Origin of the sequence: Bosea vaviloviae, from assembly GCF_001741865.1 — a bacterium.
Classification (GTDB): Bacteria; Pseudomonadota; Alphaproteobacteria; order Rhizobiales; family Beijerinckiaceae; genus Allobosea; species Allobosea vaviloviae.
The window spans coordinates 282,324-339,429 of sequence record NZ_CP017147.1 but is presented as its reverse complement, the minus strand read 5'-3'; the positions used below and the strand labels follow the sequence as shown (position 1 = coordinate 339,429).

General features: G+C 65.4%; 50 protein-coding genes (2 of these 50 only partly in view). 24 read left to right on the top strand and 26 right to left on the bottom strand.

The features are described 5' to 3' along the window. The 8 genes from BHK69_RS01590 to BHK69_RS01550 all read right to left on the bottom strand — a co-directional run. Window positions 1-929, bottom strand: the 5' portion of a protein-coding gene (locus BHK69_RS01590) for a phenylacetate--CoA ligase family protein (protein WP_069688588.1). 304 nt of this gene lie to the left of the window's left edge; only the first 929 of its 1,233 coding nucleotides appear in the window; the start codon lies at window positions 927-929; its stop codon lies off the left edge, out of view. Window positions 930-963: 34 nt separating this feature from the next. Next, complete coding sequence (locus BHK69_RS01585) at window positions 964-1,644, bottom strand: zinc metallopeptidase (RefSeq protein WP_069688587.1); 681 nt, start codon at window positions 1,642-1,644, stop codon at window positions 964-966. 26 nt (window positions 1,645-1,670) lie between these two features. Beyond that, window positions 1,671-2,516: an ABC transporter ATP-binding protein gene (locus tag BHK69_RS01580; protein WP_069688586.1), complete on the bottom strand. Its 846-nt coding sequence runs from the start codon at window positions 2,514-2,516 to the stop codon at window positions 1,671-1,673. Between the two features lie 94 nt (window positions 2,517-2,610). Then, window positions 2,611-3,942, bottom strand: a complete 1,332-nt coding sequence (locus BHK69_RS01575; RefSeq protein ID WP_069688585.1) for an ABC transporter substrate-binding protein — start codon at window positions 3,940-3,942, stop codon at window positions 2,611-2,613. A 130-nt stretch (window positions 3,943-4,072) separates the two neighbouring features. Beyond that, window positions 4,073-5,152, bottom strand: a complete 1,080-nt coding sequence (locus tag BHK69_RS01570; RefSeq protein WP_069688584.1) for a branched-chain amino acid ABC transporter permease — start codon at window positions 5,150-5,152, stop codon at window positions 4,073-4,075. A gap of 129 nt (window positions 5,153-5,281) precedes the next feature. Then, window positions 5,282-6,196, bottom strand: a complete 915-nt coding sequence (locus BHK69_RS01565; protein ID WP_069693274.1) for a branched-chain amino acid ABC transporter permease — start codon at window positions 6,194-6,196, stop codon at window positions 5,282-5,284. Between the two features lie 343 nt (window positions 6,197-6,539). After that, the gene (locus BHK69_RS01555) at window positions 6,540-7,358 is read right to left on the bottom strand and encodes an ABC transporter ATP-binding protein (protein ID WP_069688582.1); all 819 of its coding nucleotides are present in this window, start codon (window positions 7,356-7,358) and stop codon (window positions 6,540-6,542) included. After that, window positions 7,355-9,331, bottom strand: a complete 1,977-nt coding sequence (locus BHK69_RS01550; RefSeq protein WP_199579019.1) for an AMP-dependent synthetase/ligase — start codon at window positions 9,329-9,331, stop codon at window positions 7,355-7,357. The genes BHK69_RS01555 and BHK69_RS01550 overlap by 4 nt, the downstream gene beginning before the upstream one ends. A 1,018-nt stretch (window positions 9,332-10,349) precedes the next feature. Between BHK69_RS01550 and BHK69_RS01540 the strand changes: the two genes are divergently transcribed. Beyond that, window positions 10,350-10,691: a hypothetical protein gene (locus BHK69_RS01540; protein WP_069688580.1), complete on the top strand. Its 342-nt coding sequence runs from the start codon at window positions 10,350-10,352 to the stop codon at window positions 10,689-10,691. A 107-nt stretch (window positions 10,692-10,798) separates the two neighbouring features. Here the strand turns inward: BHK69_RS01540 and BHK69_RS01535 are convergent, their stop codons facing one another. Both BHK69_RS01535 and BHK69_RS01530 read right to left on the bottom strand, forming a co-directional pair. After that, on the bottom strand, window positions 10,799-11,473 hold the full coding sequence (locus BHK69_RS01535) for a Crp/Fnr family transcriptional regulator (RefSeq protein WP_069688579.1): 675 nt from the start codon (window positions 11,471-11,473) through the stop codon (window positions 10,799-10,801). Window positions 11,474-11,569: 96 nt separating this feature from the next. Then, window positions 11,570-15,124, bottom strand: coding sequence for an indolepyruvate ferredoxin oxidoreductase family protein (locus BHK69_RS01530; protein ID WP_069688578.1), 3,555 nt, complete (start codon window positions 15,122-15,124; stop codon window positions 11,570-11,572). A gap of 291 nt (window positions 15,125-15,415) precedes the next feature. Between BHK69_RS01530 and BHK69_RS01525 the strand changes: the two genes are divergently transcribed. Next, on the top strand, window positions 15,416-16,066 hold the full coding sequence (locus BHK69_RS01525; RefSeq protein ID WP_069688577.1) for a DUF1007 family protein: 651 nt from the start codon (window positions 15,416-15,418) through the stop codon (window positions 16,064-16,066). A 7-nt stretch (window positions 16,067-16,073) separates the two neighbouring features. Next, window positions 16,074-17,096: a nickel/cobalt transporter gene (locus BHK69_RS01520; protein ID WP_069688576.1), complete on the top strand. Its 1,023-nt coding sequence runs from the start codon at window positions 16,074-16,076 to the stop codon at window positions 17,094-17,096. 61 nt (window positions 17,097-17,157) lie between these two features. Here BHK69_RS01520 and BHK69_RS01515 read toward each other — a convergent pair whose 3' ends face one another. Further along, window positions 17,158-17,568: a hypothetical protein gene (locus BHK69_RS01515; protein WP_069688575.1), complete on the bottom strand. Its 411-nt coding sequence runs from the start codon at window positions 17,566-17,568 to the stop codon at window positions 17,158-17,160. Window positions 17,569-17,676: 108 nt separating this feature from the next. Here BHK69_RS01515 and BHK69_RS01510 point away from each other — a divergent pair, with 108 nt between their 5' ends. After that, window positions 17,677-20,214 (top strand): methyl-accepting chemotaxis protein, encoded by a 2,538-nt coding sequence (locus BHK69_RS01510; protein ID WP_158516141.1) that lies wholly within the window; start codon window positions 17,677-17,679, stop codon window positions 20,212-20,214. Window positions 20,215-20,454: 240 nt separating this feature from the next. Here the strand turns inward: BHK69_RS01510 and BHK69_RS01505 are convergent, their stop codons facing one another. The 6 genes from BHK69_RS01505 to BHK69_RS01480 all read right to left on the bottom strand — a co-directional run bounded on the left by BHK69_RS01505 (window position 20,455) and on the right by BHK69_RS01480 (window position 26,162). Next, on the bottom strand, window positions 20,455-21,396 hold the full coding sequence (locus tag BHK69_RS01505) for a DUF6454 family protein (RefSeq protein WP_069688573.1): 942 nt from the start codon (window positions 21,394-21,396) through the stop codon (window positions 20,455-20,457). A gap of 299 nt (window positions 21,397-21,695) precedes the next feature. Then, window positions 21,696-22,079, bottom strand: a complete 384-nt coding sequence (locus BHK69_RS01500; protein WP_069688572.1) for a nitrile hydratase accessory protein — start codon at window positions 22,077-22,079, stop codon at window positions 21,696-21,698. After that, window positions 22,066-22,725 (bottom strand): nitrile hydratase subunit beta, encoded by a 660-nt coding sequence (gene nthB, locus BHK69_RS01495; protein WP_069688571.1) that lies wholly within the window; start codon window positions 22,723-22,725, stop codon window positions 22,066-22,068. Before nthB ends, BHK69_RS01500 begins: the two co-directional genes overlap by 14 nt. Next, a complete protein-coding gene (gene nthA, locus BHK69_RS01490) occupies window positions 22,722-23,354 on the bottom strand; it encodes a nitrile hydratase subunit alpha (protein WP_069688570.1) in 633 nt (210 codons plus the stop codon). The genes nthB and nthA overlap by 4 nt, the downstream gene beginning before the upstream one ends. A 10-nt stretch (window positions 23,355-23,364) precedes the next feature. Next, window positions 23,365-24,561, bottom strand: coding sequence for an amidase (locus tag BHK69_RS01485; RefSeq protein ID WP_069688569.1), 1,197 nt, complete (start codon window positions 24,559-24,561; stop codon window positions 23,365-23,367). Window positions 24,562-24,566: 5 nt separating this feature from the next. Further along, window positions 24,567-26,162, bottom strand: coding sequence for a gamma-glutamyltransferase family protein (locus BHK69_RS01480; RefSeq protein WP_069688568.1), 1,596 nt, complete (start codon window positions 26,160-26,162; stop codon window positions 24,567-24,569). Window positions 26,163-26,304: 142 nt separating this feature from the next. On the opposite strand from BHK69_RS01480, the gene BHK69_RS01475 reads away from it, so the two are divergent. Beyond that, the gene (locus tag BHK69_RS01475) at window positions 26,305-26,544 is read left to right on the top strand and encodes a hypothetical protein (protein WP_069688567.1); all 240 of its coding nucleotides are present in this window, start codon (window positions 26,305-26,307) and stop codon (window positions 26,542-26,544) included. A gap of 10 nt (window positions 26,545-26,554) precedes the next feature. Here BHK69_RS01475 and BHK69_RS01470 read toward each other — a convergent pair whose 3' ends face one another. The 3 genes from BHK69_RS01470 to BHK69_RS01460 form a co-directional block, all read right to left on the bottom strand. Continuing rightward, window positions 26,555-26,920 (bottom strand): DUF1850 domain-containing protein, encoded by a 366-nt coding sequence (locus BHK69_RS01470; protein ID WP_069688566.1) that lies wholly within the window; start codon window positions 26,918-26,920, stop codon window positions 26,555-26,557. Beyond that, a complete protein-coding gene (locus BHK69_RS01465; protein ID WP_083269053.1) occupies window positions 26,917-29,232 on the bottom strand; it encodes a TRAP transporter permease in 2,316 nt (771 codons plus the stop codon). The genes BHK69_RS01470 and BHK69_RS01465 overlap by 4 nt, the downstream gene beginning before the upstream one ends. Before the next feature lie 98 nt (window positions 29,233-29,330). Continuing rightward, window positions 29,331-30,299 carry a TAXI family TRAP transporter solute-binding subunit gene (locus BHK69_RS01460; protein ID WP_069688565.1) on the bottom strand — a complete coding sequence of 323 codons (969 nt, stop codon included), beginning with the start codon at window positions 30,297-30,299 and terminating at the stop codon, window positions 29,331-29,333. A 289-nt stretch (window positions 30,300-30,588) separates the two neighbouring features. Here BHK69_RS01460 and BHK69_RS01455 point away from each other — a divergent pair, with 289 nt between their 5' ends. The 8 genes from BHK69_RS01455 to BHK69_RS01425 all read left to right on the top strand — a co-directional run bounded on the left by BHK69_RS01455 (window position 30,589) and on the right by BHK69_RS01425 (window position 37,897). Further along, a complete protein-coding gene (locus BHK69_RS01455) occupies window positions 30,589-32,223 on the top strand; it encodes an OpgD/OpgG family glucan biosynthesis protein (RefSeq protein ID WP_069688564.1) in 1,635 nt (544 codons plus the stop codon). Window positions 32,224-32,531: 308 nt separating this feature from the next. Then, window positions 32,532-32,678, top strand: a complete 147-nt coding sequence (locus BHK69_RS32520) for a hypothetical protein (RefSeq protein ID WP_158516140.1) — start codon at window positions 32,532-32,534, stop codon at window positions 32,676-32,678. A 17-nt stretch (window positions 32,679-32,695) separates the two neighbouring features. After that, on the top strand, window positions 32,696-33,430 hold the full coding sequence (gene aztA / locus BHK69_RS01450; protein ID WP_069693271.1) for a zinc ABC transporter ATP-binding protein AztA: 735 nt from the start codon (window positions 32,696-32,698) through the stop codon (window positions 33,428-33,430). Between the two features lie 15 nt (window positions 33,431-33,445). Further along, window positions 33,446-34,327: a metal ABC transporter permease gene (locus tag BHK69_RS01445; protein ID WP_069688563.1), complete on the top strand. Its 882-nt coding sequence runs from the start codon at window positions 33,446-33,448 to the stop codon at window positions 34,325-34,327. A 37-nt stretch (window positions 34,328-34,364) separates the two neighbouring features. Further along, on the top strand, window positions 34,365-35,309 hold the full coding sequence (locus BHK69_RS01440) for a metal ABC transporter substrate-binding protein (protein WP_069688562.1): 945 nt from the start codon (window positions 34,365-34,367) through the stop codon (window positions 35,307-35,309). Window positions 35,310-35,505: 196 nt separating this feature from the next. After that, complete coding sequence (locus tag BHK69_RS01435) at window positions 35,506-36,468, top strand: CobW family GTP-binding protein (RefSeq protein WP_069688561.1); 963 nt, start codon at window positions 35,506-35,508, stop codon at window positions 36,466-36,468. A 136-nt stretch (window positions 36,469-36,604) separates the two neighbouring features. Beyond that, window positions 36,605-37,615 (top strand): WD40 repeat domain-containing protein, encoded by a 1,011-nt coding sequence (locus tag BHK69_RS01430; RefSeq protein WP_069688560.1) that lies wholly within the window; start codon window positions 36,605-36,607, stop codon window positions 37,613-37,615. A gap of 51 nt (window positions 37,616-37,666) precedes the next feature. Continuing rightward, window positions 37,667-37,897, top strand: a complete 231-nt coding sequence (locus tag BHK69_RS01425) for a hypothetical protein (protein WP_083269768.1) — start codon at window positions 37,667-37,669, stop codon at window positions 37,895-37,897. A 21-nt stretch (window positions 37,898-37,918) separates the two neighbouring features. Here the strand turns inward: BHK69_RS01425 and BHK69_RS01420 are convergent, their stop codons facing one another. Next, on the bottom strand, window positions 37,919-38,476 hold the full coding sequence (locus BHK69_RS01420; RefSeq protein ID WP_069693270.1) for a flavin reductase family protein: 558 nt from the start codon (window positions 38,474-38,476) through the stop codon (window positions 37,919-37,921). A 176-nt stretch (window positions 38,477-38,652) separates the two neighbouring features. Between BHK69_RS01420 and BHK69_RS01415 the strand changes: the two genes are divergently transcribed. Next, window positions 38,653-39,879, top strand: a complete 1,227-nt coding sequence (locus BHK69_RS01415) for a winged helix-turn-helix domain-containing protein (protein WP_069688558.1) — start codon at window positions 38,653-38,655, stop codon at window positions 39,877-39,879. A gap of 272 nt (window positions 39,880-40,151) precedes the next feature. Here the strand turns inward: BHK69_RS01415 and mutT are convergent, their stop codons facing one another. After that, window positions 40,152-40,556 (bottom strand): 8-oxo-dGTP diphosphatase MutT, encoded by a 405-nt coding sequence (gene mutT, locus BHK69_RS01410; RefSeq protein ID WP_069688557.1) that lies wholly within the window; start codon window positions 40,554-40,556, stop codon window positions 40,152-40,154. Between the two features lie 177 nt (window positions 40,557-40,733). Continuing rightward, complete coding sequence (gene argJ / locus BHK69_RS01405; RefSeq protein ID WP_069693269.1) at window positions 40,734-41,984, bottom strand: bifunctional glutamate N-acetyltransferase/amino-acid acetyltransferase ArgJ; 1,251 nt, start codon at window positions 41,982-41,984, stop codon at window positions 40,734-40,736. Between the two features lie 119 nt (window positions 41,985-42,103). Between argJ and BHK69_RS31230 the strand changes: the two genes are divergently transcribed. Beyond that, window positions 42,104-42,373 (top strand): BrnT family toxin, encoded by a 270-nt coding sequence (locus BHK69_RS31230; protein WP_083269052.1) that lies wholly within the window; start codon window positions 42,104-42,106, stop codon window positions 42,371-42,373. After that, complete coding sequence (locus BHK69_RS01395) at window positions 42,348-42,602, top strand: BrnA antitoxin family protein (RefSeq protein WP_069688555.1); 255 nt, start codon at window positions 42,348-42,350, stop codon at window positions 42,600-42,602. The genes BHK69_RS31230 and BHK69_RS01395 overlap by 26 nt, the downstream gene beginning before the upstream one ends. Window positions 42,603-42,694: 92 nt before the next feature. Here the strand turns inward: BHK69_RS01395 and BHK69_RS01390 are convergent, their stop codons facing one another. Further along, entirely contained in the window at window positions 42,695-43,543 is an 849-nt protein-coding gene (locus BHK69_RS01390) for a peptidylprolyl isomerase (RefSeq protein ID WP_069688554.1), read from the bottom strand. Window positions 43,544-43,919: 376 nt separating this feature from the next. Between BHK69_RS01390 and secA the strand changes: the two genes are divergently transcribed. The 6 genes from secA to serA all read left to right on the top strand — a co-directional run bounded on the left by secA (window position 43,920) and on the right by serA (window position 51,298). After that, on the top strand, window positions 43,920-46,697 hold the full coding sequence (gene secA / locus BHK69_RS01385; RefSeq protein WP_069688553.1) for a preprotein translocase subunit SecA: 2,778 nt from the start codon (window positions 43,920-43,922) through the stop codon (window positions 46,695-46,697). 303 nt (window positions 46,698-47,000) lie between these two features. After that, window positions 47,001-47,633 carry a hypothetical protein gene (locus tag BHK69_RS01380; RefSeq protein ID WP_148663290.1) on the top strand — a complete coding sequence of 211 codons (633 nt, stop codon included), beginning with the start codon at window positions 47,001-47,003 and terminating at the stop codon, window positions 47,631-47,633. Window positions 47,634-47,813: 180 nt separating this feature from the next. Further along, window positions 47,814-48,302, top strand: coding sequence for a hypothetical protein (locus BHK69_RS01375; protein WP_148663289.1), 489 nt, complete (start codon window positions 47,814-47,816; stop codon window positions 48,300-48,302). Window positions 48,303-48,386: 84 nt separating this feature from the next. After that, a complete protein-coding gene (locus tag BHK69_RS01370) occupies window positions 48,387-49,367 on the top strand; it encodes an SPFH domain-containing protein (protein ID WP_069688550.1) in 981 nt (326 codons plus the stop codon). A gap of 8 nt (window positions 49,368-49,375) precedes the next feature. Then, window positions 49,376-49,825, top strand: coding sequence for an NfeD family protein (locus tag BHK69_RS01365; protein WP_069688549.1), 450 nt, complete (start codon window positions 49,376-49,378; stop codon window positions 49,823-49,825). 216 nt (window positions 49,826-50,041) lie between these two features. After that, window positions 50,042-51,298 carry a phosphoglycerate dehydrogenase gene (gene serA, locus BHK69_RS01360; protein WP_069688548.1) on the top strand — a complete coding sequence of 419 codons (1,257 nt, stop codon included), beginning with the start codon at window positions 50,042-50,044 and terminating at the stop codon, window positions 51,296-51,298. 283 nt (window positions 51,299-51,581) lie between these two features. Here serA and BHK69_RS01355 read toward each other — a convergent pair whose 3' ends face one another. Next, window positions 51,582-52,556, bottom strand: a complete 975-nt coding sequence (locus BHK69_RS01355) for a KpsF/GutQ family sugar-phosphate isomerase (protein WP_083269051.1) — start codon at window positions 52,554-52,556, stop codon at window positions 51,582-51,584. 155 nt (window positions 52,557-52,711) lie between these two features. On the opposite strand from BHK69_RS01355, the gene BHK69_RS01350 reads away from it, so the two are divergent. Beyond that, window positions 52,712-54,235: an outer membrane beta-barrel protein gene (locus BHK69_RS01350; RefSeq protein WP_069688546.1), complete on the top strand. Its 1,524-nt coding sequence runs from the start codon at window positions 52,712-52,714 to the stop codon at window positions 54,233-54,235. Between the two features lie 78 nt (window positions 54,236-54,313). Here BHK69_RS01350 and BHK69_RS01345 read toward each other — a convergent pair whose 3' ends face one another. Beyond that, window positions 54,314-56,170 (bottom strand): M3 family oligoendopeptidase, encoded by a 1,857-nt coding sequence (locus tag BHK69_RS01345; protein ID WP_083269049.1) that lies wholly within the window; start codon window positions 56,168-56,170, stop codon window positions 54,314-54,316. 212 nt (window positions 56,171-56,382) lie between these two features. Here BHK69_RS01345 and BHK69_RS01340 point away from each other — a divergent pair, with 212 nt between their 5' ends. Then, a protein-coding gene (locus BHK69_RS01340) for a sigma-54-dependent transcriptional regulator (protein WP_069688545.1) crosses the window boundary here: on the top strand, window positions 56,383-57,106 show its start. 770 nt of this gene lie beyond the right edge of the window; only the first 724 of its 1,494 coding nucleotides appear in the window; its start codon is at window positions 56,383-56,385; the stop codon falls past the right edge of the window.

Sequence of the window (57,106 nt, the reverse complement as noted above, 5' to 3'; positions counted from 1 at the left end):
CCCTTGATGCGGATGTTGCTGCGCCCGCATGGGCTCGCGCCCGGCATGACGGCGGTGAGATCACCGACCGCGAGCCTGATCTGCGGGTGATGCGGGTCGAGATTGGTGATGACGATCTCGCCGACCTCGCCCTCCGCCACAGGGTCGCCGGTGCCCGGCCGCACGATCTCGACGATCAGGTTCTCGTTCAGCACCATGCCTGCGCGCGCGCTCGTCTCATAGGCGATCACGCCGACATCGGCGGTGGCGTAGAGCTGGTAGGCGTCGATGCCGTGCTCCTTGACCCAGGCCTGGAGCGAGGGCGGGAAGGTCGCGCCCGAGACCACGGCGCGTTTCAGGCAGGAGATGTCGACGCCGCGCACTTCAGCCGCCTCGATCAGGATCTTGAGGAAATCGGGCGTGCCGGCATAGCAGGCGGGGCGGTAGGCCGAGATCACTTCCATCTGCTGCTCGGTGTTGCCGGGGCCAGCCGGGATCACGGCGCAGCCGAGCGCGCGCGCGGCCGAATCCATGATGAAGCCGCCCGGCGTCAGATGGTAGCCGAAGGTGTTGAGCACGACGTCGCCGGCCCGGAAGCCCGCCGCGTAGAGCCCGCGGGCCGCGCCCCAGGGATCGCTGCCGGTGCCCTCCGGCTCGAAGATCGGACCGGGTGAGGTGAAGAGCCGGCCGAAGGAGCCGAGCGGCGCAGAGACGAAGCCGCCGAAGGGCAAGGCGGTCTTCTGGAGCGCGGGCAAATCGGCCTTGCGCAGGATCGGTAGGGTGGAGAGCGAATTGCGATCGGTGATCGCGGCCGGGTCGATGCCAGCGAGCCGCTCGGCATAGGCCGGGGTCTTCAGGGCGGCAGCGAGCACGGCCGGCAGCCGCGCGAAGAGATCGGCCTCGCGGGCATCGGGCGAGCGGGTTTCGAGGGCGTCGTGATGCTCGCTCATCGGTCAAATCCTCACGAAAACGGGCCGCCTCGTCTCAGCGGATGATCCGCAGCAGGCGGAGAAAATTCAGAAGGCCGATCAGGGCCCCGGCGACATAGGTGAAGGCAGCGGCACGCAGCACGCCGCGTGCGGCGGGCAGATCGCGCGAGTCGAGATAGCCGTCGGCGGTCAGGATCGGCAGCGCCTTGCCGAAACTGGCGTCGAGCTCCAGCGGCAGCGTCACCAGATGCACGACGAGCCCGACACCGAGCAGCGCGATGGCGAGGCCGAACTGCATCAATCCGATCGAGGGCACGCGGGTGAGAATGGCGACGAGCGGAGCCGTGATCATGATCCCCATCGCGACCTTGTCGAAGATGCCGAGGAACCGAGCGAGCGCGGTCCGCCAGGCGAAGAGCACGCTGCCTTGATGATGCTGGATCGCATGGGCGACCTCATGGGCCGCGACCGCGACGGCCGTGATCGAGCGCCCGTCATGATTGTCGGGAGAGAGCCGCACAGCGCGGGCGCCCGGGTCGTAATGATCGCCGCTGGGCGTCGACTCGACGGTGACCGAACCGAGCTGGAAGCGGTCGAGCAGATGGCGCGCGAGCTCACCGCCGGTGCCGGGCAGATCGGGACGATCCGCGGCGTGCCGGCTCATCTCGTGACGGACCCAGGCCTGTGGCCCGAAGACCAGCAGGATCACCAACAGGGCGATGACGAGATAGAGCATGGGATGCCACCTTGCGTTCCATCGGCTCAGGAGAGCCAGCGCTTGCGGCGTTTATAGCTTTTGACCTCGCGGAACGACTTTTTGTTGCCTTCGGCGACGCCGAGATAGAACTCCTTCACGTCCTCGTTCTCGCGCAGCATCGAAGCTTCGCCATCCATCACGACGCGGCCGGTCTCCATGATGTAGCCATAGGTCGCGTAGCGCAGGGCCATGTTGGTGTTCTGCTCGGCGACGAGGAAGGAGACGCCATCCTCGGCATTGAGCCGGCGCACGATCTCAAAGATCTCCTCGACGATCTGTGGTGCGAGCCCCATCGAGGGCTCGTCGAGCAGGATCATCTTGGGCTTCGACATCATGGCGCGGCCGACCGCGCACATCTGCTGCTCGCCGCCCGAGGTGTAGCCGGCCTGAGAGGTCCGGCGCTGCTTCAGGCGCGGGAAGAGCTCGTAGATCTTCTCCAGGTCGCGCTTGATCGCGGCGTTGCCGTCGCGGCGGGTGAAAGCGCCGGTCAGCAGGTTCTCCTCGATCGAGAGATGGCCGAAGCAGTGCCGCCCCTCCATCACCTGGATGCAGCCGCGCCGGACCAACTCATTGGGCGACATCTTGTCGACGCGCTCGCCCTCGAACACGATCGAGCCCTTGGTGACCTCGCCGCGCTCGGCCTTGAGCAGGTTCGAGATCGCCTTCAGCGTCGTGGTCTTGCCGGCCCCGTTGGCGCCGAGGATCGCGACGATGCCCTTGCGCGGGACATGCAGGGAGACGCCCTTCAGCACGAGGATGACGTGATCATAGATCACCTCGATATTGTTCAGCGACAGGATGTTGTCGGTGGCGGTGCTTGTGTTGGGCGTTTCGAGTGTCGCTATCGACATGGCGGTTCCCCGGCAGTGGGCAATCGGCAGTCGGCAGTCGGGTTGGCAGCCGGAAAAACCGACTGCCGATTGCCCACTGCCGACTGCCGTCAGATCAGGACGACTTCTCGCAAGGCTCGGTCCGCTTCGGCCAGCCGGTCGCCTTCTCCACATAGTCCTTGGCGTTGGCTTCGATCAGCGGGCGGACCTCGTCCTTGAGCGGCTCGAGCCAGTCGCCGGGCTTGGTCCATTTGGTGCCGTCCCATTCCGCGACATAGGCCTTGCTGTGGCCGGAATGGTCGGTGCAGGAGATGGTGGTCGGCGTGGCGAAGCCTTCCATGCCGATCTCCTTCAATCGCGCCTCGGTGATGTTCAGGCTCTCCAGGCCGCGGCGCATGTCCTCGGCGTTGATCACCTTCTTGCCGGTGAGCTTCTGGGCGTTGCGCATCGCCTCGACGACGAGCATCGAGTTGTAGACGCCGCGATTATAAAGGTTCTCGCCGACCTTCTCCTTGGCAGCGAGGCTCTTGCCCTTCTCCACGACGTATTTCTGGATGTCCTGGATCACCGGGAAGTTGGTGCCCGCGGCGTTGAGGTTGAGCGACTTGTAGCCCTTGGCCTCGGGGCCGCCGGCGCGTGCGTCGTCATCGCCGCCAGCCCACCAGACGCCGACCAGCTTGTTGATCGGGAAGTTGTTCTTGATCGCCTCCTTCACCGCGGTCGGGTTCATCGCGCCCCAGCCCTGGTTGTAGAGGTAGTCTGGCCGGTCGCGCCGGATCGAGAGCCAGAGCGAACCCTGGTTCTGCATGTCGGCGGCGGCTACGGGATAGATCTTGAGCTCGAAGCCGTATTTCTTGGCGAGGTTCTCGAGCACCGGGATCGGCTCCTTGCCGAAGGGCGCATCGAGATGGATCAGGCCGAGCTTCTTGCCCTTGAGCTTGTCCATGCCGCCGAGTTCGGCCGCCATGTGCTTCACCATCAGCGAAGCGCCGTCCCAATAGGTGAAGGGCGGGATGAAGACCCAGGGAAAGTTGGTGCCGTCGGCCGAGGCCGAGAGGCCATAGGCCATCGACAGGATCGGGATCTTGTCGATATGGGCGCGCGGAATGGCGGCGAGCGTCGCGCCGGTCGACCAGGGCGAGTAGAGGATGGTGTTCTTCGACTTGGCCTGCTCGTAGCACTCGATCGACTTCTTGGTGTCGTAGCCGGTCTCGCATTCCTCATAGACGACCTTGACGCCGTTCACGCCGCCGTCGCGCTCGTTGATCATCGTGATGTAGTCGCGCATGCCGTCGCCGATCGGAATGCCGGAGCCCGAGAACGGACCGGTGCGATAGGCGTTGTTGGCGAAGTAGACGCTGTCCTGGGCAAGGGCCGGAGCGACTTGCGCGCTCGCGGCGAGGAGCGAGCCCAGCGCCGCTCCCTTCATCAGCTTGGTCGTCTTCATGATGGTTCCTCCGTCGTTTCCACCGATCCTGGCCTTGAACGCCGGACCGTCTCCTCTTCGCCTGCCGCATTGAGACCGCGCAGGTCGTTTTGTTGGGCTCCTCTCCGCCGCGCCGGGGAAAGGGCCGACCTCAATAAGGGAATGGCCAGGTTCGCAGTTTCTGCTTCCCGATCTGCCAGAGCCGCGCGAGGCCATGCGGCTCGACGATCAGGAAGGTGATGATCAGCGCGCCGACGAGCATGAAGGTGACATGCTCGGCCGCAGCGCCCGAGAGCGGGACGCCGAGCGCCGGCAGGCCGAATTTCAGGATGGTCGGCAGGCTGGCGATGAAGGCGGCCCCGAAGAAGGAGCCGATCAGCGAGCCGAGCCCGCCGATGATGACCATGAACAGGATGTTGAAGGAGAGGCGGATGTTGAAGACGTCGGCCGCTTCGCCGCCGCCATACCAGAAGAAGATCATCATCGCGCCGGCGACGCCGGCATAGAAGGACGAGACGGCGAAGGCGGTGAGCTTGGCGTTGAGCAGCTTGATGCCCATCAGCTCGGCGGCGATATCCATGTCGCGCACCGCCATCCAGGAGCGGCCGAGCTTGCCATGCACCAGGTTCGAGGCGAACCAGGTCAGGCCTACGACCAGCACGAGGCAGACGAAATAACGCGTCTCAGGCGAAGCCGAGGCGCCGGTGATGGGGAGGCCGAAGAGCGTGCGCTGCGGCACCTCGATCGCGCCCGAGGCGTTGTAGTTGAACAGCCAGGGTACGCGCACGAAAGCCCATTGCAGGAAGAACTGCGCGGCGAGCGTCGCGACAGCGAGATAGAAGCCCTTGATGCGTAGCGAGGGCAGGCCGAAGAGCACGCCGATCGCCGCCGAGAACAGGCCGGAGACCAGCACGAGCACGATGACGTTGATGCCGGGAAAGAAGGTCGTCAGTTTGTAGGCGGCATAGGCGCCGACACCCATGAAGGCGGCGGTGCCCAGCGAGATCAGCCCGGTATAGCCGGTCAGGATGTTGAGCCCGATCGCGGCAAGCGAGAACACCAGGAAGGGGATCATCACCGAGGAGATGAAGAAGTCGTTGCCGATCAGCGGCACGCCGATAAAGGCAAGCGCCAGGATGACGGCGATGCCGACCCGGTCCTGCCAGATCGGGAACACCGCCATGTCGGCGGAATAGGTCGATTTGAACTGGCCGGCTTCGCGATAGAACATTTTCTCAAGCTCCGCTTGAGGTGCGAATTGGGAGTGGCGAGTGGCGAGTGGATTTGGTCGCCAATGAAGCGCCGACTGAAGCCAAATCCATCGCCTTATTCGCCATTCGCCATTTCGCCACTCGCCGCATCAGATTCTCTCGATGATCTTGTCGCCGAACAGCCCTTGCGGGCGGAACAGCAGGAAGCCCAGCGCGATGAAATAGGCGAGCCAGCTCTCGATGCCGCCGCCGATCAGCGGGCCCCAATAGAACTCGCCCAGCTTCTCGCCGATGCCGATGATCAGGCCGCCGACGATGGCGCCCGGGATCGAGGTGAAGCCGCCCAGGATCAGCACGGGCAGGGCCTTCAGCGCCACGATCTCGAGCGCGAAGGAGACGTCCGAGCGCGCGCCCCACATGATGCCGGTGATGAGGGCGACGATACCGGCGGTGAACCAGACGATGACCCAGATCTGATTCAGCGAGATACCGACCGAAAGCGCCGCCTTGTGGCTGTCGGCCACTGCCCGCAAGGCTCTTCCGATGCGCGTGTATTGGAAGAAGGCGGCGAGAGCGGCGATCATCACCGAGGCGATGACGGCTGCCGCGATATCGATCTTCTGCAGCGAGACCAGGCCGCCGAACAGTTTCAGGTCGATCGCCCCCTTGGGCAGCCAGAGCTGATCAGCGATCATCTGCTTGGGGCTGCCGCCGAAAACCGCCTCGCCGAAGCCGATCAGGAAATAGGTGATGCCGAAGGTCGCCATGAACAGGATGATGTCGGGCTGGTTGACCAGCGGGCGCAGCACGACGCGTTCGATCGTGACGGCGAGCGCGAACATCACGCCGAGCGTCAGGATCACGGCGAGGAAGGCTGGCACGCCCTTCTCATAGAGCCCGACCAGGGTCAGCGCCGCGAACACCACCATGATGCCCTGGGCGAAGTTGAACACGCCCGAGGCCTTGAAGATCAGCACGAAGCCGAGCGCGATCAGCGCGTAGAGCACGCCGGAGACGAGGCCCTCCCAGATCGTCTGGGCGAGCAGGTCCGGGGCCTGGACCATCTGCTGGAACGGGTCGACGAAGATCGCATAGAGCGTGTTCGACTGGTCGAAGCGGATGCCGATGATGCCGGCCACGACGATCGCGCCGAGGACCAGCGCGGCGCGGACGCGGAAGCTGTTGAAATTGATCCCGCCCAAGGAACCGAGTGTCGCGTCGCTCATGGCTGCAGGCCCTCGCTCGCAAATACATACTCACCGTCATCCTGGACACCGCGAAGCGGAGACCCGGGATCCATCGCGGCGCTCCGGAGCCCTCCGATGGATCCCGGGTCTGCGCCACTATGTGGCTTGCCCGGGATGACGGTGCGGATGGAGAAATGCTCTATGGCGAAGGTGATGGCCATCAGTGCGCCACTCCCAAATAGGCGTCGATCACCTTCTGATCGCGCTTCACCTCATCAGGCGTGCCGTCGGCGATCTTGCGGCCGTATTCGAGCACCACGACGCGGTCGGAGAGATCCATCACCACGCCCATGTCGTGCTCGATCAAGGCGATGGTCGTGCCGAACTGGTTGTTCACGTCGAGGATGAAGCGGCACATGTCCTCCTTCTCCTCGAGGTTCATGCCGGCCATCGGCTCGTCGAGCAGCAGCAGCTCCGGCTCCATGGCGAGCGCGCGGCCCAGTTCCACCCGCTTCTGCAGGCCATAGGGCAATTTCCCGACGGGCAGCTTGCGGATGTGCTGGATCTGCAGGAAGTCGATGATGTCCTCGACCACCTTGCGATGCTCGATCTCCTCGGTCATCGCCGGGCCGTGACGCAGCGCCTGCCAGAAGAAGTTCCGGTGCATCTTCAGCGTGCGGCCGGTCATGATGTTGTCGAGCGTCGACATGCCCTTGAACAGCGCGACGTTCTGGAAGGTACGGGCGATGCCGTCGGCAGCAGCCTGGTGCGGCTTCACCTTGGCGCGGCGCACGCCCTTATAGGTGATCTGGCCTTCTTGGGGATGGTAGAAGCCGTTGATGCAGTTGAGCATCGAGGTCTTGCCGGCGCCGTTGGGGCCGATGATGGCGCGGACCTCGCCCTTGCGGATGTCGAAGGAGACGTCCGAGATCGCCTTCACCCCGCCAAAGCGCAGCGAGATGTTGTCGACCGACAGCAGGACCTCGCCCTTGTCGCGGTGCAGCGGTTCCCCGGTCACGTTCATGGTCTCGACATTCATGCCGCCCTCGCCGGAGTTGGCGCGGTTACCGGATAGGTCTTGGCGTCGCGGACCTTGACGCGGGCGGAGATCACGCCCTTGCGGCCGTCCTCGAAGGTCACTTCGGTGGAGATGTCGGCGATGTCCGAACCATCATAGAGCGCGGCGACGAGAGGAGCGTAGCGCTCGGCGATGAAGCCGCGCCGGACCTTCTGGGTGCGGGTCAGTTCGCCGTCATCGGCGTCGAGTTCCTTATGCAGGATCAGGAACCGCTTGATCTGCGCCCCGCCCATCAGGGGCTCGGCGGCGAGCGAACGGTTCACCTCGTCGACATGCTTGGCGATCATGTCGTAGACGAGATCGTGGCCGGCCAGTTCCTGGTATGACGCGTAGACGACATTGTGACGCTCGGCCCAGTTGCCGACCGCGGTCAGGTCGATGTTGAGCGCGACGGTGGCGTAGTCGCGGCCCTGGCCGAAGGCGACGACCTCCTTGATGTTGGGATAGAATTTCAGCTTGTTCTCGATGTATTTCGGCGGGAACAGATCCCCCGAGGAGAGCTTGCCGACATCCTTGGCGCGGTCGATGATCTTGAGATGGCCGGTCTCGTCGAAGAAGCCGGCATCGCCGGAGCGGACATATCCGTCGGCGGTCATCGTCTCCGCGGTCTTCTCGGGATCCTTGAAATAGCCGCCGAAGATCGAGGGCGAGCGGTAGAGCACCTCGCCATTGTCGTCGATCCGGATTTCGACCAGCGGCGCGGGGCGGCCGACCGTGTCGGCCTTGATCTCGCCATTGGGCTGCATGGTGATGTAGACGCCGGCTTCGGTCTGTCCGTAGAGCTGCTTCAGATTGACCCCGATCGAGCGATAGAACTTGAACAGCTCGGGGCCGATCGCCTCGCCGGCGGTATAGCCGACCTTGATGTTGCTCAGGCCGAAGCGGTTGCGCAGGGGCGCGTAGATCAGGATGTCGCCGAGCTTGTAGAGCAGCCTCGCGCCCAGCGGCACGCTCTCGCCGTTCAGGATCTTCTCGCCGTGCTGCTTGGCCACGCCGAGGAAGTAGTGGAACATCTTGCGCATCAGCGGGCCGGCATCCTCCATGCGCACCATGGTGATGGTCAACATGGTCTCGAAGACGCGCGGCGGCGCGAAGGCGTAGGTCGTGCCGACTTCGCGCCGGTCGTCGACGACGGTTTCGGGCCCTTCCGGGCAGTTCACGCAGAAGCCCGCGACGATCGCCTGCGCATAGGAGAAGACATGGTCGCCGACCCAGGCGATCGGCAGATAGGCGATGACCTCGTCGCTCTCGTTCAGGCCGTCGAACTGGCAGCCGATCTCGGCGGCGGTGATGACGTTGAAGTGGCTGAGCATGACGCCCTTGGGCCGGCCGGTCGTGCCCGAGGTGTAGAGGATGATGCCGAGATCGGAGCCTGAGCCGGCCTCCATCTCGCGCTCATGGGCGGCTGCGGCCTCGGGGCTCGCCTTCAGCGCGTCGCGCCCGCCAGCGATGACCTTGTCGATCTCGTGCAGTTTGCCGTGGTCGTAGTCGCGCAGGCCGCGCGGCTCGTCATAGAGCATCTGGCGCAGATGGGGCAGGCGCTCGGCGATGGAGAGGACCTTGTCGACCTGCTCCTGGTCCTGCACGCAGGCGAAGACCGCCTCGGCATGGTCGAGCACATAGGCCATCTCCTCGGCGACGCTGTCGGCATAGACCGGCACGGGAACCGCGCCGATCCATTGCGCGGCGCACATCGACCAATAGAGCCTGGGTCGGTTGTAGCCGATGATCGCGACCTTCTCGCCGCGCTTCAGGCCGAGATCCTGGAGACCCCTGGCGAAGCTGCGCACCTGCTCGGCCACTTCGGCCCAGGTCCAGGACTGCCAGATCCCGAGATCCTTGTGCCGGAACGCGATGCGCGAACTGCGCTCGCGCGCATTGCGCAGCAGCAATTTCGGAAAGGTATCCGCCTGGCCGGCGCTTGCGCTTGCCACGATTGCATTCTCCACCCTGTCCGGCCGCCGTACATTGCAGCGACCTTCGTTTTGGCCGTTTCAGCCCTTGTTCTTGATGTGAGCCTCGCAGCCACCCCACATCTTTGCAAGGGGGGGCTTGACAGACAACTTGGCATTTGGTCGCTATTGTCTTGGGGTAGTGTGGTTTGGCGAATGCGGGCGCGCCAATGCGGCGAGCCTTGCTGTCATTCCGAGGCTTCGCGTGGCGAAGAGCCTGGAACCCATGGCCACCATTCATGCCAAATGAGCCCTGGCTCGGAACCACGCCGTCATCCTGGACAAGCCGCGTCAGCGGCGCAGCTCCGGGCTCCATCGGAGAGTGCAGTTCTCTTCGATGGATCCCGGGTCACCGCTTTGCTTCGCCCAGGATGACGTGGTCGCGCCTAGCTCTCGTATTGCGCCCGGCCGCTCCAGATCGAGGGTCGTGTTCGACCGATGGCGGACCTTGAGCAAGCTGAGATCCGGCGAGCTCGATCAAATTCCGGTTGTCGATCGGTGATCGCTACCGGAAAACCCAGCCTATGATCCACCGCATCACTCGTCCCAGCCCGAACAGGACGAATGCATAGGCGAAAACGAGCGGCACGCTGGCAAGTGCTCCAAGCAATGCGAAGCCGTCAAATGAGAAATGAAACAGAATATATACTGGGACGAAGATGCCGCCGGCAATTGTTGGGGCGAGTGCACTCTTTATCGGCCTATGTCGCCATCCCATAGTGAACAGGGTCATCGCCAAGGCGATGCAGGGGGCTCCGAGCATTAGGCCTTCTATTGTCATCCAGGCATTCTGCCCGATTGTCGCAAACGAAGCGTGAATATCACTGTGGAAGCCTAAGCATACAGCGACCATAAGCCCTATGCCCAAGCACGGCGCGAGCCCACCGTCCGATTCTTTTTATCCGCAGCATGATCGTAACCGTGCGCAATGGCGCGCAGGTGCCCTGGCCGCCATTCATCCGCCGTCTTCGGGCAGGATTGTCGAGGCGAGGACTGGCCTATGCGCGTTCTTGCCTCGATCTGCATGGTGGTGGTGCTGGCTGCGGGAGCAACGCAGACGCGCGCCCATCAGGCCGCCAGCGGTTGGGACTATCCTTTCGAGTGCTGCTCGGGCGCCGATTGCGCGCAGATTGACGCCGGTGCTGTCCGGGAGAACCCATCCGGCTTCGTCGTGACGATCGCGCCGGGGCGTCATCCGATGTGGCCGACCGAGCGCCGCGAACCTCTTATTCTCGAGATTCCCTATCAGAAAGCGCGCGCCTCACCGGACGGGCTTTGGCATTTGTGCATCAACGATGCGGGCGAACTGCTCTGCTTCTTCTCACCGGGGGGCGATTCATAGCGCCTGATCCGTCATTGCGAGGCGCGAAGCGACGAAGCAATCCAGGAGCGGCCGCGCTCTACGTCCGCTGGATTGCTTCGCTTACGCTCGCAATGACGATCGCCACCCTACCCCTCGTAGCGCGCCAGCCGCCCCAGATCCAAGATCGTCACCGAGCCGTGGCCGACCTCCAGCAGTCCCAGGCCCTCGAGCTTCGCCAGCCCCTGATTGGCGATCTGGCGCGACATGCCGGCGAGCAGGCCGAGCTCCTCCTGTGAGATCGCCAGCGTCCGGTCGAGATCGGGATAGAGGATCGGGTTGAACAACCAGGCGAGATTGCGCGCGAGGCGTCCGGTCGAATCGAGCGTGCGTTCGGTCTCGGCGATGGCGATGAACTGGGCGAGGCGCTCGTTGAACTGGTGCACCAGGAAGCGGTTGAAGGCCGCGCTGTGCTCGAACAGCCAGAGGAATGTCGAGCGCCGCATCAAGGCGAGCCTGGTCTCGCGCAGGGCGACGAGTTCGTAACGGCGAGGTTCGGCCTTGATCACCGTGCCCTCGCCGAACCAGGCGCCGGCGCGCATGCCCGCCAGCGTCGCCGATTTGCCGGTCTTCGAGGTGGTCGACATCTTGACCAGCCCCTCGGCGACGCCGGCCCAGGATTCAAGCCTGTCGCCGACATGACAGATAGAGACGCCCTTGCCATAGAGCTTGAGGCTGATGCCGCGCCGCGCTTCCTCGAATTCCGCCTCAGTCAGGTCGCGCGACCAAGCGGCGATGCGGCGGAGGTCTTCGGGCGTGATCAAGGGCGGGTGGTCCTTGGGGGGAGCTTGTGCGGTCAGTATGGGCTGCTGCCGCGCCCGGACTCAAGCTGGACGAAAGATGCGCGGGGAACCTTCGCCCTATTCCGCCGCCTTCGGCATTGCCAATGCGGCAGCAGAGCCATCGCGCAGCTTTGCCAGCAATTCCGCTTCTTCGGCCTTCGCCGCCTTCAGGTGCCGTTCCTTGACATGGCCGAAGCCGCGGATCTTTTCAGGGATGGCGGCGAGCGCGATGCAGAGCGCGTGGTTCTGGGTCGAGAGCTTCGCCAGGATTTCGCCGATCAGCGTCTCATAGGCGCCGATCAGCGCGCGCTCGGTCCGGCGCTCCTCGCTATAGCCGAAGATGTCGAAGGCCGTGCCGCGCAGGCCCTTCAGCTTTGCCAACAGGCCGAAGGCCGACATCATCCAGGGGCCGAAGCTGATCTTGCGGGGAATACCGGTGACGGGATCGCGCCTGGCCAGCAGCGGCGGAGCCAGGTTGAACTCGTAGCGCAGCTTTTGGCCGGAGGCGCTGGTCGGCTCGAAGGTCGCCTCGACCTGACGCTGGAACGAGCCGTCGGCATAGAGCCGGGCGACCTCGTATTCGTCCTTGTAGGCCATCAGCTTGAAGAGATAGCGCGCGACGGTCTCGGTCAGGGCGTGCTGGCCTGGCAGAACGTCAGCTTCCTTCGCCTGCACGCGATCGACGAGGTCGCGATAGCGCGCGGCATAGGCCGCGTTCTGATAGGCGGTGAGGTGGTTCACGCGCCGAGCGATGATCTCGTCGAGCGAAGCCGAGATATGCCTTGCCTGCGTCGGGGCCTTGGCCTCCGACAGGGAGGCGACCAGCGCAGCGGGATCATGCGCGGCGCGGCGGCCGAGTTCGAACGCCTGCTTGTTCATCGGCACGGCTTCGCCATTGAGCTCGATCGCGCGCAGCAACGCCGCGCGCGACAAGGGCACGCTGCCGAACTGCCAGGCATAGCCGAGCATGAACATGTTGGCGGCGATGGCATTGCCGAGGAAGGCGTTCGCCGCGGCGGTCGCATCGACGAAATGGGTCTGGTCGCGACCCGATGCCGAGAGGATCGAGCGTTTGATGCGCTCGATCGGCAGCGAGAAATCGGCATTGCGGGTAAAATCGCCCGGCAGGCTCTCGGCCGTGTTGACGACGACGGTCGCCGCTGTCGGCTTGATTGCGCCGAGCACTTTCTTCGACCCGGTGACGGTGAGGTCGCAGCCGAGCACGAGGTCGGCCTGCCCGGCCGAGACGCGGATGGCGTGGATCTCGTCGGGCGTCGGGGCGAGCTTGACGTGGCTGAAGACCGCGCCGCCCTTCTGGGCGAGGCCGGCCATGTCGATCATGCCGCAACCCTTGCCTTCGAGATGGGCCGCCATGCCGAGGATCGCGCCGATGGTGACCACCCCGGTGCCGCCGACGCCGGTGACGATCACCGCGAAGCTCTTGTCGAGGGTTGGCACTTGTGGTTCGGGGATGTCGCCTGCGCCGAGTGTACCGGCGTCGAGCTGGCGCGGTTCGGCCTTTTTGGGCCGTGCGCCATGCACGGTGACGAAGGACGGGCAAAAGCCCTTCACGCAGGAAAAATCCTTGTTGCAGTTGGATTGGTCGATCTGGCGCTTGCGGCCGAATTCGGTTTCCAGCGGCTGCACCGAGACGCAGTTCGACTGCACGCCGCAATCGCCGCAGCCCTCGCAGACCAATTCGTTGACGATGACGCGCTTGTCGGGGTCGGGATAAGTGCCGCGCTTGCGGCGGCGGCGTTTTTCGGTGGCGCAGGTCTGGTCGTAGAGCAGCAGCGAGACGCCGGGCACCTGCCTCAGCTCGCGCTGGACGGCGTCGAGATCGTCACGGTGGTGAAAAGTCGTGCCGGGCGGCCAGACCGTGCCGGGCGGGTATTTGTCGGGATCATCGCTGACGATCGCGATGCGCTGGACGCCTTCGCCGGCGATCTGGCGCGCCATCTGGTCAGGCGAGAGATGCCCTTCGGCCTGCTGGCCGCCGGTCATCGCGACCGCGTCGTTGTAGAGCAGCTTATAGGTGATGCTGACGCCAGCCGCGACGGCCCAGCGGATCGCGAGCGAGCCGGAATGGGTGTAGGTGCCGTCGCCGAGATTCTGGAAGACGTGGTTGCGGGTGGAAAAGGGCGCCTCGCCGATCCAGTTCGCGCCTTCGCCGCCCATCTGGGTGAAGCCGGTAGTCGAGCGGTCCATCCACTGCACCATGTAGTGGCACCCGATGCCGGCATAGGCGCGCGAGCCCTCGGGCACCACGGTCGAGCTGTTATGCGGGCAGCCCGAGCAGTAATAGGGCGTGCGCTTGGCGACCTCCTGGGCTTCCGCGAGCCGTCCTTGCGCCCTGGCGATCTCCTCCAATCGCACGCGCAGTGCCGGGTCGTCCTGATATTGCAGCAGTCGCGCCCCGAGCGCGATCGCGACATCGTTGGGGTCGAGCGCGCCATGGACCGGGAACAGCCATTCGCCGGCCTCGTCCTTCTTGCCGATCACCATGGGCTGCGCTTGCGATCCGTAAAGCTCCTCGCGGAACTGGACCTCGATCAGCGAGCGCTTTTCCTCGACGACCATGACGAGGTCGAGCCCGGTGGCGAAGCTCTTGAGTTCGGAGGGGTCGAGCGGCCAGGGGCAAGCGACCTTGAACAGGCGGATGCCGAGATCGTTCGCCCGGACCTCGTCGATGCCGAGATCCTCGAAAGCCTGGCGCACGTCGAGATAGGATTTGCCGACGGTGATGATGCCGATGCGCGGGGTCTTGCCGCCGGAGGTGATGGTCTGGTTGAGCTTGTTGGCGCGCAGGTAAGCCAGGACCGCGGCGCGCTTATGGATATGAAGGCGCTTCTCCTGGTCGAGGAAATCGAGCTCGCGGCGAATGCTCAGGCCGCCCGGCGGCATCACGAAATCATCAGGGAGGGTGATCGTCACGCGGTCGATCGCGCCGTCGACGGACGCCGTCGATTCGATGTTGTCCTTGACGCATTTGATACCGACCCAGACCGAGGCGAAGCGCGAGAGCGCGAGGCCATGCAGGGAATAATCCATGATCTCCTGCACGCCGGCGGGATTCAGGATCGGCATCATCCGGTCGACGAGGACGAATTCGGTCTGGTGGGCGTTGGTCGAACTCTCGGCCGTGTGGTCGTCGCCCATCAGGCAGATCACGCCGCCATGGGGCGAGGTGCCGGCCATGTTGCCATGGCGGAAGACGTCGCCGGTGCGGTCGACGCCCGGACCCTTGCCGTACCAGAGCGCGAAGACGCCGTCATATCGACCCTCGCCCTGGAGTTCCGCCTGCTGCGTGCCCCAGACGGCCGTGGCCGCGAGGTCCTCGTTGAGGCCGGGCTGGAAGACGATATTAGCCGCCTTGAGCTGCTTGCCGGCGCGCGAAAGCTGCTGGTCGAGGCCGCCGAGCGGCGAGCCGCGATAGCCGGAGACGAAGCCTGCGGTGTCGAGGCCGGCAAGCTTGTCGCGCTCGCGCTGGACCATCAGCATGCGCGCGATCGCCTGCGTACCAGTCAGGAAGATCGTTTGCTTGGACAGGTCGTATTTGTCGTCGAGCGCGACCTCGCGCAGGCTGGTCGCCGCCTTGGCGACAGAGCCGGAGTTTCGCTGCGTCTCGGCCATGGCCGACCTCCCCGGATCGTCCCGTTTCCAGACTATGGGGCCGGTTGATCCAGCCTCCAAGCTGAGCAATGCCCAACTCTTGGATATGTCAGCAAGGCTGACATAATGGCGTGCCGAGGTCAATTCAGATTGGGATTGTTCCAGCCTTTGCGCGAGGGCTGATGCTGCGCCGCGATTTGGCCCAGTTTGCGAGGGAAAGCTGATTGCGACGCAAATCACCGGCAAGCGGCGTGTTCATAATAGGTTAACCATGATCCGCCAGGTTTCGGCCTCACGCGAAGGAGCCGCCCCTTGAAGCGCCGCGCCATTACCGCCGCCTTGCTCGTGGCCCTGGGCTGGTGGGCCGTCCTCTCCACCCCGGCGAGCGCGCATCCGCATGTCTTCGTCTCGGCGCGCGCCGAGATCGTCTTCGGTCCCGACGGCGCGGTGACGGCGCTGAAGCACATCTGGAGCTTCGACGAGGCCTATTCCGCCTATATCACGCAAGGGCTCGACAAGAACGGCGACGGCAAGCTGACTCCCGACGAATTGGTCGACCTTGCCAAGGTCAATATGGAGTCGCTGCCCGAGGTCGGCTTCTTCACCACCGCCAAGGCCAATGGCAAGGCGCAGGAGTTCGGGGAGCCGACCGAGGCGAGCCTATCCTTCGAGAACAAGATCCTGACTCTGACCTACACCTTGCCGCTGAAGACGCCGATCAAATCGGTCCGCTCGGTCGGGCTTGAGATCGGCGATCCCACCTATTTCGTCGCCTTCGACATCATCGATGCGCCCGACGCCGTGATCACACGGGATGCGCCCAAGGGCTGCGTCGTGCGGGTCGCACGTCCGCCCAAGCTCGATGCGGCCACCCAGCTCAAGCTGGCGCAGGAGGACATCACCGCCACGCCGGATATGAGCGGCTTCCAGGTGACGACCCGCGCGCTGGTCGCATGTCCTTGACCGCGTCATGTCCCTGACCCCGTCGCAATCGACACCGCTCGCCTGGCCTTCGCTGTCGCGCCGGTTGATCGTCGTCGTGGTCACGCTGGCGCTGGTCGCAGGCGTCCTGGCGCTGCTGGCGCAGTTCGTCACGAGCCTGAGCCCGGTGCCGCCACCGCCGCCGCGCAATCCCTTCGGCGGCGCGATGCCGCGCGAGGCGCTGCCCTCGACGACCGGGATCGGCGGCTTGCTGCTGGCCTGGCAATCGTCCTTCTACCGCGAATTGACGGCGGCGCTGAAGGCGATCCATCAGAGCCCGGCCGCGCTCTGGAGCCTGATGGCGCTGGCCTTCGGTTATGGCGTCTTCCACGCCGCCGGCCCCGGCCATGGCAAGGCGGTGATCTCGGGCTATATCGTCGCCGATAATCGCAGCCTGCGCCGGGGGCTGGGCCTGAGCTTCGCGGCGGCGATCCTGCAGGCGCTCGTCGCCATCACGCTGGTCGCCACGCTGACGCTGGCCTTGAGGGCGACGGCGCAAACCATGACCACCGCGGCCGACATGGTCGAGCAGGCGAGCTTCGCGCTGGTCGCGCTCGTCGGCCTCTTCGTGCTCTGGCGCAAGGCCGGGGCGCTGCTGGCGCTCGGCCATGGCGCGCAGGCGCATGACCCGACCTGCGACCATGTCCATATGCCGGGTCCCGACGAGATCTCGCGTCTCAAGAGCTGGCGCGAGATGGCGGGCGTGGTCTTCGCGGCGGGCCTGCGCCCTTGCGCGGGGGCGCTGATCATCCTGGTCTTCTCGGCCTCGCAAGGCCTGCTCTGGGCCGGCATCGCCGCGGCCTTCGCCATGGCGCTCGGCACGGCGCTGACGACGGGAGCGCTTGCCGCGCTCGCCGTCTTCTTCAAATTCGCGGCGCTCAAATTCGCCGGCGGCGGCACCTTGCGCGGCGCCCGGCTGATCGCCGGGCTGGAGCTTCTGGCCGCGGGCTTTGTCGCCGTGCTGGGCGCGGCGCTGTTCTTCGGGCTCTGGGCGGCAGGGGCGGGGAGTTAGAGCTCCCCGTTTCGACGTGTTTTCTTAACGCGAACCGGTCTCCACTTCGCTCGAACACGCTCTAGCAGAAGGCATCGAGGAGCGCCGCCGCCTCGTCCGAAATCGCGACGATCTTGTTGGTCGCCTGGCGATAGAACTTGAAGTTCAGCTCGGTCTCTGGCCGGCCGTCGTTCCAGGACGCAAAAGGCTTCAGCGCGCAGCGCCCCAACGCCCGCCGCGCCAGCGCGGTGCGTTCGATGGCGATGCTGACGCGCGGGGTCTGGCGCTCGACGCCGGGCCGTCTGGGGACGGTCTCGGCGGAGGTGACGACGCCACGAGCGATCAGACCTTGCCCAGCCTCGTTCTCGCTGGCGAAGATGAAGATGACATCGCCCGCCGCGATGTGCTTTCCGCCATACATCGTCTTCTGCCCGGCAAAGACGAACATCTTCGCATGCGGATCGCCGATGTCGGCCTTTATCGCAAACGCCATGGTCATAGAGCCTCTACGGGGTCGCTGACCTGAGCGTCACTGTGCCAGCTATGTCGACCCATTTGAGGCAATATTAACCGAATTCGCAGCATTTTCGCCGAACGTATGGTGCTGGTGGCGATCGCTGTCGGGCTGAACCCTGTTCCAGGTGCTGTGATGATCTTTCCGAGTTCCATTCGGCAGTACCTCCTGGCGACCATGGCTGCTGTCTGCCTGCCGGGCCTCGGTACGCTCGGCTACCTTGCCTATGATGCCGTCATCGACATGCGCGCGAACCAACGGCTGGCCGGCCTGGTCGAGGCGGATCGCGCCTTGCTGCTCACGGGCAACGCAATTCGCTCCGATCGCGGCAAGGCCCAGACGAGCCTGCAGGCCAATGACGATGCCGGCGCGACGATTCGTTCGATCGTGGAGACATCGCGAAGCCAGATCGCGACAGCCGTGGCGAAGCTCGAAGCCGTCGATCTGGCGGAGCGTTCGGCACATTCTGCTGCCATCCTGCAGGCTGAAAAGGCGATGCAGGGCAAGATTCCCGATCTGGACGCCGAGGCGGCAAAGCCCCGGGCGCAGCGTAGCCTGGCCGCGACCATGCCCTGGTACAATGCCGTCGGCGCCATCGAGGCCGCGCTGACCAAAGCCTCCGATGCGGCGTCGCTCGCCGTTCGCCTGGCCGATCCTGCGCTCGCGGAGCTTCAGGCATTCAAGGCCGCCTCCTGGTCCTTGCGCTCGAACTACGGAACGCAATGCTCGTTGCTGCGTGCGCCGCTGGGCTCCGGCCAGGCACTGACCCCGCCACAATGGAAACAGTTCGGCGAATTGCGCGGCGCCAGCAACGCGGCGCAGAGCCAGTTGGGGCAACTCGCCACGCGCGCCGGCATCTCGCCCGAGCTTGCGCGCAAGGTCGGCGTTGCGACCGGCGAAGTTGCTACTGCAAACCAGGCAATGGACCAGCTTGTCGGCAAACTGGGCCAGGGCGCAGGTGCCGTCATCGGCGCCGAGGACTGGACCGCAATGTGCAACGGGCCCTTCACTGCCATCGTTGGCGCGGTTGCCCAATCGCTGGACGAGATGCGATCGACGACCACGGCGCAGAGCAATCATGCCCTGACCCGGCTGGCCCTGATCGCTGGTCTGCTTGTCGCGCTGCTGGCCCTGTGCGCGGCAAGCTGGCGTGGCATCCAGAAGCGCATTGCGAACCCGCTGACCGGCATGAATGTCGCGCTTGCGCGCATGCAGGCTGGCGACATCGATGAGGCTGTTCCCGCCGCGCCCTGTCCCGACGAAGTCGGGGCGCTTGGCAACGCACTTGAGGCCTATCGCGAAAATCTGGTCAAGGTTCGGGCTCTGGAAGAGCAGGAGCGTATCGCCTCCGCCGCTCGCCTGGCGCGGGCGCAGTCGATGGAGGCTGTGGTCTCCGATGTCGGCGATGTGGTTGCGGCCGCCGCGTCGGGTGATTTCTCGGCGCGTCTGCAGATCGAGCATGCCGACGAGCAGATGCAGAAGCTCGTCGCGGGGATCAACGAGATCAATGCCGTGGTCGACAGCGCCACATCCGAATTCGCGGCCGCCCTGCACGCGGTTGCGGGTGGCGATCTGACCTCCCGGATCGAGACCGCCTATCGCGGCAAGTTCGCCGAACTCAAGGGCGCGATCAACGAGACGGTCGACCGCCTGTCCACGACGGTGCGCACGATCCAGACGACCTCGGCCGATGTGGGCTTAGCCGCCCGCGAGATCACCATGGGCGCCGACGACCTGTCGAAGCGCACGGAAGAGCAGGCGAGCTCGCTGGAGGAGACCGCGGCCACGACCGAGGAGCTCGCAGCCTCGGTGAAGGCCTCGGCCCAGGCCTCGAAGAACGCCGCCGCGATCGCGACAGAGGCGATGCAGGCAGCCCAGTCGGGCGGCGTGATCGCCGGTCAGGCAGTCGATGCCATGGCGCGGATCGAGAGCGCCTCGCAGAAGATCTCCGACATCATCCGGGTGATCGACGACATCGCCTTCCAGACCAATCTCCTGGCGCTGAATGCGGCGGTGGAAGCCGCGCGTGCCGGCGATGCCGGCAAGGGCTTTGCCGTCGTCGCCTCGGAGGTCCGCACGCTGGCGCAGCGTTCAAGCGCCGCCGCCAAGGATATCTCCGGCCTGATCTCGTCCTCCAACATGGAGGTCGATGCCGGCGTCAAGCTGGTGCGCCAGGCCGGCGACGCCCTGACCCAGATCCTGGCGGCCTCGCAGAAGGTCGCGGCCACCATCGCCGAGATCTCGGCGGCGTCTGGCGAACAGGCCAACGGCATCGACGAGATGAGCCAGGCCGTCGCCCATCTCGACGAGATGACGCAGGCCAATGCCGCGCTCTCCGAACAAAGCGCGGCCTCGGCCGGTTCGCTCTCGGGCCGCATCGTCCAGCTCAACGACCTCGTCGCCGCCTTCAGGACGGGTCCTGAGGGCGCGACCGCCTCATCGGCCAATTACACCCCGGCCCCAGTGAGGGCTACAGCGTCCGGCACGGCTTCCGAGCCCGAGCGCCTGCGTAAGCTCGCCGAAGCCGCCTTCGGGCAATCCCGAGCGGAAGCTCCAGCCAGACCCGCTCCGGCGAAGAAAGTCGTCAACAGCCGCGCCAACGACGCGGGCTGGGAAGAGTTCTGACGAAGCCGGGCAGGGCTCGTTAGCTGCCCACCGTTTCAGGAGCTGGAGCCGCCTACCGCCCCCCGCTCCGGATCGTTCTCCAGCACGATCGGCTTGCCATGTGGCGTCGCCTCCGCGGCGCGCGCCCAGGAGGCGGCTAAGGCATCGACGCCGTCATGCGAGACGGTGATGGGGACGGCGCTGTTCTTCGCGATGTGGGCGAGCGGGGCGGGGAGTTAGCCTGGCCTCCGCCCGTTCAGCCTATTTCGTCGCGGCCTCGTAGACGAACAGTGTCGATTTGTCGTCATCGGGCATGAAATAGGCCCGCACGCCCTGCTCCATCGGCTCGACCCAGAACGGGTTCTGCGTCATCGGCAGCCCCGATGGCGACCAGAGTTCGACCGGCACCTGATAGATGGGCCGGTTGTCCTTGAGATCGACGATCTCGAAGCCACCGAGGCGGAAAATCGGCCCATCCGGCGAGGCACGGTAGTTGTTGAGCCCGGAGCAGAGCATCCGGCTCATGCCGATGAAATGGCAATCCTGATAGTCGATATAGAGCGCGGGGTTGATGACGCGGAGCTGCTCCGGCGGTGTTGCCGCGTTGGTCACTTTGCCCGCCCCGTCGAGCGGCCAGGCGTAGAAGCGGCGCGAGCCCCAGCTGACCCCGTGCAGCGACTTGTCGTCCGTATTATGGGCGATGCCACCGACATGATCCTTGAAGCGGAATACCACGGTCGCCTTCATCGTCGCGGGGTCGACCTTGTAGACGATCGACTGGCTGTTGGGCCGGTACTCGGCAACGGGAACCCAGATGTCTTTCCCGTCGAAATCCATGCCGCCGGGATGATAGACCGATCCTTCGCCCAGCGTGATGTCCTGGAGCAGCTTGCCGTCGGCGTCGATCTTGAAAAGATGGCCGACGCCTTCGCCGGTATCGCGATCATAGCCGTCCTGGAGGGCCGGATAGCGGGTCGTCGCCTTCCGGATATCGACGGAAGAGACGAAGAAGGCGTCGCCGATCTTCAACATGCCTTGCGGATGAAAAGTCGGGAACTGGATCGGGATCGCGGCGGTCTGCTTCCATTGCGTCGCGCGCGTCAGTTTAGGGACCAGTGTGTTGAGCGCCGGATCGGCGGCTTGCGTTGGATATGCGAGCGCGATGGCGGCTGCGCCGAGTAGCCCTGCAAAGGCGGTTTTCATGATATCTCCCGGCTCCGCTGCGCGGCCTTGTCCGGAGCAGCGCTCGCGCCAGTGCCATAGGGCAGGTTGATCGATTCCTGGTGACGCCCATACGACATCGGCGCCTGCGACACCCGACCGCTTTAGCGCCAAGCGGTTTGATATTAGCCGGCGAGAGGTGTGCTCTCAAGCAGGATCGGTATTCCATGAGTTCCACCGCAAAGACCGAGCGGTCGTCGACGAAGGCTGGGAGCTGTTTGGTCCTGCCAACCAATTTTGATTGGTGACCGCTATGGGCCCCGTCTCATGAACCGCGGCCCCTACCGCCCCCGCTCCGGATCGTTCTCCAGCACGATCGGCTTGCCATGTGGTGTCGCCTCCGCCGCGCGCGCCCAGGAGGCGGCGAGCGCATCGACCCCCGCATGCGAGGTCAGGCCTTTTTCGATCAGCAGGTGTTCCAGCGCCTCGCACCAGCGCTCATAGTAATCCGAGCCGTCGCGGCAGCCGCCTTCCGCCACCGCCTCGGCGATTTCGGCGCCCAGCGCCTGCGCCCATTCCTCGGCCGTGAAGACGCCCTTGTTCTGCAGCGCGACGACCAATGCGAAGGCCTGCGCCTGCCAGGGCTCGGCGAAGACCGGGCCCTCAGTGTCGCGCGGGATCGGCGTATCGGCTGCCAGCGCGGCGATGAGATCAGGCTGGCTCAAGATAGCTCTCCCAGGCCTCGATGCTGACGCGCGTGGTCGGGTCGGCATCGCGGCCCCATAGCTCCGGGCCGGTGAAGACCACGGTATAGAGCCATTGCGCCGTCTCGGGCTGGCCCTGCGCCCCGGTGTCGGGGAAGACATGGCAGCCGCTGACGCGCTCGATCACTCCCAGCTTGCCCCGGGCATAGCGCGGCAGGCGGGTATGGTGCTGCGGATGGATCACGGTGGTGCGGACGCTGTCGCCGATGCTGAATTTCGCCGGCGCCTGCGCTTGGCGCTCATAGGGAAAACCACGCCGCAGCACGGCAGGGACGTCCTCGCCCTTCAGCACGCGCTTGGGCGGCCTTGGCGGTGCGGAGGGTTTGCCCTCGGTGAGCTCGTCCCGTGTGACGAAGCCATGCTGCAGCAGCAGGTTCTGCAAGCCCGCGAGCCAGATCTGGTAATAGGAGAAGGAGAGATAATCGGCCGGGGGAATGCTCTCGCGGGCATGCCGGCTTTCGTCGATGCTCCACTGCCCCATCGCGCCGGCGGCGACGTTGAGCGCCAGCACGCGCTTTTCCCAGTCGCCATGGAAGATCGGCTCGTTCGGCTCGGGCCTGACCGGGCCAAAACCCATCTGGCCGCCGAGATCCTGCCCGCCATTCATGACTGGGCCTCCACGACGGCCAGCCTCGTGCCGATCATCGAATCGCGGCTGACGATCGAAGCCAGTTTCTCTTCCGACCAGCCCTCGGTGCCGGCTGGGCGCATCGGGATGACGATGAAACGCGTCTCGGCGGTCGAATCCCAGACGCGGATGCTCTGGCCTTGCGGAAGCGTGACGCCGAAATCGGCCAGCACGCCGCGCGGATCGATCACCGCCTTGGAGCGATAGGGCGGGGATTTGTACCAGACCGGCGGCAGGCCGAGCACCGGCCATGGATAGCAGGAGCACAGCGTGCAGACGATCAGGTTGTGTTCTTCGGGGGTGTTGAACACCGCGACGATGTGCTCGCCGCCGCGCCCGCCATAGCCGAGCTCGGCGACCGCCGCCGAGCCGTCCGCCTTCAGCCTTGCGGCGAAGGCCGGGTCGCTCCAGGCCCTGGCGACGACGCGGGCGCCGTTGCGCGGGCCGATTTTGGTCTCGTAGGTGTCGATGATTGCGTCGAGCGCGGCCGGGTCGACATAGCCCTTGGCGATCATCAGCGATTCCAGCGCCTTCACCCGGGCTTCGATCGGGGTGAAGTGGTTGTCGTGATCATGATAATGGTCGTGGTGGTGATGATGACCGCTCATGGCCGCCTCCTCATGCGATCCGGATCCGCGCCGCCCGCTCGAATTTCACGGCAAAGGCGATAAGGGATTTGTCCGAGCCCTTCGGCCCGATCAGGGACAGGCCGAGCGGTGCGCCCTCGCGCTGCGCCACCGGTATCGTTACCTGCGGAAAGCCCGACAGCCCGGCGAGGCAGAGCAGGCGCAGCGCCCGGTTGCGGAAATCGTCGAGCTCGGGCTCCTGCGCACTGACGAGCGGGGCGATGTCGGGCACGGTTGGCAGGATCAGCACGCCATCCCGCCCAAGCCAGCGCGCGAGCTTGGCGCGGAAGCTCTTCCGGACTGTCTCGGCCTTGGCGTATTCGGCGTCCGTGACGGATTTCGAGAAGGCGAAGCGCTCGGCGACGCCAGGTCCGAGCGGCGGCGCGAAGCGCTCGATCATCGGCCCATCGGCGATCCAGGCCTCGCGGCCCTGCACCCAGCGGAAGGCCCAGTAGAGCCCGTCGAGATCGCGCGCGACCTTGATGCTTTCGGGCTGGCCGAGCGCGGGCACGATGCGCTGGACGACATTGCGCAGGATGTTCTCGGCGTCCGGCACAGCCTGGGAGAACATGTCGTCCGCCAGCAGCATGCGCGGCATTTCGGGCAGGGTGATGCGATCCCGGCCGAAGACGACCTCGGCGACGCGGGCGAAGGTTTCGCCGTCACGGGCGAACCAGCCCGGCGTGTCCAGGCTCTCCGCCAGCGGCCAGACATGCTTGAGCGAGAGCCGGCCATGGCTCGGACGGATGCCGAAGAGGCCGCCATAGCTTGCCGGCGCACGCACCGAGCCACCGGTGTCGGAACCAAGAGCGATATCGGCGAGGCGGCCGGCGACGGCCGCCATCGAGCCCGAGGATGAGCCGCCGGTGATGCGGTCAGGCGCGGACGGATTGATCGGCGCACCGAAATGGGCGTTTTTGCCGTTGAGCGAGAAAGCGAGCTCGTCGGTATGGGTCTTGCCGACGAAGCGTGCGCCGGCATCGAGCAGCGTCTTCACGATCGGCGCGGTCCTGGTCTTGATGCCGGACTGGGCCAGCACGGTCGGAGAGCCCGCCCCCGTCGGATAGCCCTTGACGTCGAACAGGTCTTTCACCGCCAACGTCAGCCCGGCGAGCGGGCCGAAGGCGGCGTTCTTCACCGGCGCATCCGGATAGGGAACGAAGCAGCGGAAAGGGTCTTCGGTAGGCATAGGCGTCAAAGTCCTCTTGCGTCGCCGTCTGAACGTGGATCGTGGGTGGCTTCGACATGGCCCTTGGGATGCTTCACCAGCATGCCGGCATGGCCGAACTGATCAGAATAGGCTTCGCTGTACTCCTCGACCGGGTGGCCGGCGGCGGCCAGCCTGGCGAGCAGCATCGGGTCGAAGCGGCTCTCCAGCTTCAGCGAGAGCGAGCCCGCCCCCCAGCTGCGGCCGAAGAGCCAGCGCGGCGCATCGACGGCGGCGGCCGGGTTCTGACCGAAGCGGTAGCGCGTCAGGATCTGCGCCTGGAATTGCGGCTGGCCGTCGCCGCCCATCGCGCCATAGGAGACGATACGCCCGTCGGCAAAGCGCGCGAAGGCGGGGTTGAGCGTATGGAAAGGCTTGCGGCCCGGCGCGAGCGGGTTCAGCGCGCGCTTGTCGAGCGAGAAGGAGACGCCGCGGTTCTGCCAGTTCACGCCGGTCCTGGGCAGGATGCAGCCCGAGCCGTACTCCCAATAGATCGACTGGATATAGGACACCGCCATGCCCGACGCGTCGATCGCGCCCATCCAGACGGTGTCGCCATCGCCGCTCTTGAACGGCCAGCTTGCCGCGCGCTTGCGGTCGATCGCGGCGGCCTCGCGGGCGAAGACGGCGTCGCTGAGGAGGCTCGCGGGATCGATCTGCAGATGCGCCGGATCGGTGACATAGCGGTCGCGGATGGCGAAGGCACGCTTGGTCGCCTCGACCAGGCCGTGATGATGGTCGAAGCCTTCGGCCCGTTCGATACCGAGCTTCTCGAAGATGCCGAGGATCAGGAGCGAGGCGAGCCCCTGCGTCGGCGGTGGGACATTGTAGACGGCCAGACCCGGCAATTGGATGGCGAGCGGCTGAACGAGGCGCGCCTTGAAGGCCGCCATGTCCTGGCGCGTCACAGGCGCGCCCATCGCCGCGAGGTCGGCGCCGATCTCGCGGCCGATGTCGCCGCGGTAGAAATCGTCGAGGCCGGCATCGGCGAGATGCTTGAAGGTGGCGCCGAGCGCCTCAGGTCTGCGGCGCGCGCCCGCCTTGGGCTGCTCGCCGCCGGGCCAGAAGAAGTCGCTGAAGCCGGGCGCGAGCTTGGCCGCCTCGACCTGCTGGGGCCAGGTGCGGAGCTCCGAGTCCGAGATCGCATAGCCCGTATCGCAATGGGCGATCGCATTGGTGAGCAGGTCCTTCAGCGGCATCCTGCCGCCCAGGCTCCTGGAGAGCTCCAGAGCCGTCTGCCAGCCGCCGATCGCGCCGGCGACCGTCACGGCGGCGTCGGGTCCGCGTGCGGGGATCGTGTCATGGCCCATCTCGCGATAGCGCTCGATCGTCGCCAGCGCGCCGGCCGGGCCGCAGGCCTCGATCGCATGAACCCGGCCCTTGCCGCCGGGCTCATGCACCAGCCAGAAGCCGTCACCGCCGATCGCGTTCATATGCGGGTAGACCACCGCGATCGTCGCGGCCATGGCGACCATCGCCTCGATCGCGTTGCCGCCCTCAGCCAGCACGGCGCGCCCGGCCTCGGAGGCGAGATGGTGGGGCGCGGCGGCGGCGCTGGCACCAAAGACGGGTGTCTCGATCATCGGGGTCTTTTCAAGCTGAGCGGTCGGGACTATTTCGCCAAAAGCAGAACTTCTGCATTGTGACGGGGCGCGCGATTTTGTTGCATGCCGCTGCGGCCTCCGCTAGGCCGTCCCGTGCATGAGCGTTTGAGGAATGGGACCGATGGCCGTAAGGCGCACCAACTGGCGCACCCTGATCATGGTGATATCGCTGGGCATCCTGATCGCGGTTGAATTGTTCGGCGTCGCGCTGGCCTCGGGCTGGGCGCTCGCCGGCCTGCTCGATCTCGGCCATGTCGTCGGCTATGTCCTGATGGGGCTGTTCTCGGTCGTGGCCGGCTACGCCATGATCAATCTGATGCGCCGCGTGCTCAAGGTCGAGCATATGATCGGCGACAACTGAGGCAAGCGGTTCAGCCGCAGGGCCTCAGGACGACCGGGTCGGCGTCATCCGGCAGATAAGCTCCCATCGGCTGGCAGGCGCCGGCGATGCAGACGCGCCAGTCGGTGGTGGCGCCCGAGCGCCGCATCACGACCTCCGGCATAGCGGGAAGCCTCGGCGTCCAGCGCCAGAAGCCGTCGACGAGCTTCGCGCCGTCGGGCGGGTCCATGCCGGCGCCCGAGCCCTGGATGCGCGCCTCTATCAAGCGCATGCCGTCCGGCCCATCGCGCCAGAGCTCTTCCCACAAGGTCTTCTGTACCGAGTGCCGCCAACTCAGCGTGATCTCGTCGCTGCCGAGCGCGATGACGAGCGCGCCGGCTGCCAGACACAGGCTCATGCGGCGGCGCGCCTGGACGCGCGCACGCGCCAGAGATGCTGGCCGATCATCACGGCGGCGAGCACAAAGCCGATCTCGTCCGTCAGCGGCACTGCCGCGACCAGGAAGCCGGCTGCCACCGCGGCAAGGATGCGCTCCCACATCGCGAGGCGCCGCGTCAGTTGCCCGACGAAGGCCGCGCCCCACAGGATCATCGCCAGCGTCGCTTTCGTGACGATGTAGACCACGGCAAGCCAGTAGCTCGCGCCCTCCAGCCCGGCCACCGGTTGCAGCATCAAGGTCGGGTCATAGACCGCCATATAGGGGATGACGAAGCCAGGCAGGGCGATCTTGACCGCCTGCACGCCGATCTTCATGCCTGAGACCTTGGCCATAGGAGCCGCCGCGAAGGCGGCGAGCGCCACCGGCGGGGTCAGGTCGGCCATGATGCCGAAATAGAACACGAACATGTGGCTGACGATCAGCGGCACGTCGAGCTGCAACAGGATCGGCGCGGCGAGCGACGAGGTGATGATGTAGTTCGGGATGGTCGGGATGCCCATGCCGAGGATCAGGCTGAAGATCATCGTCAGGAGGAGGGCCAGGAACATGCTCTCCTTGCCGATGCCGATGAGCCAGGAGCCGAAGATCGTGCCGATGCCGGTCAGCGTCATCGTGCCGATGACGATGCCGACCAGCGCGCAGGCGAGGCCTACCGGCAGGGCCTGGCGGGCGCCGTCGGCGAGCGATTCGATGCAGGCGGTAAGAACCTCGCGGCCGGAGCGTCCGCGCAGGATGTTCCAGATAACCAGCAGCAGGACCACGCCAAGGACGGTGGCGACGCTGATCGCCATCGAGGCCGCCGATACCAGCGCAAAGCCGATCCAGAAGACGACGCGGAGCGCCGTGGTCCCGAGGCCGGCCGAGATCGCCAAGGCGAGGATCAACGCCACCGTCAGGGCAAGTCCGATCGCTCCGGCGAAAAGCGGGGTGAAGCCGGCGAAGAGCAGATAGACCAGCACCAGCAATGGCGCGATCAGATACCAGTTTTTGCGCAGCTCGGCGCGCGCGCTCGGCAGTTCGGATTTGGGCAGGCCGGTGAGGCCGAGCTTTCCGGCCTCGAGATGCACGGCCCAGTAGCATGCGGCGAAATAGAGGATGGCCGGGATGATCGCCGCCTCGACGATCTTGGAGTAGGGCACGTCGATGGTCTCGGCCATGATGAAGGCGACGGCGCCCATGACCGGGGGCATGATCTGGCCACCCATCGAGGAGGTCGCCTCGACGCCGCCGGCAAAGGCACCCGTGAAGCCGGAGCGCTTCATCAGCGGAATCGTGAACTGGCCAGACGCCACGACATTGGCGACGCCCGAGCCCGATACCGTGCCCATCAGCGCCGATGAGGCGACGCAAACCTTGCCCGGCCCGCCCTGCTTGCCGCCGAACAGCGCCATCGAGATGTCGTTGAAGAAGTCGATCACGCCGGCGCGCTCCATGAAGGCGCCGAACAGGATGAACAGGAAGATGAAGGTGGCGGAGACGGCGGTCGGTGTGGCGTAGAGGCCCTCCGTGCCGAAGGACATCTGCTCGATGACCTGCTCCAGACTGTAGCCGCGATGGTCGAAGGGCGCCGGCAAGTAGCGGCCGAACAGGCAGTAGGCCAGGAAGGTGCCCGCGACCAGTGGCAGCGCAATGCCCATGGCGCGCCAGACCAGCAGGAACAGCACGGCGAGCGCGGTGATGCCGACGACCATGTCGGCGCCGGTCAGTTCGCCGGCCCGGTTTACCAACTCGATGTAGTTCCACCAGTGATAGAGGCCGACGGCGAAGCCCACCACGCCGACTACCCTCCAGAACAGGCGGCCGATGGGCGATGTCTCATCGGCATTCGCCAGCAGGCCGCAGGCGATCAGGGCGAGGAAGCCGACATGGACCGTGCGCAGCACCTGGTTGGGCAGCGTGCCAGTGTAGAGCGAGACCAGCTCGAAGGCGCCCAGCAGGGCGAGAAAGGCGATGGCCGGCTCGACCATGGCCCTGCCGCGCAGGGCTCCCAGCACGATCCAGGCGAACCAGAGCACGAAGGCGGTCCGGATCACGGCGATCGGCGTCAGCCAGGCGAGCGAGCCGATCAGCCTGAAATCGAGCGGGATGCCGAAAGCCGTGACCACCTGGAAGGCGGAGAAGCCGACGGCCAGCCAGAACAGCAGCCTGCCCTTCCAGCCGGGGCCGAAGGTGGCGGGCAGGCCGTGTTCGGGATCGTAGGGGACGGGCGTCGGGGTATGGGCTCCGGCGATATCGGGGACAGCCAGAGGCCTGTCGGTTTGATCGGTCATGATGGCCCTGGCCTTGAACGGGTCATGACGCCGTCATCCCGGCCCAGCCTTCGGGCGCGGGATGACGGTGTCGGATCGTCTCGCAGGCTGATGTCGGCTCAGGAGCCGACCTTCAGGCCCTTTTCCTTGAAATAGCGCGCGGCGCCGGGATGCAGCGGCAGCGGCATGCCATCCAGGGCGTTCTCGAGCTTGATCGAGCGCGCCGCGGCATGAGCGGCGCCGAGATCGGGCAGGCTGTCATAGATCGCCTTGGTCATCTGGTAGACGGTCTCTTCCTTCATGCCCTCATGGGTCACGAGATAGTTGACCACGGCGGCGGTCGGCACGGCGGCGGTCTGGCCGGTATAGGTGTTGGCCGGGATCGCGACCTTGACGAAGGGCGGGCCCGCCTTGTCGACGACGGCGGCGGGGACCTCGACCACGGTGATCTCGACCGAGGTCGCGAGATCGCGCAATGAGGCGACGCCGAGCCCCGCCGATTGCAACGTCGCGTCGAGCTGGCGATTCTTCATCAGCTCGACCGATTCAGCGAAGGGCAGATACTCGATCTTGCCGAGATCCTTGTAGGACAGGCCGGCGGCGGCAAGGATGGCGCGGGCGTTCAGCTCGGTGCCGGATTTCGGCGCGCCGACGGAGAGGCGCTTGCCCTTGAGATCGGCCAGGGTCTTGATGCCGCTATCCTTCGCGGCGACGATCTGGACGTAGTTCGGGTAGATCGCGGTGATGCCGCGCAGCTTCTTCAGCGGCGTCTTGAAGCCGGCCTCCTCGTCGCCCTTCCAGGCGGCGTCGAGGGAGTCACCCAGCGTGAAGGCGATCTCGCCCTTGCCCTGCTGGAGCAATTGCAGGTTCTCGACCGAGGCCTTGGTGGCCTGCACGGTCGGCCGCGTGCCGGGGATCTTCTCACCATAGATCTTCGAGAGCGCGACGCCGAGCGGATAATAGACGCCGGAGGTGCCGCCGGTCAGGACGTTGATGAAATCCTGGGCGCGGGCCGTCATCGGCGCGGCGGCAAACAGGATGGCTGTGGCGATGCCGGCGAATCGCCGGCCGCGAATGAAGCGGTTCATGTGTCCTCCCAGACGTTTTTTTCCGGCCTTGCCAGCCGTGCTTATCCTTTTGTAGGTCAGGCCGAACGCAAAAGGAAAGCCAAAGGAACACAGGGCCTTTCTACTTTTGTCGGCATTCCGTGATGCTTTCGCCATTTTTGGCATGCATTGAAATGGCCTTCCCCTTTCCAGCTGTCCCCTTCTCGCCAGTTGCCTCTCCTCGGTTGCTCTGGCCTCCGGGACAGGTTAGCCCGGACAGCCCATGCCATCGCCAGCCTTGCCATTGCACAGCCAGAGAGCCTCGCCAGACATGCAGGATTGCTCCTCAGCAAGGCCTTCCCTTGCGCCCGCCCTCGACCGCCGGACCTTGCTTGCCGGGGCGAGCGCCACCGCGACGCTGGCTGCGCTCGGCTTTTCGCCAGCCGCGCTGGCGCAGCAGGGCCTGAAACTCGGCGTGGCGGAGGCGTTCGGCTTCGAAGGGCTGAAGGCGCGGGCACGCGATCTCGCATCCCGGCCCTATCAGGCCCCGCCGTCACCGCGAGCCGATGTGCTGGAGCGGATCGACTATGACGCGCATGGCAAGATCAAGTTCAAGCCGGAGATGGCGCTGTGGGCGAATGGCCCGTCGCCCTGGCCGGTGACCTTCTTCCATCTCGGCCGCTACTTCCAGAAGCCGGTGCGCATGCATGTCCTCGACGCCGGCCAGGCGCGCGAGATCGTCTATGACGAGAGCTATTTCGAGATGCCGGCGGATTCCCCGGCGCGCGAATTGCCGACGGGAGCCGGCTTCGCCGGTTTCCGCTTCCAGGAAAGCCGCTCGGGCCATCCCGGCCGCAAGGGCGAGAAGCTCGACTGGCAGAAGAACGACTGGGTCGCCTTCCTGGGCGCATCCTATTTCCGCGCCATCGGCGAGCTCTACCAATACGGCCTCTCGGCGCGCGGGCTGGCGATCGATCCGGCGGTGGCCGGCAAGCCGGAGGAGTTCCCCGACTTCACCCATGTCTGGCTCGAGACGCCTCAGCCCGGCGCTGAATATGTCGTGGTCTATGCCCTGCTCTCCGGCCCCAGCGTGGCGGGCGCCTATCGCTTCCGCATGCATCGCGGCAAGGGCGTCACCATGGAGGTCGAGAAGGCGCTCTATCTGCGCAAGGATATCGAGCGCCTGTGCATTTCGCCGCTGACCTCGATGTACTGGTACTCCGAGACGGCCAAATCGACCGCCGTCGACTGGCGGCCCGAAGTGCATGATTCCGATGGGCTCGCACTCTGGACCGGCGCGGGCGAACGCGCCTGGCGGCCGCTCAACAACCCCCGCCGGACCACGGCCTCGGCCTTCATGGACGAGAATCCGCGCGGTTTCGGCCTGCTGCAGCGCGACCGCGAGGTCGGCCATTATCTCGACGGCGTGTTCTATGAGCGCCGGCCGAGCCTCTGGGTCGAGACGCAGGGCGACTGGGGCAAGGGCGCGGTCCAATTGATCGAGATCCCGACCGACGACGAGATCCACGACAACATCGTCGCCATGTGGGTGCCCTCCGCCCCGGCCAGGGCGGGCGCCTCCTTCGAGTTCCGCTACAAGCTGCACTGGCTCGCCGACGAGCCCTTCCCGCCGGCGCTCGGGCGGGTCGTGGCGACACGGCTCGGCAATGGCGGCCAGCCCGGCACGGTCCGGCCCAGGGGCGTGCGCAAGTTCATGGTCGAGTTCCTGGGGCCGGCGCTGGAGACGATCCCCTTCGGCGTCAAGCCCGAGGTCGTGCTTTCGGCTTCGCGCGGGACGTTCTCCTATGTCTTCGCCGAGGCCGTGCCCGACGATGTGCCCGGCCATTGGCGGGCGCAGTTCGACCTCACGGTCGAGGGCAATGAGCCGGTCGAGATGCGCTGCTTCATGCGCGGCGGCGACAAGGTGCTGACCGAGACCTGGCTCTACCAGTACCTGCCGTTCTGATGGAGGCGATTTAGAGCATTTCCGCATTTCTCCGAATTGCGGAAATGCTCTAACATTTTGTTTTATTGCATTTTCTTCACGCGAACCGGTGTCCACTTCGCTCGAAAATGCTTTGGCCTGACTTTGCCGTCATGGCGGTCGGCTATCTCTCAAGAACAAACACTTGTCCCGACCATCCACGTCTTCCCTTTCGAGGGCGGGGGGCAGGACGTGGATGCTCGCCACAAGGGCGAGCATGACGGTGGAGCAACGGGACCATCCACAGACTCCGCTTGCTCGCTGTAGTTCGTAACATTATATCATCTCATATGAGCCAGTCGCACAGCCATGCCCGTCGCGCCGTTTCGGAGGATCCGGGCTGGTCGCTGCTGCGCCTGTCGGCTGCGGCCCGGCTTGGCCTGGCTGTCGCAGTGATCGTGCTGGTCTGGGCGGCGACGCTCGCCGTGATCATGTGAAGAGAGTGTTTGCGCCCGTGCCCGCTATCCGCCTCGACGATCTGACGCTCGGCTATGACCGCCATCCGGCGGTGCATCATCTTTGCGGCGAGATCGCCCAGGGCAGCCTGACGGCGATTGTGGGTCCCAATGGCGCCGGCAAGTCGACGCTGCTCAAGGGCATCGCCGGCGCGCTTGCGCCGCTCGATGGCGGGCTGACGCTGGCCAAGGGCAAGCGGCTTGCTTATCTGCCGCAATCGGCCGATCTCGACCGCTCCTTCCCGATCCATGTCTATGATCTCGTGGCGATGGGCTTGTGGGGCTCGGCGGGTATTTTCGGCCGCATCGGCTTTGGCGCGAAAGCCAGGATCGAGCAGGCGATCGCGGCCGTCGGTCTCACCGGCTTCGAGCGCCGACCGATCAGCAATCTCTCCGGCGGGCAGATGCAGCGCGTGCTGTTCGCCAGGCTCTTGCTGCAGGACGCCGACATCATCCTGCTCGACGAGCCTTTCACCGCGATCGATGCACGCACCACCTCAGACCTGCTCGCTCTGGTGCAGCGTTGGCATGGTGAGAGCCGCACCGTCGTCGCGGTGTTGCATGATATCGAGACGGTCCGCCGCGCCTTTCCGCAGACGCTGCTGCTGGCACGCGAGACCGTTGCCTGGGGCGCCACTGCCGAGGTGCTGACTCCTGCCAATCTGCTGAAGGCGCGCCAGATGGTCGAGGCCTTCGACAGCCATGCCGCCCCTTGCGAGCGCGACGCCGCCTGATCGGGCACACCAGCCATGACGCAATTCTACGACCTTTTCATCGGCCCCTTCGCCGAGTTCGACTTCATGCGCCGTGCGCTGGTCGGGATCTTTGCGCTCTCGGTCGCTGCCGCGCCGATCGGGGTCTTCCTGATGCTGCGGCGGATGAGCTTGACCGGCGACGCCATGGCGCACGCCATCCTGCCCGGTGCTGCGATCGGCTATCTCGTCGCCGGCTTCTCGCTCTCGGCGATGACGCTTGGCGGCCTCGTCGCGGGCTTTGCGGTCGCGCTGGCGGCCGGCGCGGTGGCGCGGGTGACGGTGATGAAGGAGGATGCGTCGCTTGCGGCCTTCTATCTGATTTCGCTCGCGCTCGGCGTCACCATCGTCTCGCTGCGCGGTTCGGCGATCGATCTCTTCCATGTGCTGTTCGGCAATGTGCTGGCGCTGGATGACGACGTGCTCGTCCTGCTGGCTGGTGTGACGACGCTGACGCTGCTGCTGCTGGCGGCGCTTTATCGCCCGCTGGTGATGGAATGCGTCGATCCCGGTTTCCTGCGCTCGGTCAGCCGTTCCGGCGGCTGGGTCCATCTGACTTTTCTCGCGCTCGTGGTGCTGAACCTCGTCGCCGGCTTCCATGCGCTGGGCACCTTGCTCGCGGTCGGGATGATGATGCTGCCGGCAGCCGCCGCGCGGTTCTGGACCGCCGACATCACGCGGCTGATCCTGCTCGCCTCGGGCTTCGGCATGGCCTCGGGCTATGCCGGGCTCGTCGTCTCCTATGCGGCGGGCAGCAATCTCCCCGCCGGCCCCGCCATCATCCTCGCCGCCGGGACGCTCTATCTCGGTTCGCTCCTGATCGGCTCGCAGGGCGGCCTTGCGCGGCGGCTCTTGCCTCGACCCCATCTCCAGCGCTAGTTATGTTATAGTGTTTCAATATGACTGGAGAGAAGCCATGCCGAATCGTCGCGAACTCGTCGCGGGCCTTGCCGCCGGATTGATCCTCGCTGCCGCACCGCTGGCGGCTTTGGCGCAGGAGAAGCTCCCCGTCGTCGCGAGCTTCTCGATCCTGGGCGATTTCGTAAGGGAGATCGGGGCCGAGCGCGTCTCGGTGACGACGCTGGTCGGGCCCAATGGCGATGCCCATGTCTATTCGCCGACGCCCGCCGACGCCAAGAGCATGGCCGGCGCCAAGCTGATCGTCGTCAACGGCTTCAAATTCGAGGGCTGGATGACGCGCCTGATCAAATCCTCCGCCGCCAAGGGCACGGTCGCGGTCGCGACGACGGGCATCACGCCGCAGGCGCTGCCCGCCGCGGAGGAGCCCGGCAAGAAGGACGCCCATGGTCACGATCATGCCGGCCGGGAGGACCCCCATGCCTGGCAGAATGTCACCAACGCCAAGGTCTACATCGCCAATATCCGCGACGCGCTGAGCGTGGCCGACCCGGCGGGAAAAGCGGTCTATGAGGCCAATGCGACGGCCTATCTCGCCAAGCTCGATGCGCTGGACGGGGAGATCAAGGCTGCGGTGGCGCGCATTCCGGCCGACCGGCGCAAGGCGATCACCTCGCATGACGCCTTCGGCTATTTCATCAAGGCCTATGGCATCGATTTCATCGCACCCCAGGGCGTCTCGACCGAGGCCGAGGCTTCGGCCAAGGATGTCGGGCGCATCATCCGGCAGGTGAAGGCCGAGAAGATTCCGGCGGTCTTCCTCGAAAACGTCACCAATCCGCGCCTGATCGAGCAGATCGCCAGGGAGAGCGGCGCCAAGATCGGCGGCCGGGTCTATTCGGATGCGCTTTCGGAAGCCTCCGGCCCGGCCGGGACTTACATCGCGATGATGAAACACAATATAAGCCAGTTCGAGAAGGCGCTCGGCGCCGGTCCGGCCTGAGCGTCGGTCCTCATCTCCAGCCCTCATCCCGAGGACCCGCGAAGCGGCGTCTCGAAGGATGGTTCAAAGCGTGCTGGAGCATCCTTCGAGACGCGATCCTTACGGATCGCTCCCCGGGATGAGGGCTGAAGCTTTCCAGGGCCGGGGCGGATATCGAGCGCTCCGGCTTTGTCCGTTCAATAACCAGGTCGAACCCATGTCCGAGAAAATCCCCGTCACGGTGCTCACAGGCTATCTGGGCGCCGGCAAGACCACGCTCCTCAACCGCATCCTCACCGAGGACCACGGCAAGAAATTCGCCGTGATCGTCAACGAGTTCGGCGAGACCGGCATCGATGGCGACCTCGTCGTCGGCGCCGATGAGGAAGTCTTCGAGATGAACAATGGCTGCATCTGCTGCACCGTGCGCGGTGATCTGATCCGCATCCTCGACGGCCTGATGAAGCGCAAGGGCAAGTTCGACGCGATCATCGTCGAGACCACGGGCCTGGCTGATCCGGCCCCGGTGGCGCAAACCTTCTTCGTCGACCAGGATGTCGGCGATGCGACCAAGCTCGACGCCGTCGTCACCGTGACGGACGCCAAATGGCTGACCGAACGGCTGAAGGATGCGCCCGAGGCGAAGAACCAGATCGCCTTCGCCGACGTCATCATCATCAACAAGGTCGATCTCGTCTCGGCCGAGGAACTGGCCGAGGTCGAGGCCGCGATCCGCGCCATCAACCCCTACGCCAAGCTGCACAAGACGACGCGCTGCGACCTGCCGATCGACCAGTTGCTCGACCGCAACGCTTTCGATCTCGACCGCATCCTCGACATCGAGCCGGATTTTCTCGAATCCGGACACCATCATCATCATTCCGACGAGGTGCGTTCGATGTCGTTCACGATCCCCGGCGATGTCGACCCCGACAAGTTCATGCCCTGGATCAACGATATCAGCCAGGCGCAAGGGCCCAACATCCTGCGCTCCAAGGGCATTCTCGCCTTCAAGGACGAGCCGCGCCGCTTCGTCTTCCAGGGCGTCCATATGATCCTCGATGGCGATCTGCAGCGCGATTGGAAGGCGGATGAGACGCGCAATTCCCGCCTCGTCTTCATCGGGCGCGATCTCGACGAGAGCGAATTGCGCAAGGGATTTTTGGCCTGCGCGGCGTGAGTTCTCGTCATGGTCGGGCTTGACCCGACCATCTCGGAAACCAGCACCTTCTCGTCCCGAGATTCTCGGTTCGGCGCGATGCGCCACCCGAGAATGACGCGTCGCCCCGTTCCGAATAGTTTGCTAGACCGGCCCCATGGATACGATCACCAAACCCGTTTCGCTGCGCGAACATGTCGTCCCCATTGAGGCCGGGGCGCATGTCGTCGCGGCCCATTGGCTCAAATCGGCGCTGGCGCTCGCGCTTGCCGACGGGCGCGTGCTGCGCTGGCGCGATGGCGAGGCCGAGAGCGTCGAGCCTCATGCCGGCGGCATTCTCAGCGCCTGCACGGACGGCGAACGACTGATCACCGGCGGTGATGACGGGCGCGTCGTCGCGACCGGAGCCGAGGGCGAACCCACCGAGATCGCGCGCGACCCCAAGCGCCGCTGGATCGATGCGGTGACGCTGTCGGGCAGCGGCAGCCTCGCCTGGAACACCGGCAAGACCGTGCATTCCCGCGACGACAAGGGCCGGGTCAAATCGCTCGATTTCGTTACGACGCCGCAGGGGCTGGTCTTCGCGCCGAAGGGCTATCGTCTCGCCGTCGCCCAGATGAACGGTGTCTCGCTGTGGTATCCCAACACCGAGGCCAAGCCCGAATTCCTGGAGTGGAAGGGCTCGCATCTCGATGTGATCTGGTCGCCCGATGGCCGCTTCGTCGTCTCCTCGATGCAGGAGAACGCGCTGCATGGCTGGCGGCTGGGCGACAAGCCGACGCATATGCGCATGACCGGCTACCCGGCCAAGCCGCGTTCCTTGTCCTGGTCGCATGACGGGCTCTGGCTCGCCTCATCGGGTGCGGACGCCGCAATCGTCTGGCCGTTCCAGGGGGAGGGGCCGACCGGCAAGGCGCCGCGCGAATGTGGCGCGCGCCACGCCAAGGTCACGCGCGTGGCCTTCCATCCCAAGGCGCTGGTGCTGGCCGTCGGCTATGACGATGGCTGCATCCTGATGATCCGCTTGACCGACGCCTCCGAGCTCCTGGTGCGGCCCGCGATCAAGGCCAGCGGCGTCACCGCCTTCGCCTGGGACAAGCTCGGCAAGCGCCTGGCCTTCGGGACCGAGGATGGTGTGGCCGGCGTGCTCACCTTGCCGGCCGGCTGAGGGGCCGGGATGCGCTTTGGCCTGTTCGGGAAAGGCGCTGCGGACAAGGCCGTGGCTTCTGAGGCCGCAACGCGGATCAAGGCCGATGTCCGCGACCTGCTCGGCCTGCCCGAGGACGCTGTGATCGCGGTCAACGAAATCCTCTGCGCCGACCCGGCCTGCCCGGGCACCGAGACGGTGATCCTGGTGATGAACCCCGGCGCAAAGACGAGGGCATTCAAGGCGCAGATGGCGATGAGCGAGCTGACATGCGAGGCGCTGGCGATCGTCCTGGCGGGTTGAGCCCGGGATCGCGCCGGAGGTTCAGAGCATTTCCGGCTTGAAGCTGCCGCGCCGGCTGAGCGAAGGACCGGCGACCATGAACTCGCCGTCGCCGCGATAATGCACCGTCTTCGGGTTCTTGGGCGAGGGCGCGACATGGGCCTTCACCACTTGCCAGATGAACAGCCCCTTGTCCGGCACGAGCGTATCGTCGGCGAGCTCGCATTCGAAACTGGCATAACACTCGTCGATCAGCGGCGCCTTGACCCTTTCGGCCTGGCCGGCGCTCAGATCGAACTCCTTGAACTTGTCGATCTCGCTGCCGGAGCTGTTGCCGATCGCGACGATGGTGTCGATCAGATCGACCGTCGGGACGTTGATGACACATTGCCGGGACTGGCGGATCATCTCGTAGCTGTGATTGCCGGTCCAGATATAGCCGCCGAACAAGGCGGGGGTGAATTGCAGCATCATGTGCCAACCCATGGTCATGATATTGGTCTTGCCCCGCCAGGCCGAGCTGACCAGCACGATCGGCCCTGTCTCGAGATGGCGGCGGATATCCATCAGCGGATAGTCCCGCTTCGCGTGACGCTTCATGATTTCTGGCTCCCGATTCCTGGCTCCCGTCGCCACGCTGTCGCGGTTCGACATAGGCAACGCCATTCTCCCGCCGATGTTTCAGGTCCGGTACCTGGCAGGCTCCCGCCAGCAGATGTCAGTGACGAAGGCCGGCACCACTTACGGTCCTGCCGCGACGCGGCTAGCTTGGCGCGATGGCATCCAGACCCAAGTTACCGCTCACCCTGACGAGAGACCGTGCGCGCGCCATCTGGCTGCGCGCGCAGCGGCTCGACGAGCCGGAGCCCTTCGGCGCCGGGCCGGAGGCGACGCGGGCCGCGGTCGCGCATCTCGGCTATGTCCAGATCGACACGATCAACGTGATCGAGCGCTGCCACCACCACATCCTCTACAGCCGCATCCCGAGCTATCGCCGCTCCGATCTCGCGCAGGCGCAAACGCTGGAGAAGAGCGTCTTCGAATACTGGACGCATGCACTCTCCTATGTCCCGACTGCGGATATCCGCTTCTTCCTCGGCGCGATGAAGGCGCATCGCGAGGAGCCCAAGCGCTGGTCGGCTGTCGGCTCGCCCGAGGAGACGCGCAAGCTGCTCCGGCGCATCCGCAAGGAGGGCGCGCTCACCATCCGCGACATCGACACCGATGTGCTGATCGAGAAGGCCCATCTCTGGGCGAGCAAGAAGCCGTCCAAGGGCCTGCTGGAGCGCGCCTTCTACGATGGCGAGCTCGTCATCTCGGCACGCGCCGGCATGCTCAAGACCTATGAACTGATCGACCGGCATTTCGGCTGGGAGAAGAAGCCCACTCCGGCCAGCGAGCGCCAGGTCGTTGCCTACAAACTCGACCGGGCGCTGCGGGCGCAGGGCGTGGTCAGCCTTGATTCGATCTGCCATCTCGACGCGCCCGCCAAGAAGGCCGTGGCCGAGCTGATCGCGGGGCGGGTCAAGCGCAAGGAACTCGTGCAGGTGCGGATCGAGGGGGCCGAGAAGGCGCCGCATTGGGCAAGCCCCGAGGCGCTGGAGGCCGTCGCTCCCACTGATGCCGGCCTCGTCCACATCCTCTCGCCTTTCGATCCCCTGATCATCCAGCGCAAGCGCCTGAATCTGTTCTTCGGCTACCAGCACCTGTTCGAGGCCTATCTGCCGCGGGAGAAGCGGGTCTATGGCTATTTCGCCCTGCCGGTCCTGCTCGGGGACCGGATCGTCGCGGTGCTCGACCTGAAGACCGACCGCGCCGCGGGCAAGCTGTTGATCCAGCAATGGAGCTGGCTTGCGGGGGAGGAGACGCCGGCCGCAAAGGCGGCGATCGAGATTGAGCTGGCGCGGTTCGAGCGGTTTCAGCTCGCGCTCGGCAGCGAGAGCGAGCCTGCCTTCGCAGAGGCGCTGCCTGAGGAGGAGAACCGCGCCGCGCTGCGCGCTTAGAGCACGCTGTTTATGCTCGGAACCGCGCCGTCATTCCGGGGCGATCCGTAGGATCGAGCCCGGAACCCATGAACACCGCGTTAATCCGTCATGGTCGGGCTTGTCCCGACCATCCACGTCTTCGCCGATCGAGGTCTGTGTTCAAGACGTGGGTGCTCGCCACAAGGGCGAGCATGACGCGCTGGAACAGCGTCCTGTGCATGGCTTGCCGGGTTCAGGCCCGCGGCCTGTCCTGGGATGACGGCAGGAAAGAGAGGCTCACGAGAGAGGCCTCAAGCCCCCAGCAGGTCGATCAGATGCGGGATCAGGGGTTCGTCGGCGGGTGGCATCGCCAGTTGGCTGAGCTTGCCGGCGCGGAGCCATTTCAGGGCCTGGCCCTCGCGCGAGATGGCCGTGCCCTCCCAGCGCCGGCAGATATAGAGCGGCATCAGCAGGTGGAAGTCCGGATAGGCATAGCTCGCAAAGGTCAGGGGCGCGAGGCAGGCTTCCTTCACGGTGATGCCGAGCTCTTCCGAGAGCTCGCGGATCAGTGCGGGTTCGGGCCGTTCGCCGGCCTCCAGCTTGCCGCCGGGGAACTCCCACAGGCCCGCCAGCGCCTTGCCTTCGGGGCGTTGCGCGACAAGGACGCGGTTGTCGGAATCGATCAGGGCGCAGGCGACGACGAGGAGGAGTTTCACGCTGGGGTCAGTGTCCGGAGAGGATGACGTGGACGGGATCAGTCTCCTTACCCATCACGCTCACGATGTCATAGATCGCGCCGTCTTCGTGAAAGAGCGACGGCTCGTCGGCCCTGATCACCTGGCGAGAACGAAATGCGCGCCCGGCGCGATGTTTTCGACGGCGAAGCGCTTCACTCAGGAGCGATAGTCGCCGTTGATTTCGACATAGGCCTTGGTCAGGTCGCAGGTCCAGACCGTGGATTTGCCCCGGCCCAGTCCAAGATCGGTGGTGATGACGATGTGCTCGCCGGTCATGTAGGCGGAGACCGCCTGCTCGTCATAGGACGGCGCGCGCGCGCCCTGCCGGGCGACCATGATGTCGCCGAAGGAGATGTCGAGCTTGTCGCGATCGGCGGGTTCGCCGGCCTTGCCGACGGCCATGACGATGCGGCCCCAATTGGCGTCCTCGCCGGCGATGGCGGTCTTGACCAGCGGCGAATTGGCGATCGAGAGCGCGACCCGCTTGGCCGAGCGCGCGGAGGTCGCCCCCGCGACGCGGATCTCGACGAATTTACGTGCGCCCTCGCCGTCTTTGCAGACGAGATGGGCGAGCTCGAGCAGCAGCGAATTCAGCGCGCGCTTGAAGCCGGAGAGGCGGGCATCGTTGACCTGGGTGATCGCGGGCACGCCGCGCTCGGCCGCCTTGCCCGTGGCGAAGAGCATCAGCGTGTCGGAGGTCGAGGTGTCGCTGTCGACCGTGACCGCATTGAACGAGCCCTTCACGCCCTTGGAGAGCAGCGCCTGCAAGACGGGCGCGGCTATGGGTGCGTCGGTGAAGACGAAGGAGAGCATCGTCGCCATGTCGGGCGCGATCATGCCGGCGCCCTTGGCGATGCCGGCCAGCACGACCTCCTTGCCGTCGATTTTTGCCTTGCGCGAGAGCGCCTTGGGGAAGGTGTCGGTGGTCATGATCGCCCGGGCGGCGTCGATCCAGGGGCCATCCGCGGCGCGCCTGGCGCAGTCGCTCAGCACGCCCTCGAATTTGGTGGCGTCGAGCGGTTCGCCGATCACGCCCGTGGAGGCGATGAAGACTTCCGAGGGCTTGCAGCTGGCAGCCTTGGCGGCGATCTCGGCGGTGAGCTTGACCGAGTCGCGACCTTTGAGCCCGGTGAAGGCGTTGGCGTTGCCGGAATTGACGACGATCGCGCGGGCCGAGCCTTGCGCCAGATTCTCGCGGCACCAGTCGACCGGGGCGGAGGGGCATTTCGAGCGGGTGAAGACGCCCGCGGCTTGCGTGCCCTGGTCGAGCAGCATCAGCACGACATCGGTGCGGCCCTTATAGCGGATGCCCGCTTCGGCGGTCGCGAAGCGCACGCCCGGCACAGCCGGGACCTTGGGCTGGCGCTTGGGCGCGAGCGGGGAAACGGGGACATCCTTGCCAGCCATGAAAAGCACCTCCAGATCAAGGAAGCCCATGTGCCGCAGGCCGATGACGAAAACAAGAAGGATGGCCGATGAGCCGGTATGCGCTCTTGCGGCGAGGCAAATCGTAGTTACATTGCGGCATGGAGATCGAGTTCGACCCGGCCAAGAACGAGATCAATCGGCAAAAGCACGGTATTTCGCTGGCGCGGGCAGTCGACCTCGAGATCCTCGGGTTCCAGGCTGACGACCGCTTCGCCGGGGAAACGCGCTATCGCGCCTGGGGATTGATCGACGAGCAGGCCTACTGCCTGGCTTTCGTCCAGCGTGAAGGGCGTATCCGCGCCATCAGCCTTCGTCGAGCGAGAGACAAGGAGATCAGACGTCATGTCCCGCAAGATCGTCTTCGATGACGACAATCCAGAATGGACGGAAGAGGATTTTCGGACGGCCCGCCCGGCCTCTGAGCTCCCTCCTGAAATCCTCGCGGCCTTTCCAAATACGAAGCAGCGCGGCCCGCAAGCCGCTCCGACCAAGGTTCAGGTGACGCTGCGGCTCGACCGCGATGTGATCGAGCGGTTCCGGAAGACCGGCAAGGGCTGGCAGACCCGGATCAACGAAGCGCTCAAGAAAGCCGTCTGATCGAGGCGGGGCGCCTGTCGCGGGCTGCGCAAAAAGAAAGGGCGGAGCTGCTCGCTCCGCCCTTGGGCAATCTGATCAGGGCTTCCTGCTCGTCAGCGCTTCTTCGGCTCAGCCGCAGGAGCAGGCGTGGCTGCGGCGGGCTGGTCCAGCCGCTCGACCTTGGCCTTCTCGCGCAGCGCCAGCACGATGTCCTGCTGGGCCTTGCGCTCGAGATACTGGTCGATCTGCGGCTTGACGGCGGCAAAATCCGGCGCCGGCTTGGTGCGGCGGTCTTCGAGCTTGATGACATGCCAGCCGAACTGGCTCTTCACCGGATCGGAGATCTGACCCTTCTGCAGCTTGAAGGCGGCTTCGGCGAATTCCGGCACCATGCGGTCCTTGCTGAACCAGCCGAGATCGCCGCCTTCCTTGCCGGAGCCGGGATCCTTGGAGAGTTCGGCTGCGACCTTGGCGAAATCCTCGCCCTTCTTGACGCGCTCGGTGGCCGTCTTGGCCTGGGCCTCGTCCTCGACCAGGATATGGCGCGCGTGGATCTCCTCCTCGGGCGGCAGCGCCTTGACGGTGTCGTCGAACAGCTTCTTGGCGGCTTCCGGGGTCGCGGCCTTCTTGGCCTCGCGCTGGAGATATTCGTCGAGCAGGACCTTGTCGCGGTTATAGGCGAGGCGGGCGGCGAAATCGGGGCCGTCGGCGACCTTGGCGTCGGTGGCGGCCTTGGCGCCGAGCTTGAGGTCGACGAGATAATTCACCACCTCGTCGCGCTTGCGCTCCTCGGGAACCTGCGCCAGTCGCTCGCCGAGATCCTCCGTCGCCAGCGCGACGTCGCGCTCGGTAATGGCGATGCCGTTGACCTTGGCCACGATCTTGTCGGCCTGGGCCAGCGCGGCGGGTGTCGCGGCGAGCACGAAACCGAGAGACATCATGGCGAGACGTGACAGCGTCATCGGGTCAAACCTTCCGCAAGCAGCAAAAACCGGTCATTTGCGCTGCACTGCCAGTTGAACGCGGCAAAGGCAAGGCAGCTGCGCGGTTTAAGGCTTTCGCGGCGCGATGCTGTGCCGGCCTTTGCGCGGCTTACGCAGTTCGATGGCGCCGCTCCCTTGGAACCGCGCGACGAAAACCCCACATCGGTTGCGAATTCCGCCGCCGGCCAAGGCTCGTGCTTGGCGCAAACAAGGCTCGCACTTGGTGCAAAGCGGTGCTGGACCCCGCCCCCGCACGCGTCTAAACACGCGGTCGAATTGAGAATTATCGGGCTTTCGCCCGCGCGCGGGTCACCGCGGACGCAAGGCGAAAGCTGCACTATCGAAAGGCCCAACAATGCTTGGCGCGCTCGCAAAGAAACTCTTCGGCTCGTCGAATGATCGGCGGGTCAAGGGCTATGGCCCTCGTGTCGCGGCGATCAACGCGCTCGAAAACGAGATTGCCGCACTCAGCGACGAGGCCTTGCAGGCGCGCACCGCCGAGTTCCGCCAGCAGCTCGCCAATGGCGCCAAGCTCGACGATCTCTTGGTGCCGGCCTTCGCCACGGTGCGCGAAGCGGCCAAGCGCGTGCTCGGCCAGCGGCCCTATGACGTGCAGCTTGTCGGCGGCATGGTGCTGCATGAGGGCGCCATCGCCGAGATGAAGACGGGCGAGGGCAAGACGCTGGTCGCGACCCTGCCGACCTATCTCAATGCGCTCGAAGGCAAGGGCGTGCATGTCGTCACGGTCAACGATTACCTAGCCCGCCGCGACGCGGAATGGATGGCCAAACTCTACAACTTCCTCGGCCTTTCCGTCGGCATCATCGTCCATGGCATCGACGATGAGGAGCGCCAGCGCGCCTATGCCAGCGACATCACCTACGGCACCAACAACGAATTCGGCTTCGACTATCTGCGCGACAACATGAAATACGAGGTCGCGCAGATGTCCCAGCGCGGCCACCATTTCGCGATCGTCGACGAGGTCGACTCGATCCTGGTCGACGAGGCGCGCACGCCGCTGATCATCTCCGGCCCGCTCGACGACAAGTCCGATCTCTATGTCGCCATCGACAAGATCCTGCCGGGGCTGGTGGCCGGGGATTTCGAGGTCGACGAGAAGCAGCGTGCCGTCTCGCTGACGGAGGCCGGCAACGAGCATATCGAGGAGCTGCTGCGCGAGGCCGACCTGCTGAAGGAGGGCGATCTCTACGACGCCCAGAACGTCACGCTGGTCCACCACGTCAACCAGGGCCTGCGGGCGCATTCGCTGTTCCAGCGCGACAAGGACTACATCGTCCGCAATGACGAGGTCGTCATCATCGACGAGTTCACCGGCCGCATGATGCCGGGCCGGCGCTATTCGGAAGGCTTGCACCAGGCGCTCGAAGCCAAGGAGCACGTCACCGTCCAGCCCGAGAACGCGACGCTGGCCTCGATCACCTTCCAGAACTATTTCCGGCTCTATTCCAAGCTCGCCGGCATGACCGGCACGGCTTCGACCGAGGCCGACGAGTTCTTCGAGATCTACAAGCTCGAAGTGGTCGAGATTCCGACCAATGTCCCGGTCGCCCGCAAGGACGAGGATGACGAGGTCTACCGCACCTTCGAGGAGAAGGTCCGCGGCGTCATCCGCGAGATCAAGGCGGCACAGGAGAGCGGCCAGCCCATGCTGGTCGGCACGACCTCGATCGAGCGCTCGGAGCTCGTCGCCGAGATGCTGGCGAAGGAAGGCTTCAAGCAGATCGATTTCAGCGACCCCAGCGGGCTGGAGCCGATCTACGCCGCCGCCCGCGCCGGCAAGCCCTCGAACGCCTTCGCCGTGCTGAACGCCCGCTTCCACGAGCTGGAGGCCTATATCGTGGCGCAGGCCGGCGTGCCCGGCGCCATCACCATCGCCACCAACATGGCCGGCCGCGGCACCGATATCCAGCTCGGCGGCAATGCCGAGATGCGCATCAATCACGATCTCGCCGGCATGGCGGAAGGGCCGGAGCGGGAAGCCGAGGCGAACCGCATCCGCGCCGAGGTGATCGACTTCAAGCAGCGCGTGATCAAGGCCGGCGGGCTCTACATCGTCGGCACCGAGCGCCATGAGAGCCGCCGCATCGACAACCAGCTGCGTGGCCGCGCCGGCCGCCAGGGCGATCCGGGTCGGTCCAAGTTCTTCCTGTCGCTGCAGGACGACCTGATGCGCATCTTCGGCTCCGACCGGATGGACGGCATGCTGCAGAAGCTCGGCCTCAAGGAGGACGAGGCGATCGTCCATCCCTGGATCAACAAGGCGGTCGAGAAGGCGCAGGGCAAGGTCGAGGCGCGCAACTTCGACGTCCGCAAGAACATCCTGAAATACGACGACGTCATGAACTCCCAGCGCAAGGTCGTGTTCGAGCAGCGCCGCGACTTCATGCGCCAGCCGACCGTGCGCGAGACCATCGACGACATGCGCCAGGGCGTCGCCGAGGATCTCGTCGGTCGTCATATCCCCGAGGAGGCCTATCCGGAGCAGTGGGACACCGCCGCGCTCAAGGAAGGCGTGATGCAGTTCCTCAATCTCGATCTGCCGATCGAGGATTGGGCGAAGGAAGAGGGCATCGCCGATACCGAATTGCGCGAGCGCATCCGCAAGATCGCCGACGAGGATTACGCGGCTCGCATCGAGCGCAACACCGAAGAGGTGATGACCTATGTTGAGAAGCAGGTGCTGCTGCAGACGCTCGACCATCTCTGGCGCGAGCATCTCGTCACGCTCGATCATCTCCGCCAGGTCATCGGCTGGCGCGGCTATGCTCAGCGCGATCCGCTGAACGAGTACAAGCAGGAGGCCTTCGAGCTGTACGACTCGCTGACCGACCGCCTGCGCGAACAGGTCACCGGCAATCTGATGCGCATCGAGGTGCGTTTCGACGCGCCGGAGGAACCGGGCAGCCTGCCACCGCAGGATGAAGCCGGTTCCGGCTTCGGCGGCGATTACGGCGCGGCCGGCCTGCAATATGCCGCGATCGAGGGCGACACGGCCGTGCTCGACCGCAACCCGACCGACCCGGCGAGCTGGGGCAAGGTCGGCCGCAACGAGGCCTGCCCCTGCGGCTCCGGCAAGAAATACAAGCACTGCCACGGCCAGTTCGTCTGAGGCGTGGTCGCTTCTCTTGCACGCGACGATACCCGGCTTCGTGCCGGGTATTTTCGTTGAATGGAGGGGTGGAGCAGAGCGCTGCGAAGCGTGAGTGCTAGGTCTGGCCGAAATATTCTATCGTGCTTCCTTTCTCATTGGAGCTCGCACCTCTTGATGCAGGTCGGCGGAGGCAGATCAACGGCAGCGGGGTCAGGGCAGCGCCTGCGGCTTTTGGCCTTGCCGACCGAGCGTGGATCGTCGAAGCGCAGCCGGAACAGCCTCGTCCGGCAGATCTTCCGCCTCCCTCAGCGAGAGAGCCATATGTCCTTTCCCGCCAGCGCTGGCGTCTTTGCCGGCCTTTCGGTTCTTGTTCTGGGCTCGGCTCATGCACAGCCATTGGACGACGTGCTGGAATGCTCCGGGCCGTTCGCGAAAGACATGGACGAGGCGGCGCTCGTCAAAGCATTCGGGGCCCAAAATTTCGTGCGTGCGGACATCGATATCGGCGAACTGACCACGGAACCCGGAACAGTCATCTTCCCAACGCACGCGAAGCGACGCATCGAAGTGTTGTGGCATGACATGAGCGAGAGGCGACGACCCCGTTCGATCACCGTAAGGCATGCATCCACCTGGACGATCGCGGCGCGGTTTCCCGATCAGCGACGGCTCACAGTCGGCACGCCTCTCGCTCAGGTGGAGGCGATCAACGGGAAGCCGTTTCTGCTTTTCGGGTTCGGGTGGGACAACGGCGGATATGCGGTTGGCTGGGAAGGTGGGGCGTTGAAGAATGCCGTCGCTTGCAACCTCTTCCTGCGCTTCGAGCCTGATCCCAAGGCAAAGGATAGCGCCCTGAGCAAAGCGTCAGGGGGCAAGCAGTTCAAGTCTTCAAGCCCTGCGATGCGCGCGGTCAGGCCCACGGTGTCGTCGATCTCGCTGGGCTGGCCCGAGTAGCGCAATTCGATGCCCGCTCTCCAGGCGCTCGCCAACCGCAGCGGAAACGCCGGCGGGTTTTGGCGTGTCGACCAGGATCAAGCGGGGCCTCTCTTGCAAGTATAGCGGTCCTTCCAGCATGTTCTTTTTTATGACAATGGAAAGATAATCAACCACGCTCTCTGGCGAGGGGCAAATTGTATGATCAAATTGTTATTTATCGGATTTTCAATTTCGGTTTTGAATACATCGGTTTTTATGTCTCGAGCCAGCGCTGAAGATGCGCCTCCAGATAAATGGGGATGGGAGTTGATGAATGATGGGCGCCTTGTTTATGGCGTTGAAAACAGTGACATTACGAAGTTTGTAGTGATCTTCTCAAAGAAGCGCAGTCGAGTAGAAATTCTGATCGATATCAGGCCGAAGGCCGGAAAATTCGGAGACAAAACTCCGATCAGTTTTCAGACTGGAATTGAGAAGCGGCATTATACCGCCGTGTTAACGGAACTCGATGGGATTAGCGGTACTGATGTCGAACTCAGTATCCCGCTTTCGGCAAAGCTTTTCGACCTGCTTGAAGGCGGTGAAACGATCCTCGCCCAGGTCGAGGGCGCGCAGGTGCGGTTGCCGCCCTTCGGCACCCAGCGTGCAGAGGCTTCACGCGCTTTCAGGAAGAACTGCGCAGGCTGAACCCTCGCCCTTGCATCAGCCCGTCGCAATCGTCAGGTTGCATTCGCACCGCAGTTGCAACGACTCGATTGGGAGACGGCTCGGATGGTTGTAATGACGGGCGCGAATATAGCCATCCTTCTCCTTGTCGGTATCGTCATCCTCGGGCTTGCGCTTGGCGTGCGCACCGTGCCGCAGGGCTACAACTATACCGTCGAGCGCTTCGGCCGCTATTCGCGCACGCTCAGCGCGGGGCTCGGCCTGATCTGGCCGTTTTTCGACCGCATCGGCCACAAGGTGAATGTCATGGAGCAGGTGCTCGACATTCCTTCGCAGGAGGCGATCACCAAGGACAATGCCGGCGTGCGCATCGACGCCGCTGCCTTCTACCAGGTGCTCGACGCTGCCAAGGCCAGCTACGAGGTCTCCTCGCTCGGCCAGGCCCTGATGATCCTGACGATGACCAATATCCGCACCGTGGTCGGCTCGATGGACCTCGACCAATTGCTCTCCCATCGTGATGAGATCAATGAGCGGCTGCTCAGGGTGATGGACGCCGCCGCCTCGCCCTGGGGCGTCAAGGTCACGCGCATCGAGATCCGCGACATCCTGCCGCCGGCCGATATCGCCGGCGCGATGAACCGGCAGATGAAGGCCGAGCGCGAGAAGCGCGCCGCGGTGCTGGAGGCGGAAGGCCTGAGGCAGGCCGAGATCCTCAAGGCCGAGGGCCAGAAGCAGTCGCAGATCCTCGCCGCCGAGGGCCGCAAGGAAGCCGCTTTCCGCGACGCCGAGGCGCGCGAGCGCTCGGCCCAGGCCGAGGCGTCCGCGACCGCCATGGTCTCGGAAGCGATCAGCAAGGGCGATATCCAGGCGGCGAACTTCCTCATCGCCGAGCGCTATACCGACGCGCTGAAGGCGATCGCCTCCGCCCATAACAGCAAGGTGGTGATCGTGCCGATCGAGGCGGCCGCGCTTGCAGGGACTGTCGGCGGCATCGCGCAACTGACCCGCGCGGTCTTCGGCGAGGAGGCGGTCGCGACGCGCCGCGCCGCTTCGGTTCCGCCGTCCGGCCGCACGAACGGGTGAGGCCGGTCATGCTGCTGGACTGGTTTTCCTCGCTTGGCGGCTGGAGTTGGGTCGTGCTCGGCCTCGTGCTGATCGGCGGCGAATTGCTGGCGCCGGGCGTGTTCCTGATCTGGCTCGGCCTCGCCGCGCTGCTGACGGGCGTCGTCGCCGGGCTTTTGGGCATCGGCTGGCAGAGCGCGGCGCTGGTGTTCGCGGCGCTTTGCGTCGTCAGCGTGCTCGCCGGGCGACGCCTGACGCTGCGCAAGGACGAGGAGCCCGATGCCGCGACGGGCCTCAACGATCGCGGCCGCCAGCTCATCGGCAAGGTTTTCCGATTGGAGGCGACGATGACCGGCGGCGAGGGCCGCATCCGCGTCGGCGATTCCTCCTGGCGCGTCACCGGCCCGGAATTGCTGGCGGGCAGCGACATCAAGGTGGTGCGGGTCGAGGGCGCGACGCTTGTGGTCGAGAAGGCCTGAGCGTCATTGCGAGCACCCGGGTTTTGCCTTGCAAGCCCGAGTACAGGCTCCGCGAAGCAATCCAGGAGGGCTCGCTCGACGGCTCCTAGATTGCTTCGCTTCGCTCGCAATGACGCTGAGGGTGCGACAGTGTGTAGGACAGGGAGCGCAGGAATCCGGTTGTGTCATGCGGCAGCGGGTCTATAGCGAACGCTCCGTCGCCAGCCCGATCGTTCCATGACACTCCGCACGCAACGCCTGTCCCTCTCCAAGGACCGCATCAAGGTCCTGCTTCTGGAGGGCATCAATGATTCCGCCGCCGATCTGATGGTCCAGGCCGGCTATACCAATATGGTCCGCCTGCCCAAGGCGCTCGACTATGATGCGCTGCTCAAGGCCGTCGAGGGCGTGCATGTGCTCGGCATCCGCTCGCGCACGCAGCTCACGGAGCCGGTCTTCGCCCAGGCGAGCCGGCTCTTCGCGGTCGGCTGCTTTTCCGTCGGCACCAATCAGGTCGATCTGCAGGCGGCGCGCGGGCGCGGCGTGCCGGTCTTCAACGCGCCCTTCTCGAACACCCGCAGCGTCGCCGAATTGACGATCGGCGAGATCGTCATGCTGTTGCGCAAGATCACCGACCGTTCGGTCTCGGCGCATGGTGGCGGCTGGGACAAATCCGCGAACGGATCCTTCGAGGTGCGCGGCAAGGTGCTGGGTATCGTCGGCTACGGCAATATCGGCAGCCAGCTCTCGACGCTCGCCGAGGCGATGGGCATGCGGGTGATCTATTTCGATCAGACCGACCGCCTGCGCCATGGCAACACCGAACCGGTCGACAGCCTCGCCGAGTTGCTCGGCAATGCCGACATCGTCTCGCTGCATGTACCGGAGACGCCGGCGACGCATGGCATGATCGGGGCCGAGCAGATCGCGCAGATGCGGCCGGGCAGCTATCTCATCAACAATTCGCGCGGCACGGTGGTCGATCTCGAGGCGCTGGCCGTGGCCTTGCGCGAGGGCCGGCTTGCGGGCGCAGCCGTCGACGTCTTCCCGGTCGAGCCCGCCTCCAATGCCGACCGTTTCGTCTCGCCGCTGCAGGGCCTGCCCAATGTCATCCTCACCCCTCATGTCGGCGGCTCGACCGAGGAGGCGCAGGAGCGCATCGGCGCTGAGGTTGCGCGCAAGCTCGTCGATTATTCCGATATCGGCTCGACCGTCGGCGCGGTGAATTTCCCGCAGGTCCAGCTCACGCCACGTCCCGCCGGCACGCGTTTCATCCATGTCCAGCGCAATGTGCCGGGCATGCTGCGGCGCCTGAACGACGTCTTCGCCGCCCGCGAGGTCAACATCTCTGCGCAGAACTACCAGACCGATGGCGAGGTCGGTTACGTCGTGATGGAGGCCGACAGCGTCGGCCCCGAAGCGCGCGACATCCTGCGCGAGATCGCGGCGCTCGACGGCACGATCAGGGCCAGGCTTTTGTATCAGCGGGCGTGAGCTGCGCACCTCTCGTCATTGCGAGCGCAGCGAAGCAATCCAGGGAGCGTAGCGCTCCATGAGACTGGATTGCTTCGCTGCGCTCGCAATGACGGTGCGTAGGATACACGCTGGCTTTCAGAGCACGCCGTTTGTGCTCGGAAATACGCCGTCATCCTGGGCGTAGCGAAGCGGAGGCCCGGGATCCATCGGAGGGCTGCGGAGCTCTAGGATGGATCCCGGAGCTGCGCCGCTACGCGACTTGTCCAGGACGACGCAGTGGCTCCGAGCCAAGACTGCAGCCTTAAGCCACGCCCAGCGTCAGCAGGTCGTGGACATGGACGAGCCCGACCGGCTTGTCCTCGCCATCGGCGACGATCAGCGCGGTGATGCGCAGGCGGTTGACCATCTCCAGCGCCTCGACCGCCAGCGCGTCGGGCGCGATGCGGCGCGGGTTCGGCGTCATCACATCGCGGGCGCGGCGCGCGGTGACGTTGCCTGAGGTCAATTTCCGGCGCAGATCGCCATCGGTGACCACGCCTGCCAGCCGGCCGTCGGGGTCGACGACGATGGCGCAGCCAAAACCCTTGGCCGAGATCATCTCGACGACGTCGGCGACGGCGGCGTCGAGCCCGACGCGCGGCAGCGCCTCGCCGCGATGCATGATGCTCTCGACCGTCTTGAGCTGGGCGCCGAGCTTGCCGCCGGGGTGGTAGACGAAGAAATCCTGGCGCGAGAAGCCGCGCGCCTCCAGCAGCGCGACGGCGAGCGCGTCGCCCAGCGCCATCTGCATCGTCGTCGATGTGGTCGGCGCCAGCCCATTCGGGCAGGCCTCGGCTGCCTTGGGTAGGATCAGCGCGATATCGGCCTCGCGCCCGAGCGCGCTGTCGGCATTCGAGGTCAGGCCGATCAGCCCGACGCGGAAGCGCCGGGTATGGCCGACAATGGCGGCAAGCTCCGCCGTCTCGCCCGACCAGGACAGCGCGATCACCACATCCTCGGGCTGGACCATGCCGAGATCGCCATGGCTGGCTTCGGCCGGGTGGACGAAATGCGCAGGCGTGCCGGTCGAGGCCAGGGTCGCCGCGATCTTGCGCCCGACATGGCCGGATTTGCCCATGCCGGTGACGACGACGCGGCCGCTGGCGGCGCGGATCAGCTCCACAGCCGCCGCGAAGGGCTGGCCCAGCCCATTGGCGAGCGCCTCGTGAAGCGTATCGAGCCCGGAGCGCTCGGTTGCGATGGTGCGAAGCGCTGAAGCGCGGATGTCGGCCGTCATGAGCGGCGCTCTAGCACGGGGAATGGCCGCTGCGCCACCATTCCTCGCCGCACTGAGCGGTACATTGACGCGCCATTAACCCTCTTCGTTCTAACTCTCTTAACCATGCGCGCCATGCCGGCGCGCCAGCCTTTGTCTGGAGCGAGAGCCTCCGCGTGCCCCGTCGCGTCATCATTCTGCTGTCGGGCGTCGCCGCGACCAGCCTTGTGCTCGCCACGGCTGGCGCGCAGGCGCAGACGCGCGCGACGGGCTTGCGCAGCGGCACACCGGTCTATGTCGCGCAGGACAAGCCTGCCGCACCCTCTCCGTCGGGCTTTCCCAGCACGCCGAGCGGTGTCGCAGACCCCGCCATCCTGATCCAGGACCAGAATTCGGTGGTGTCGCGCCGGCCGCCGCCGCGTGCGAGCAAGCCGGTGCAGGCGCGTGGCCTGCGCGGCGTCACGCAGCGCCAGTTCCGCGCGCCGCAGCGCATCGTCACCGGTCTGCCGCCGGCGCCCGATCCGCCGCCGCCGCGCCGGCGCAAGACGGCTGTCGAGGAAGACCCCTACGCACCGCTCGGCCTGCGGCTCGGCAATGTCACGCTGAAGCCGGGCTTCACCAATTCGATCGGCTATGACAACAACCCGCAGCGGGTCAGCGGAGCGGCACGCAACAGCTCCCCGTTCAGCCGCCATGAGGCTGATCTCGCCATCCAGTCGGACTGGAATACCAACGAGCTGAAAGGCTCGCTGCGCGCCGGCTATTCCGATTATTTCCGCGACAGGGACGCCTCGCGCCCCGATGGCGAGGGTAATCTCGATCTGCGGCTGGATGCGACGCGCGACACCCGCATCCTGCTCGAGAGCCGGTTCAAGCTCGACACGCAGCGCCCGGGCTCGCCCGATCTCACGGCCTCCGTCACCGGCCGGCCCTTGGTCTATCAATACGGTGCCTCGGCCGGCGTGACCCATGACATGAATCGCCTGCAATTGACGCTGCGCGGCTCGGTCGACCGCAGCGACTATGAAGACGCCAAGCTCACCAGCGGCGCGACGCTCAGCCAGAAGGACCGCAATCAGACGCAATATGGCGTCAGGCTGCGCGCGGCCTATGAGGTGACGCCGGGCTTCAAGCCCTTCATCCAGGGCGAGATCGACACGCGGCAATTCGATCAGTCCGTCGATTCCTCAGGCTATCAGCGCTCCTCCAACGGCCTGACGGGGCGGGTCGGCTCGACCTTCGAGCTCAGCCGGCTGGTCACGGGCGAAGTCTCGGCCGGCTATCAGGACCGGGCCTATGACGACGACCGATTGAAGAACCTGCGCGGCTTCATCGGCGATGCCGCGATCCTGTGGTCGCCGACGCCGTTGACGACGGTGACCCTGCGCGGCACCTCGGAGCTCGGCGACACCACCATCGCCGGCTCGTCGGGCACGACGGCAAGGCGCGTCTCGCTGGAAATAGCGCATGCGCTGCGCCGCAACCTGACCCTCACCGGCTTCGCCAATTTCGGCCGCACCGAATATGACGGGCAGGGCCTGCGTGAGGATTTCTCCAGCATGGGCGCCCGTGTCGAGTACAAGCTGACCCGGACCTTCTCGGTGCGGGCGAGCTTCACCCATGAGCGCCTGAACTCGACCGCTCAGGGCTCGGACTACACGGCGAACGTCGCGCAGGTGGGATTGAGGGTGCAGTTCTGAGGGCGAGTAGCGAATGGCGAGTGGCGAATGGTCGTCTAATTTCTCGTCGCCACTCGCCACTCGCTACTCGCCCCCGTCCTACTCCATTCCTTCCAGCTCGATGATCATCCCCTCGATCATCTTCAACCCGATCTGCCAGAAGGCGGGATCGCGGGCGTCGAGGCCGAAGGGCGCGAGCAGCTCGGAATGGTGCTTGGTGCCGCCGGCCGAGAGCAGGGCGAAATAGCGCTCCTGGAAGCCCTCGGCTGCGTTCTGGTAGACGCCGTAAAGCGAGTTCACCAGGCAATCGCCGAAGGCATAGGCGTAGACGTAGAACGGCGAATGGATGAAGTGCGGGATGTAGCACCAGAACGGCTCGTAGCCCGATCCCAGCCTGATCGCCGGCCCCAGGCTCTCAGCCTGCACGCTCATCCAGAGTTCGCAGAGATTCTCAGCCGTCAGCTCGCCTGATCTGCGCGCCTCATGGACCTTGCGCTCGAAGGAGTAGAACGCGATCTGGCGCACGACCGTGTTGATCATGTCCTCGACCTTGGCCGCCAGCATCGCCTTGCGCTGCTTTGCGTCCCTGGTGCCGTCGAGCAGGCGGCGGAAGGTCAGCATCTCCCCGAAGACGCTGGCGGTCTCGGCCAGCGTCAATGGCGTCGGCGCCATCAGTGCGCCATTGGGGCCGGCCAGCACCTGGTGGACGCCATGGCCGAGCTCATGGGCCAGCGTCATCACGTCACGCGGCTTGCCCTGATAGTTCACGAGCACATAGGGATGCGCGGATGGCACGGTCGGGTGAGCAAACGCGCCCGGCGCCTTGCCGGGGCGCGCCGGCGCGTCGATCCAGCACTCATCGAAGAAGCGCCGCGCGATGCCGGCCATCTCGGGCGAGAAGGCGTGGTAGGCGTCGAGCACGGTGTCGCGCGCCTCGGCCCAGGGAATGGTGCGCTGCTCGACTTGCGGCAGCGGCGCGTTGCGGTCCCAGAAATCGAGCTGCTCGCGGCCGAACCATTTGGCCTTGAGCTTGTAGTAGCGGTGCGACAGGCGCGGATAGGCCTCGCGTACCGCGGAAACGAGAGCGTCCACGACCTCTCGCTCGACGCGATTGGCTAGATGGCGGGAATCCGCGACATCCTCGAATTTGCGCCAGCGGTCGGAAATCTCCTTGTCCTTGGCGAGCGTGTTGGTGATCAGCGCGAAGCTGCGCAATTGACCGCGGAAGACCTCGCCCAGCGCTTCGGCCGCAGCCTTGCGGACCGCGCCGTCGGCGTCCTGCAGCTTGTTCAGCGTCAGTTCGAGCGTCAGTTCCTCGCCGTCGAGCGTGAAGCGCAGCGAGGCGATGGTCTCGTCGAAGAGCCGGTTCCAGGCCGCTTGCCCGGTCATCGACTTCTCGTGGAACAATTCCTCGATGCGATCCTCGAGCTGGTGCGGCTTGTCCTTGGCGAGGTCGTCGAGCCAGGGCTTCCAATGCGAAAGCGGCGCCTGGCCCGAGATGCGCGCCATCAGCGCGGGGTCGATCCGGTTCAGCTCCAGCTCGAAGAAGAGCAATTCTGTCACGGCCGCGTTCAGGCGGTCCTGCGTGTCGCCATAGAATTTCGCGCGCTGCGGGTCGGTGGTATCGCCGGAATAGACCAGGCCGGCATAAGCGCCGATTCGCCCGAGCAGGTCGCTGAGCGTCTCATAACCGGCGACCGCCTCGGCCAGCACGGTCGCGGCGTCCTCGCGCTGGGCGAACGGGCCGAGCTTGCCGCGATAGAGTTCGGCGAAGCGCTGCGATTCGCTCAAAGCGCGTTCGAGGTCGGCCTTGAAGGCGGGCGAATCCATCGCCGGGTAGAGGTGGCTCAGATCCCATTCCGGCAGCGGGCCCAGCGCCTTGGCGCTGCGCGCCGAGCGCTCGGCAGCTGTGGCGAAAGCGGCGGGATCGACCATCCCTGTCACGACGAAATTCATCTCTGCAACACCTCGCTGGCCCGATAGGCCTTCCCCACTCATATGCGCGGAGCGGCGTTTGCGATCAACGCCGGAGCGCCGGGCAGAGATGGTTTGACGCAGGCTGTGGCGCTTAAGCGCCGCTTAACCGTTCTGGCCGAGGATGACCCAGAACGGAACAGCCGATTCCGTCTCGCGATGTCGTTTTCGCTCTGCCTGGCCTTCGAGGTTTCATGTCCGCCACCGTTCTCGTCGTCGACGACGATCCCGTCCAGCGCCGTCTGCTCGACGCGATGCTGAAGCGCTTTGGTTACGATGTGGTCGTCGTCGAGAGCGGCAGCGAGGCGGTCAATCTGCTTGGCCATGGGGAGGGCGAGAAATTCGATGCCGTGGTGCTCGATCTCGTCATGCCGGAGCTCGATGGCATGGGTGTGCTCGCGGCGCTGCGCGAGCGCGGCATCGAGACGCCGGTCATCGTGCAGACGGCGCATAGCTCGATCGAGACCGTCGTCTCGGCGATACGCGCCGGCGCGGTCGATTTCGTGGTCAAGCCGGTCGGCGCGGAACGCCTGCAGATATCGCTCAAGAACGCGCTGAAGCTGGGCGCGCTCGAACATGAATTGCGTCACATCAAGCGGCGTGTCTCCGGCACGCTCGGTTTCCGCGACCTCGCCACCAAGAGTGCCGACATGGCGCGCGTGGTGCGCCTGGCCGAGCGCGCTGCCAAATCCAATATCCCGATCTTGGTCGAGGGCGAATCGGGCGTTGGCAAGGAGGTGCTGGCGCGCGCGATCCAAGGCACCAGCGACCGCAAGGGCAAGCCCTTCGTCACGGTGAACTGCGGCGCGATCCCGCATAATCTCGTCGAGTCGATCCTGTTCGGCCATGAGAAGGGCGCCTTCACCGGCGCGACCGAGCGCCATATCGGCAAATTCGTCGAGGCCAATGGCGGCACGC

Bases quoted from the DNA above. Each gene is read 5' to 3' on its own strand.
- BHK69_RS01585 (WP_069688587.1), bottom strand. From the start codon at position 1,644: ATGCTCTATCTCGTCATCGCCCTGTTGGTGATCCTGCTGGTCTTCGGG.
- BHK69_RS01580 (WP_069688586.1), bottom strand. From the start codon at position 2,516: ATGTCGATAGCGACACTCGAAACGCCCAACACAAGCACCGCCACCGAC.
- BHK69_RS01575 (WP_069688585.1), bottom strand. From the start codon at position 3,942: ATGAAGACGACCAAGCTGATGAAGGGAGCGGCGCTGGGCTCGCTCCTC.
- BHK69_RS01570 (WP_069688584.1), bottom strand. From the start codon at position 5,152: ATGTTCTATCGCGAAGCCGGCCAGTTCAAATCGACCTATTCCGCCGAC.
- BHK69_RS01565 (WP_069693274.1), bottom strand. From the start codon at position 6,196: ATGGTCCAGGCCCCGGACCTGCTCGCCCAGACGATCTGGGAGGGCCTC.
- BHK69_RS01555 (WP_069688582.1), bottom strand. From the start codon at position 7,358: ATGAATGTCGAGACCATGAACGTGACCGGGGAACCGCTGCACCGCGAC.
- BHK69_RS01540 (WP_069688580.1), top strand. From the start codon at position 10,350: ATGCGCGTTCTTGCCTCGATCTGCATGGTGGTGGTGCTGGCTGCGGGA.
- BHK69_RS01530 (WP_069688578.1), bottom strand. From the start codon at position 15,124: ATGGCCGAGACGCAGCGAAACTCCGGCTCTGTCGCCAAGGCGGCGACC.
- BHK69_RS01520 (WP_069688576.1), top strand. From the start codon at position 16,074: ATGTCCCTGACCCCGTCGCAATCGACACCGCTCGCCTGGCCTTCGCTG.
- BHK69_RS01515 (WP_069688575.1), bottom strand. From the start codon at position 17,568: ATGGCGTTTGCGATAAAGGCCGACATCGGCGATCCGCATGCGAAGATG.
- BHK69_RS01505 (WP_069688573.1), bottom strand. From the start codon at position 21,396: ATGAAAACCGCCTTTGCAGGGCTACTCGGCGCAGCCGCCATCGCGCTC.
- nthB (WP_069688571.1), bottom strand. From the start codon at position 22,725: ATGAATGGCGGGCAGGATCTCGGCGGCCAGATGGGTTTTGGCCCGGTC.
- nthA (WP_069688570.1), bottom strand. From the start codon at position 23,354: ATGAGCGGTCATCATCACCACCACGACCATTATCATGATCACGACAAC.
- BHK69_RS01485 (WP_069688569.1), bottom strand. From the start codon at position 24,561: ATGCCTACCGAAGACCCTTTCCGCTGCTTCGTTCCCTATCCGGATGCG.
- BHK69_RS01480 (WP_069688568.1), bottom strand. From the start codon at position 26,162: ATGATCGAGACACCCGTCTTTGGTGCCAGCGCCGCCGCCGCGCCCCAC.
- BHK69_RS01475 (WP_069688567.1), top strand. From the start codon at position 26,305: ATGGCCGTAAGGCGCACCAACTGGCGCACCCTGATCATGGTGATATCG.
- BHK69_RS01470 (WP_069688566.1), bottom strand. From the start codon at position 26,920: ATGAGCCTGTGTCTGGCAGCCGGCGCGCTCGTCATCGCGCTCGGCAGC.
- BHK69_RS01465 (WP_083269053.1), bottom strand. From the start codon at position 29,232: ATGACCGATCAAACCGACAGGCCTCTGGCTGTCCCCGATATCGCCGGA.
- BHK69_RS01460 (WP_069688565.1), bottom strand. From the start codon at position 30,299: ATGAACCGCTTCATTCGCGGCCGGCGATTCGCCGGCATCGCCACAGCC.
- BHK69_RS01455 (WP_069688564.1), top strand. From the start codon at position 30,589: ATGCAGGATTGCTCCTCAGCAAGGCCTTCCCTTGCGCCCGCCCTCGAC.
- BHK69_RS32520 (WP_158516140.1), top strand. From the start codon at position 32,532: ATGAGCCAGTCGCACAGCCATGCCCGTCGCGCCGTTTCGGAGGATCCG.
- BHK69_RS01445 (WP_069688563.1), top strand. From the start codon at position 33,446: ATGACGCAATTCTACGACCTTTTCATCGGCCCCTTCGCCGAGTTCGAC.
- BHK69_RS01440 (WP_069688562.1), top strand. From the start codon at position 34,365: ATGCCGAATCGTCGCGAACTCGTCGCGGGCCTTGCCGCCGGATTGATC.
- BHK69_RS01435 (WP_069688561.1), top strand. From the start codon at position 35,506: ATGTCCGAGAAAATCCCCGTCACGGTGCTCACAGGCTATCTGGGCGCC.
- BHK69_RS01430 (WP_069688560.1), top strand. From the start codon at position 36,605: ATGGATACGATCACCAAACCCGTTTCGCTGCGCGAACATGTCGTCCCC.
- BHK69_RS01420 (WP_069693270.1), bottom strand. From the start codon at position 38,476: ATGAAGCGTCACGCGAAGCGGGACTATCCGCTGATGGATATCCGCCGC.
- BHK69_RS01415 (WP_069688558.1), top strand. From the start codon at position 38,653: ATGGCATCCAGACCCAAGTTACCGCTCACCCTGACGAGAGACCGTGCG.
- argJ (WP_069693269.1), bottom strand. From the start codon at position 41,984: ATGGCTGGCAAGGATGTCCCCGTTTCCCCGCTCGCGCCCAAGCGCCAG.
- BHK69_RS31230 (WP_083269052.1), top strand. From the start codon at position 42,104: ATGGAGATCGAGTTCGACCCGGCCAAGAACGAGATCAATCGGCAAAAG.
- BHK69_RS01395 (WP_069688555.1), top strand. From the start codon at position 42,348: ATGTCCCGCAAGATCGTCTTCGATGACGACAATCCAGAATGGACGGAA.
- BHK69_RS01390 (WP_069688554.1), bottom strand. From the start codon at position 43,543: ATGACGCTGTCACGTCTCGCCATGATGTCTCTCGGTTTCGTGCTCGCC.
- secA (WP_069688553.1), top strand. From the start codon at position 43,920: ATGCTTGGCGCGCTCGCAAAGAAACTCTTCGGCTCGTCGAATGATCGG.
- BHK69_RS01380 (WP_148663290.1), top strand. From the start codon at position 47,001: ATGTCCTTTCCCGCCAGCGCTGGCGTCTTTGCCGGCCTTTCGGTTCTT.
- BHK69_RS01375 (WP_148663289.1), top strand. From the start codon at position 47,814: ATGATCAAATTGTTATTTATCGGATTTTCAATTTCGGTTTTGAATACA.
- BHK69_RS01370 (WP_069688550.1), top strand. From the start codon at position 48,387: ATGGTTGTAATGACGGGCGCGAATATAGCCATCCTTCTCCTTGTCGGT.
- BHK69_RS01365 (WP_069688549.1), top strand. From the start codon at position 49,376: ATGCTGCTGGACTGGTTTTCCTCGCTTGGCGGCTGGAGTTGGGTCGTG.
- serA (WP_069688548.1), top strand. From the start codon at position 50,042: ATGACACTCCGCACGCAACGCCTGTCCCTCTCCAAGGACCGCATCAAG.
- BHK69_RS01355 (WP_083269051.1), bottom strand. From the start codon at position 52,556: ATGACGGCCGACATCCGCGCTTCAGCGCTTCGCACCATCGCAACCGAG.
- BHK69_RS01345 (WP_083269049.1), bottom strand. From the start codon at position 56,170: ATGAATTTCGTCGTGACAGGGATGGTCGATCCCGCCGCTTTCGCCACA.